The sequence below is a fragment of the Siccibacter colletis genome (assembly GCF_000696575.1).
In the GTDB taxonomy this organism is placed as follows: domain Bacteria; phylum Pseudomonadota; class Gammaproteobacteria; order Enterobacterales; family Enterobacteriaceae; genus Siccibacter; species Siccibacter colletis.
Map to the genome: position 1 here is coordinate 1 of NZ_JMSQ01000008.1, position 56,728 is coordinate 56,728.

Annotated in this window: 56 protein-coding genes (1 of these 56 cut by a window edge); 21 read left to right on the forward strand and 35 right to left on the reverse strand. The window is 57.6% G+C overall.

Going from position 1 to position 56,728, the window contains the following annotated elements:
• From tuf to fkpA, 9 genes are all read right to left on the reverse strand, one after another.
• Positions 1–920, reverse strand: a 920-nt coding sequence (gene tuf / locus ET34_RS0110110) for an elongation factor Tu (RefSeq protein WP_031521712.1), incomplete at its 3' end; no start/stop codon positions are given.
• A 70-nt stretch (positions 921–990) separates the two neighbouring features.
• A complete protein-coding gene (gene fusA / locus ET34_RS0110115; protein ID WP_031521714.1) occupies positions 991–3,105 on the reverse strand; it encodes an elongation factor G in 2,115 nt (704 codons plus the stop codon).
• A 95-nt stretch (positions 3,106–3,200) separates the two neighbouring features.
• Entirely contained in the window at positions 3,201–3,671 is a 471-nt protein-coding gene (rpsG, locus tag ET34_RS0110120; protein ID WP_003861706.1) for a 30S ribosomal protein S7, read from the reverse strand.
• A gap of 96 nt (positions 3,672–3,767) precedes the next feature.
• The gene (rpsL, locus tag ET34_RS0110125) at positions 3,768–4,142 is read right to left on the reverse strand and encodes a 30S ribosomal protein S12 (RefSeq protein WP_000246815.1); all 375 of its coding nucleotides are present in this window, start codon (positions 4,140–4,142) and stop codon (positions 3,768–3,770) included.
• 125 nt (positions 4,143–4,267) lie between these two features.
• A complete protein-coding gene (gene tusB / locus ET34_RS0110130; RefSeq protein WP_031521715.1) occupies positions 4,268–4,555 on the reverse strand; it encodes a sulfurtransferase complex subunit TusB in 288 nt (95 codons plus the stop codon).
• A 7-nt stretch (positions 4,556–4,562) separates the two neighbouring features.
• A complete protein-coding gene (gene tusC / locus ET34_RS0110135; RefSeq protein ID WP_031521717.1) occupies positions 4,563–4,922 on the reverse strand; it encodes a sulfurtransferase complex subunit TusC in 360 nt (119 codons plus the stop codon).
• Entirely contained in the window at positions 4,922–5,308 is a 387-nt protein-coding gene (gene tusD / locus ET34_RS0110140; RefSeq protein WP_031521719.1) for a sulfurtransferase complex subunit TusD, read from the reverse strand. Before tusD ends, tusC begins: the two co-directional genes overlap by 1 nt.
• Positions 5,308–6,036 (reverse strand): helix-turn-helix transcriptional regulator, encoded by a 729-nt coding sequence (locus tag ET34_RS0110145; protein ID WP_031521721.1) that lies wholly within the window; start codon positions 6,034–6,036, stop codon positions 5,308–5,310. The genes tusD and ET34_RS0110145 overlap by 1 nt, the downstream gene beginning before the upstream one ends.
• Before the next feature lie 181 nt (positions 6,037–6,217).
• On the reverse strand, positions 6,218–7,051 hold the full coding sequence (gene fkpA, locus ET34_RS0110155) for an FKBP-type peptidyl-prolyl cis-trans isomerase (protein WP_031521723.1): 834 nt from the start codon (positions 7,049–7,051) through the stop codon (positions 6,218–6,220).
• A 230-nt stretch (positions 7,052–7,281) separates the two neighbouring features.
• On the opposite strand from fkpA, the gene ET34_RS0110160 reads away from it, so the two are divergent.
• A complete protein-coding gene (locus tag ET34_RS0110160; RefSeq protein ID WP_031521725.1) occupies positions 7,282–7,500 on the forward strand; it encodes a protein SlyX in 219 nt (72 codons plus the stop codon).
• Between the two features lie 44 nt (positions 7,501–7,544).
• On the opposite strand, the gene slyD is transcribed toward ET34_RS0110160, so the two are convergent.
• The 4 genes from slyD to kefG all read right to left on the reverse strand — a co-directional run bounded on the left by slyD (position 7,545) and on the right by kefG (position 10,787).
• Positions 7,545–8,126, reverse strand: coding sequence for a peptidylprolyl isomerase (gene slyD / locus ET34_RS0110165; protein WP_031521727.1), 582 nt, complete (start codon positions 8,124–8,126; stop codon positions 7,545–7,547).
• A gap of 94 nt (positions 8,127–8,220) precedes the next feature.
• Positions 8,221–8,421 (reverse strand): YheV family putative zinc ribbon protein, encoded by a 201-nt coding sequence (locus ET34_RS0110170; RefSeq protein WP_031521730.1) that lies wholly within the window; start codon positions 8,419–8,421, stop codon positions 8,221–8,223.
• A 9-nt stretch (positions 8,422–8,430) separates the two neighbouring features.
• Positions 8,431–10,236, reverse strand: coding sequence for a glutathione-regulated potassium-efflux system protein KefB (kefB, locus tag ET34_RS0110175; RefSeq protein WP_031521732.1), 1,806 nt, complete (start codon positions 10,234–10,236; stop codon positions 8,431–8,433).
• On the reverse strand, positions 10,236–10,787 hold the full coding sequence (gene kefG, locus ET34_RS0110180) for a glutathione-regulated potassium-efflux system ancillary protein KefG (RefSeq protein ID WP_031521734.1): 552 nt from the start codon (positions 10,785–10,787) through the stop codon (positions 10,236–10,238). The genes kefB and kefG overlap by 1 nt, the downstream gene beginning before the upstream one ends.
• Before the next feature lie 261 nt (positions 10,788–11,048).
• Here kefG and ET34_RS0110185 point away from each other — a divergent pair, with 261 nt between their 5' ends.
• The 4 genes from ET34_RS0110185 to ET34_RS0110200 all read left to right on the forward strand — a co-directional run bounded on the left by ET34_RS0110185 (position 11,049) and on the right by ET34_RS0110200 (position 15,319).
• Entirely contained in the window at positions 11,049–12,953 is a 1,905-nt protein-coding gene (locus ET34_RS0110185; RefSeq protein WP_031521740.1) for an ABC transporter ATP-binding protein, read from the forward strand.
• Between the two features lie 196 nt (positions 12,954–13,149).
• A complete protein-coding gene (locus tag ET34_RS0110190; protein WP_031521743.1) occupies positions 13,150–14,169 on the forward strand; it encodes a hydrolase in 1,020 nt (339 codons plus the stop codon).
• Complete coding sequence (locus ET34_RS0110195) at positions 14,166–14,384, forward strand: YheU family protein (protein ID WP_031521745.1); 219 nt, start codon at positions 14,166–14,168, stop codon at positions 14,382–14,384. Before ET34_RS0110190 ends, ET34_RS0110195 begins: the two co-directional genes overlap by 4 nt.
• Before the next feature lie 65 nt (positions 14,385–14,449).
• Positions 14,450–15,319, forward strand: a complete 870-nt coding sequence (locus ET34_RS0110200; protein WP_031521747.1) for a phosphoribulokinase — start codon at positions 14,450–14,452, stop codon at positions 15,317–15,319.
• Positions 15,320–15,364: 45 nt separating this feature from the next.
• On the opposite strand, the gene ET34_RS0110205 is transcribed toward ET34_RS0110200, so the two are convergent.
• Positions 15,365–15,769, reverse strand: a complete 405-nt coding sequence (locus ET34_RS0110205) for an OsmC family protein (protein ID WP_031521749.1) — start codon at positions 15,767–15,769, stop codon at positions 15,365–15,367.
• Between the two features lie 305 nt (positions 15,770–16,074).
• On the opposite strand from ET34_RS0110205, the gene crp reads away from it, so the two are divergent.
• Entirely contained in the window at positions 16,075–16,707 is a 633-nt protein-coding gene (crp, locus tag ET34_RS0110210) for a cAMP-activated global transcriptional regulator CRP (RefSeq protein ID WP_000242758.1), read from the forward strand.
• Positions 16,708–16,767: 60 nt separating this feature from the next.
• Positions 16,768–18,852 carry a YccS/YhfK family putative transporter gene (locus tag ET34_RS0110215; RefSeq protein ID WP_031521752.1) on the forward strand — a complete coding sequence of 695 codons (2,085 nt, stop codon included), beginning with the start codon at positions 16,768–16,770 and terminating at the stop codon, positions 18,850–18,852.
• Here the strand turns inward: ET34_RS0110215 and argD are convergent, their stop codons facing one another.
• From argD to ppiA, 5 genes are all read right to left on the reverse strand, one after another.
• Positions 18,853–20,073 carry a bifunctional acetylornithine/succinyldiaminopimelate transaminase gene (argD, locus tag ET34_RS0110220; protein WP_031521753.1) on the reverse strand — a complete coding sequence of 407 codons (1,221 nt, stop codon included), beginning with the start codon at positions 20,071–20,073 and terminating at the stop codon, positions 18,853–18,855.
• A gap of 87 nt (positions 20,074–20,160) precedes the next feature.
• Complete coding sequence (pabA, locus tag ET34_RS0110225; protein WP_031521755.1) at positions 20,161–20,724, reverse strand: aminodeoxychorismate synthase component 2; 564 nt, start codon at positions 20,722–20,724, stop codon at positions 20,161–20,163.
• Positions 20,725–20,756: 32 nt separating this feature from the next.
• The gene (locus ET34_RS0110230) at positions 20,757–21,359 is read right to left on the reverse strand and encodes a putative adenosine monophosphate-protein transferase Fic (protein ID WP_031521757.1); all 603 of its coding nucleotides are present in this window, start codon (positions 21,357–21,359) and stop codon (positions 20,757–20,759) included.
• A complete protein-coding gene (locus ET34_RS21770; RefSeq protein ID WP_072002007.1) occupies positions 21,349–21,519 on the reverse strand; it encodes a YhfG family protein in 171 nt (56 codons plus the stop codon). The genes ET34_RS0110230 and ET34_RS21770 overlap by 11 nt, the downstream gene beginning before the upstream one ends.
• A 107-nt stretch (positions 21,520–21,626) precedes the next feature.
• The gene (gene ppiA / locus ET34_RS0110240) at positions 21,627–22,199 is read right to left on the reverse strand and encodes a peptidylprolyl isomerase A (RefSeq protein ID WP_031521758.1); all 573 of its coding nucleotides are present in this window, start codon (positions 22,197–22,199) and stop codon (positions 21,627–21,629) included.
• 278 nt (positions 22,200–22,477) lie between these two features.
• On the opposite strand from ppiA, the gene tsgA reads away from it, so the two are divergent.
• The 5 genes from tsgA to cysG all read left to right on the forward strand — a co-directional run bounded on the left by tsgA (position 22,478) and on the right by cysG (position 29,097).
• Complete coding sequence (tsgA, locus tag ET34_RS0110245) at positions 22,478–23,662, forward strand: MFS transporter TsgA (RefSeq protein ID WP_031521760.1); 1,185 nt, start codon at positions 22,478–22,480, stop codon at positions 23,660–23,662.
• Between the two features lie 291 nt (positions 23,663–23,953).
• Positions 23,954–26,497 (forward strand): nitrite reductase large subunit NirB, encoded by a 2,544-nt coding sequence (gene nirB / locus ET34_RS0110250; protein ID WP_031521761.1) that lies wholly within the window; start codon positions 23,954–23,956, stop codon positions 26,495–26,497.
• The gene (nirD, locus tag ET34_RS0110255) at positions 26,494–26,820 is read left to right on the forward strand and encodes a nitrite reductase small subunit NirD (RefSeq protein WP_031521763.1); all 327 of its coding nucleotides are present in this window, start codon (positions 26,494–26,496) and stop codon (positions 26,818–26,820) included. The genes nirB and nirD overlap by 4 nt, the downstream gene beginning before the upstream one ends.
• Before the next feature lie 82 nt (positions 26,821–26,902).
• A complete protein-coding gene (nirC, locus tag ET34_RS0110260) occupies positions 26,903–27,712 on the forward strand; it encodes a nitrite transporter NirC (protein WP_031521764.1) in 810 nt (269 codons plus the stop codon).
• Positions 27,713–27,723: 11 nt separating this feature from the next.
• On the forward strand, positions 27,724–29,097 hold the full coding sequence (gene cysG / locus ET34_RS0110265) for a siroheme synthase CysG (protein ID WP_031521766.1): 1,374 nt from the start codon (positions 27,724–27,726) through the stop codon (positions 29,095–29,097).
• Positions 29,098–29,154: 57 nt separating this feature from the next.
• Here cysG and trpS read toward each other — a convergent pair whose 3' ends face one another.
• The 12 genes from trpS to pilM form a co-directional block, all read right to left on the reverse strand.
• Positions 29,155–30,162, reverse strand: a complete 1,008-nt coding sequence (gene trpS, locus ET34_RS0110270; protein WP_031521767.1) for a tryptophan--tRNA ligase — start codon at positions 30,160–30,162, stop codon at positions 29,155–29,157.
• Positions 30,155–30,916, reverse strand: coding sequence for a phosphoglycolate phosphatase (gph, locus tag ET34_RS0110275; protein WP_031521769.1), 762 nt, complete (start codon positions 30,914–30,916; stop codon positions 30,155–30,157). Before gph ends, trpS begins: the two co-directional genes overlap by 8 nt.
• The gene (rpe, locus tag ET34_RS0110280; RefSeq protein WP_031521770.1) at positions 30,909–31,586 is read right to left on the reverse strand and encodes a ribulose-phosphate 3-epimerase; all 678 of its coding nucleotides are present in this window, start codon (positions 31,584–31,586) and stop codon (positions 30,909–30,911) included. Before rpe ends, gph begins: the two co-directional genes overlap by 8 nt.
• Before the next feature lie 44 nt (positions 31,587–31,630).
• Positions 31,631–32,446, reverse strand: coding sequence for an adenine-specific DNA-methyltransferase (gene dam, locus ET34_RS0110285; RefSeq protein ID WP_031521772.1), 816 nt, complete (start codon positions 32,444–32,446; stop codon positions 31,631–31,633).
• 64 nt (positions 32,447–32,510) lie between these two features.
• The gene (gene damX / locus ET34_RS0110290; protein WP_031521774.1) at positions 32,511–33,743 is read right to left on the reverse strand and encodes a cell division protein DamX; all 1,233 of its coding nucleotides are present in this window, start codon (positions 33,741–33,743) and stop codon (positions 32,511–32,513) included.
• Positions 33,744–33,921: 178 nt separating this feature from the next.
• Positions 33,922–35,010, reverse strand: a complete 1,089-nt coding sequence (aroB, locus tag ET34_RS0110295) for a 3-dehydroquinate synthase (protein WP_031521776.1) — start codon at positions 35,008–35,010, stop codon at positions 33,922–33,924.
• 59 nt (positions 35,011–35,069) lie between these two features.
• Positions 35,070–35,591, reverse strand: coding sequence for a shikimate kinase AroK (gene aroK / locus ET34_RS0110300; protein WP_024551072.1), 522 nt, complete (start codon positions 35,589–35,591; stop codon positions 35,070–35,072).
• Positions 35,592–35,897: 306 nt separating this feature from the next.
• The gene (gene hofQ, locus ET34_RS0110305) at positions 35,898–37,100 is read right to left on the reverse strand and encodes a DNA uptake porin HofQ (RefSeq protein WP_236633847.1); all 1,203 of its coding nucleotides are present in this window, start codon (positions 37,098–37,100) and stop codon (positions 35,898–35,900) included.
• The gene (locus ET34_RS22955; RefSeq protein ID WP_072002008.1) at positions 36,988–37,440 is read right to left on the reverse strand and encodes a HofP DNA utilization family protein; all 453 of its coding nucleotides are present in this window, start codon (positions 37,438–37,440) and stop codon (positions 36,988–36,990) included. The genes hofQ and ET34_RS22955 overlap by 113 nt, the downstream gene beginning before the upstream one ends.
• The gene (locus tag ET34_RS21265; protein WP_051640514.1) at positions 37,430–37,906 is read right to left on the reverse strand and encodes a HofO family protein; all 477 of its coding nucleotides are present in this window, start codon (positions 37,904–37,906) and stop codon (positions 37,430–37,432) included. The genes ET34_RS22955 and ET34_RS21265 overlap by 11 nt, the downstream gene beginning before the upstream one ends.
• Positions 37,890–38,435: a PilN domain-containing protein gene (locus ET34_RS0110320; protein WP_031521783.1), complete on the reverse strand. Its 546-nt coding sequence runs from the start codon at positions 38,433–38,435 to the stop codon at positions 37,890–37,892. The genes ET34_RS21265 and ET34_RS0110320 overlap by 17 nt, the downstream gene beginning before the upstream one ends.
• Positions 38,432–39,238, reverse strand: coding sequence for a type IV pilus biogenesis protein PilM (pilM, locus tag ET34_RS20955; RefSeq protein ID WP_051640515.1), 807 nt, complete (start codon positions 39,236–39,238; stop codon positions 38,432–38,434). The genes ET34_RS0110320 and pilM overlap by 4 nt, the downstream gene beginning before the upstream one ends.
• Before the next feature lie 120 nt (positions 39,239–39,358).
• Between pilM and mrcA the strand changes: the two genes are divergently transcribed.
• Entirely contained in the window at positions 39,359–41,911 is a 2,553-nt protein-coding gene (mrcA, locus tag ET34_RS0110330; protein ID WP_031521788.1) for a peptidoglycan glycosyltransferase/peptidoglycan DD-transpeptidase MrcA, read from the forward strand.
• A gap of 46 nt (positions 41,912–41,957) precedes the next feature.
• Here the strand turns inward: mrcA and nudE are convergent, their stop codons facing one another.
• Complete coding sequence (nudE, locus tag ET34_RS0110335) at positions 41,958–42,518, reverse strand: ADP compounds hydrolase NudE (protein ID WP_031521790.1); 561 nt, start codon at positions 42,516–42,518, stop codon at positions 41,958–41,960.
• A 329-nt stretch (positions 42,519–42,847) separates the two neighbouring features.
• On the opposite strand from nudE, the gene ET34_RS0110340 reads away from it, so the two are divergent.
• The 4 genes from ET34_RS0110340 to hslO all read left to right on the forward strand — a co-directional run bounded on the left by ET34_RS0110340 (position 42,848) and on the right by hslO (position 47,114).
• Positions 42,848–44,986, forward strand: coding sequence for an intracellular growth attenuator family protein (locus tag ET34_RS0110340; RefSeq protein ID WP_031521791.1), 2,139 nt, complete (start codon positions 42,848–42,850; stop codon positions 44,984–44,986).
• 64 nt (positions 44,987–45,050) lie between these two features.
• Positions 45,051–45,728 carry a GMP/IMP nucleotidase gene (yrfG, locus tag ET34_RS0110345; protein WP_031521792.1) on the forward strand — a complete coding sequence of 226 codons (678 nt, stop codon included), beginning with the start codon at positions 45,051–45,053 and terminating at the stop codon, positions 45,726–45,728.
• Between the two features lie 2 nt (positions 45,729–45,730).
• A complete protein-coding gene (gene hslR, locus ET34_RS0110350) occupies positions 45,731–46,138 on the forward strand; it encodes a ribosome-associated heat shock protein Hsp15 (RefSeq protein ID WP_031521793.1) in 408 nt (135 codons plus the stop codon).
• A gap of 97 nt (positions 46,139–46,235) precedes the next feature.
• The gene (gene hslO / locus ET34_RS0110355) at positions 46,236–47,114 is read left to right on the forward strand and encodes an Hsp33 family molecular chaperone HslO (RefSeq protein WP_031521794.1); all 879 of its coding nucleotides are present in this window, start codon (positions 46,236–46,238) and stop codon (positions 47,112–47,114) included.
• A gap of 32 nt (positions 47,115–47,146) precedes the next feature.
• On the opposite strand, the gene ET34_RS0110360 is transcribed toward hslO, so the two are convergent.
• Entirely contained in the window at positions 47,147–48,886 is a 1,740-nt protein-coding gene (locus ET34_RS0110360) for a DUF4153 domain-containing protein (protein WP_031521796.1), read from the reverse strand.
• A 372-nt stretch (positions 48,887–49,258) separates the two neighbouring features.
• On the opposite strand from ET34_RS0110360, the gene pckA reads away from it, so the two are divergent.
• Entirely contained in the window at positions 49,259–50,875 is a 1,617-nt protein-coding gene (gene pckA / locus ET34_RS0110365) for a phosphoenolpyruvate carboxykinase (ATP) (protein ID WP_031521798.1), read from the forward strand.
• 207 nt (positions 50,876–51,082) lie between these two features.
• Here the strand turns inward: pckA and envZ are convergent, their stop codons facing one another.
• Positions 51,083–52,432, reverse strand: a complete 1,350-nt coding sequence (gene envZ / locus ET34_RS0110370) for a two-component system sensor histidine kinase EnvZ (RefSeq protein WP_031521799.1) — start codon at positions 52,430–52,432, stop codon at positions 51,083–51,085.
• Positions 52,429–53,148 carry an osmolarity response regulator transcription factor OmpR gene (ompR, locus tag ET34_RS0110375; protein WP_006177890.1) on the reverse strand — a complete coding sequence of 240 codons (720 nt, stop codon included), beginning with the start codon at positions 53,146–53,148 and terminating at the stop codon, positions 52,429–52,431. Before ompR ends, envZ begins: the two co-directional genes overlap by 4 nt.
• 219 nt (positions 53,149–53,367) lie before the next feature.
• Between ompR and greB the strand changes: the two genes are divergently transcribed.
• The 3 genes from greB to feoA all read left to right on the forward strand — a co-directional run.
• A complete protein-coding gene (gene greB, locus ET34_RS0110380; protein WP_031521801.1) occupies positions 53,368–53,841 on the forward strand; it encodes a transcription elongation factor GreB in 474 nt (157 codons plus the stop codon).
• Between the two features lie 122 nt (positions 53,842–53,963).
• Positions 53,964–56,288, forward strand: a complete 2,325-nt coding sequence (locus ET34_RS0110385) for a Tex family protein (protein ID WP_031521803.1) — start codon at positions 53,964–53,966, stop codon at positions 56,286–56,288.
• Positions 56,289–56,681: 393 nt separating this feature from the next.
• Positions 56,682–56,728, forward strand: partial view of a ferrous iron transporter A gene (gene feoA, locus ET34_RS0110390; RefSeq protein WP_031521805.1) — the 5' end (the start) only. It continues 178 nt past the right edge of the window; 47 of the gene's 225 nt are visible here — the first part of the coding sequence; the start codon lies at positions 56,682–56,684; the stop codon falls past the right edge of the window.

Consider the following 56,728-nt stretch of genomic DNA (forward strand, 5'->3'; position numbering starts at 1 on the left):
GATTCGAACTTGGTGTGCGGCTTGATGGTGCCCGGCTTAGCCAGTACCTGGCCACGCTGGATCTCTTCACGCTTGATACCACGCAGCAGAACGCCGCAGTTCTCGCCCGCACGACCTTCGTCCAGCAGTTTGCGGAACATTTCAACGCCGGTACAGGTGGATTTCGCAGTATCTTTGATACCAACGATTTCAACTTCTTCACCAACTTTGATGATGCCGCGCTCTACACGACCGGTAACTACAGTACCACGGCCGGAGATGGAGAATACGTCTTCGATCGGCAGCAGGAACGGCTTGTCAATCGCACGCTCTGGTTCCGGGATGTAGGAATCCAGGTAGCCAGCCAGTTCGATGATTTTCTCTTCCCACTCAGCTTCGCCTTCCAGCGCTTTCAGAGCAGAACCACGAACGATCGGAGTGTCGTCGCCCGGGAAGTCGTACTGAGACAGCAGCTCGCGCACTTCCATCTCAACCAGTTCCAGCAGCTCTTCGTCATCAACCATGTCGCATTTGTTCAGGAACACGATGATGAACGGAACGCCTACCTGACGACCCAGCAGGATGTGCTCGCGGGTCTGCGGCATCGGGCCGTCAGTCGCAGCAACAACCAGGATCGCGCCGTCCATCTGCGCAGCACCGGTGATCATGTTTTTAACATAGTCGGCGTGGCCCGGGCAGTCTACGTGTGCGTAGTGGCGAGTCGGGGTGTCATATTCAACGTGAGAAGTGTTGATGGTGATACCACGAGCTTTTTCTTCCGGCGCGTTATCGATCTGGTCGAATGCGCGGGCAGCACCGCCGTAGGTTTTAGCCAGTACGGTAGTGATTGCAGCGGTCAGGGTAGTTTTACCATGGTCAACGTGGCCGATAGTACCAACGTTGACGTGCGGTTTTGTACGTTCAAATTTTTCTTTAGACACGGCTATATTCCTTACTATAGTGCTCTCCCCCACCGGAGAGAGCACGGGACTTTGGTTTTAACCCTGTGGCTTATTTACCACGGGCTTCAATTACGGCCTGAGCAACGTTGTTCGGCGCATCATCATACTTCAGGAACTCCATAGAGTAAGAAGCACGACCTTTGGTCAGTGAGCGCAGCTGAGTTGCATAGCCAAACATTTCTGACAGCGGAACTTCAGCATGGATCTGAACGCCAGTAGCGTTAGATTCCTGACCTTTCAGCTGACCACGACGACGGCTAAGGTCACCGATGACATCACCAGTGTTCTCTTCCGGCGTTTCTACTTCAACCTTCATGATCGGCTCAAGCAGAACTGGTTTAGCTTTCTTAAAGCCTTCTTTAAAGGCGATAGAAGCTGCCAGTTTAAACGCCAGCTCAGAGGAGTCAACGTCATGGTAAGAACCGAAGTGCAGACGTACACCCATGTCAACTACCGGGTAACCAGCCAGCGGACCAGACTTCAGCTGCTCCTGAATGCCTTTATCAACGGCAGGGATGTATTCACCAGGAATTACACCACCTTTAATGTCGTTGATGAACTCGTAACCTTTAGGGTTAGAGCCCGGCTCCAGCGGGTACATGTCGATAACAACATGACCATACTGACCACGACCACCAGACTGCTTGGCGTGTTTACCTTCGATATCGGTAACTTTCGCACGAATCGCTTCGCGGTAAGCAACCTGAGGTTTACCGACGTTCGCTTCAACGTTGAATTCACGTTTCATACGGTCAACGATGATGTCGAGGTGCAGCTCACCCATACCGGCGATGATGGTCTGGTTAGACTCTTCGTCAGTCCATACGCGGAATGACGGGTCTTCCTTCGCCAGACGACCCAGAGCCAGACCCATTTTTTCCTGGTCAGCTTTGGTTTTCGGCTCAACGGCGATGGAGATTACCGGCTCAGGGAATTCCATACGCTCCAGAATGATCGGGTGATCCGGGTCACACAGGGTGTCACCAGTGATCACGTCTTTCAGACCGATTGCAGCAGCGATGTCGCCCGCGCGAACTTCTTTGATCTCTTCACGTTTGTTAGCGTGCATCTGTACGATACGGCCGAAACGCTCACGTGCGGATTTCACGGAGTTCAGTACGGTATCACCAGAGTTAACCACACCGGAGTACACACGGAAGAAGGTCAGGTTACCAACGAACGGGTCGGTAGCGATTTTGAACGCCAGTGCAGAGAACGGCTCTTCGTCGCTTGCGTGACGCTCAGCCGGAGTATCTTTACCGTCATCCAGCATGCCGTTGATTGCAGGTACGTCAATCGGAGACGGCAGGTAATCAACTACCGCATCCAGCATTGCCTGAACGCCTTTGTTCTTGAACGCAGAACCACAGGTTACGAGGATGATTTCGTTGTTCAGAACACGCTGACGCAGTGCAGTCTTGATCTCTTCCTCGGTCAGCTCATCGCCGCCCAGGTATTTTTCCATCAGCTCTTCAGATGCTTCAGCTGCGGATTCGATCAGGTTCTGGTGCCATTCTTCAGCCAGGTCCTGCATATCAGCCGGGATATCTTCGTATTCGAAGGTAACGCCAGCATCAGCTTCGTTCCAGTTGATGGCTTTCATTTTTACCAGGTCAACGACACCGGTGAAGCCTTCTTCAGCACCAATCGCCAGCTGCAGCGGAACCGGGTTCGCGCCCAGACGGGTTTTGATCTGATCAACAACTTTCAGGAAGTTCGCGCCCATACGGTCCATTTTGTTAACGAACGCGATACGCGGAACTTTATATTTGTTCGCCTGACGCCATACGGTTTCAGACTGCGGCTGAACACCACCAACTGCGCAGTAAACCATTACCGCACCGTCAAGAACACGCATGGAACGTTCTACTTCGATGGTGAAGTCAACGTGGCCCGGGGTGTCGATGATGTTTACGCGATGCGGTTCATACTGCTTAGCCATACCAGACCAGAATGCAGTAGTCGCTGCGGAGGTAATGGTAATACCACGCTCCTGCTCCTGCTCCATCCAGTCCATGGTAGCTGCGCCGTCATGAACTTCACCGATTTTGTGGTTTACACCGGTGTAGAACAGAATACGTTCGGTAGTAGTGGTTTTACCGGCGTCGATGTGCGCACTGATACCGATGTTACGGTAGCGTGCAATGGGTGTTGTACGAGCCATTTGATTCCTCTATTGCCTTAGGCGTTCAGAATAAGTTGCCAAAAAGCGGGCGGCTTACCTGAAGCGCCCGCCTTGTGACTAAGACTCCGAAGGGATTACCAACGGTAGTGTGCGAACGCCTTGTTGGCTTCTGCCATACGGTGAACGTCTTCACGTTTCTTAACTGCAGTACCTTTGTTTTCTGCAGCATCAGAAAGTTCGTTCGCCAGGCGCAGAGCCATGGATTTATCACCGCGTTTACGAGCAGCTTCAACGATCCAACGCATTGCCAGGGCATTACGACGAACCGGACGAACTTCAACCGGAACCTGATAAGTAGAACCACCAACGCGGCGAGACTTAACTTCTACAGTCGGGCGCACGTTGTCGAGAGCGACTTCGAAAGCTTCCAGTTCATTTTTACCAGAGCGCTGAGCCAGGGTCTCAAGTGCACTGTATACGATTGCTTCTGCAGTAGATTTTTTACCATCTACCATCAGGATATTTACAAATTTAGCCAGCAGTTCTGATCCGAACTTAGGATCCGGCAGAATTTTACGCTGACCAATGACGCGACGACGTGGCATGGAAATACTCCGTTGTTAATTCAGGATTGTCCAAAACTCTACGAGTTTAGTTTGACATTTAAGTTAAAACGTTTGGCCTTACTTAACGGAGAACCATTAAGCCTTAGGACGTTTCACGCCATACTTGGAGCGCGCTTGCTTACGGTCTTTAACGCCGGAGCAGTCGAGCGCACCACGAACGGTGTGGTAACGAACACCCGGGAGGTCTTTTACACGACCGCCACGGATCAGGATCACGGAGTGCTCCTGCAGGTTGTGACCTTCACCACCGATGTAGGAAGTCACTTCAAAACCGTTAGTCAGACGAACACGGCACACTTTACGCAGTGCGGAGTTCGGTTTTTTCGGAGTGGTGGTATATACACGAGTACATACACCACGTTTTTGCGGGCAGGCTTCCAGCGCTGGCACGTTGCTCTTTGCAACTTTGCGTGCGCGTGGTTTGCGAACCAGCTGGTTAACTGTTGCCATTAAATAGCTCCTGGTTTTAGCTTTTGCTTCGTAAACACGTAATAAAACGCCCTCATATAATATGAGGACGCGGAATTTTAGGGCTGACCCGAAAAGGTGTCAAGAAATATACAGAGATCGCAACGTCACCAGGCCATTTGACTTTGGTGACTGAGCGTCATTCTGACGAAATCAGTATAGCTAACCCTAACGATACTGTTCGAAATTTGAGCAGACAGGCCGCGCGCTTCAACGTCATCACGCAGCACGCTCACTGAGATGGGGGCGCTGCGCAGCTTTTCAAGGAACAAGCCGCCTTCAATCGCAGCAATCACGCCGTCCTGCAGCAGCAGCACCTCATCCCCCGGCTGCAGCGCCGAAAGAAAGGTCGAGAAATCACAGTGCCAGGGAGAGTGGCTCAGAGTGTGCAGCATGTCGGCCTCAGAAAGTTAATACCACGTCATAGTCGTTGAGGCGCGCGCGCCAGGCGTCCGGCTCAACGATGTCGGCATCCAGCACTAACGTCTGGTGCTTTGCCAGGCCGCGTTCTCGCAAAGCGCGGGCGCACACCCAGTACTGCTCAATGTCGTAGAGCGGCAGCACGCGGAAGGTCGCGATATAGTCCCGCGCCAGAATTTTCGCTGGCTGCTGATCCGGCAGGAGTTGCAGTACGCCGTCACCGATGAAGAAGACACCAATCTCCTCACTCAGGGCAGAAGTCGCCAGCAGCGCATCCAGCCCTTCGCGGCCGGCGCTGGAACCGTGGGGAGCAGAAGTAAAAACGTAAGCGATGCGTTTCATCAGAACTGTACCATCCGATCGCAGGCCAGGGTCGCCTGCGCCAGCGCACCCAGGCCGCTCAGGGTAAAACCGGGCTGCAGGTTAGCGGCAGGCAACTGCTGCAGCGCCGCCTGCTCATCGTCGGTCACGCCACGTCGCAGCGCAGCCGCAACGCAGATATGCAGTTCCACGCCGTGCTGCTGGTTCAGTTGCTGCCAGGCGCGCACCAGATCGAACTCGTCGCTGGCCGGCGCGGTGAGCTGATTGGCGTTATACACGCCTTCACGATAGAAAAAGATACTTTCAAGCTGATGCCCTTCCGCCAGCACGGCCTGCGCGAAGCGTAACGCGCTGCTCGCCTGCTGCGTGCCGTAAGCCGGGCCCGTCACCATCATGGCAAAACGCATCAGCGCTCCTGCCCGACAAAATCACCGCTTTTGAACTGGCGAATGTAGAGATAGACCGTGTGCTTGGAGATATTCAGGCGGTCCGCCACCTGGTTTATCGCGTCTTTGATGTCGAAGATGCCTTTCTCATAAAGATTGAGCACGATCTGGCGATTCTTGGCGTTATTGGACACGTTGCGGTCGGCATTGACCTCTTCGATGGTGAACTCCAGCGTCTGGGTCACCAGGTCCTCCACCGACGAGGCGAAGTTAACCGATGACGGCACTTCCTGGTCCGGCGTCTCTGGCGGAATAAAGGTGCTCATGATCTGCGAGAACGGCACGTCGAGATTCATATTGATACACAGCAGGCCAATCACCCGGTGTTCGCGGTTGCGGATGGCGATGGTCACCGATTTCATCAGCACACCGCTTTTTGCTCGGGTGAAATAGCACTTCGATACGCTACTGTCGGCGCCGGTCATGTCGTGCAGCATACGCAGCGCCAGGTCAGTAATGGGTGAGCCGATTTTACGACCGGTATGTTCGCCGTTGGCGATGCGGATGGCGGAACATTTCAAATCCTGTAATGAGTGCAACACAATTTCGCAATGGGAACCAATCAGCATCGCTAAGCCGTCAACCACCGCTTCATAGGATTTAAGGATATCGAAGTCGGTCTGGTCAAAGGGACGTTGATCCAGTAAGTCGAGCTCACTGGTTTCGTTGGTTAAAAGCGAATTGGACATGAAAAGATACCACCCTCTAAAGAGAGCCTGTCGTATTATCGTGTCAGGGCAGACTCATTACTCAGTTGTTACGCAGACGGCTAAAGTAATACAGCGTCAGACGCGCTTTCCAGTTTTTATTATATCCTGCCACAAATAAAAAACCGCCGCCCAATTGGGGCGGCGGTTTCGTATCAGAAACTTACTTCTGCGCAGCGGCCGGTTTTTCTTCGCCTGCTGCCGGTGCCTTCTCATCCTGTTTAGCAGCCGGTTTGATGTCCAGCAGCTCTACGTCGAAGACCAGGGTGGAGTCAGCCGGAATACCCGGAACGCCGGTTTTCCCGTATGCCAGCTCTGGCGGGATAACCATCTTGATTTTGCCGCCTTTCTTGATGTATTTCAGGCCTTCGGTCCAGCCCGGGATAACACCATCCAGACGGAAGGAGAGCGGCTCGCCACGGGTATAGGAGTTATCGAACTCTTTACCGTCGATCAGCGTACCCTTGTAGTTCACGACCACGGTATCGCTGTCTTTCGGCGCAGCACCGGTGCCTTCTTTCTCTACTTTGTAGATCAGGCCAGTAGAAGAGGTTTTAGTACCCTTCTCTTTCGCGAAAGCGTCACGGAAGGCTTTACCCTTCTCGGCGTTCTCTTTCGCGTCTTTTTCCATCTTAGCCTGCGCAGCATTCTTCACGCGCGCTTCGAATTCCTGAAGAGTTTTCTCAATGTCCTGATCGGACATTTTGCTGTTGCCCGCGAAGGCATCCTGAACGCCTGCGATCAGCTGTGCTTTATCGAGCTTCACGCCCAGCTTCTCTTGCTCTTTCAGGGAGTTTTCCATGTAACGTCCCAGCGATGCACCCAGAGCGTAAGCCGATTTCTGGTCGTCGCTTTTAAACGCATCCTTGTTCGCTGCTGCTGATTTGGTGTCCGCCGCGGCGTCTTTCGCTGCCGCTGGCGCTGCGAATGCGGTAGAAGCATTCAGTGCAACTGCCATGGTGGTGGCCAGCAGGGTTACTTTAAACAATGATTTCATCCATATCTCCAGGGTCGGGGTATTGCTCCCCATGTTAACTAAATTTCAGACACGTAATATAAAACGTCGTGGAGGAAATCTACACAATCTCTCCCCTTCTGATCGAGTTAATTACGACTATTTTTGTTTAAATTAGTTTCCTGCGCTTACGGAATATATCGGTAGCGGGGAAATTTGCGTAAAATCCTGGCGCGCCTGCCACGCTGGCCTAAAAAACAACCGGGGGAATTATGCCGCAGCACTCAATCGAAGAACGGCTGGCCGAGCTGGAAAGCCGACTGGCCTTTCAGGAACACACCATCGACGCGCTGAACCAGACGGTCACGGAACACGAGCTGGAAATGGCGAGACTGCGCGATCATCTGCGCCTGCTGGTGGATAAGCTTAAAGCCACCCAGCCCTCAATGATGGCGTCGCAGTCGGAAGAGACCCCGCCACCGCACTACTGAAGCAATAAAAAAGGCGCCCGGAGGCGCCTTTTTTGCAGTGCAGCTTAGTGGCAGCCACAACCGCCATTGCCACAACCGCCTTTGTTACCGTGGTCATGACCGTGGCCGTGACCGCCGCAGCAGCCATCGTGATCGTGGTCATGGTCGTGATGATGGTCGTGCGCACCGTGAACGTGGCCGTGAGCCAGTTCTTCTTCGGTCGCTTCGCGGATAGCAACGACTTCCACGTTGAACTTCAGGTTCTGGCCAGCCAGCATGTGGTTACCGTCAACCACAACGTGATCGTCTTCCACTTCGGTGATCTCAACCGGTACCGGACCCTGGTCGGTCTCTGCCAGGAAGCGCATGCCAACCTGCAGTTCGTCAACGCCCATGAATACGTCTTTAGGAACGCGCTGAACCAGGTTCTCGTCGTACTGACCGTATGCGTCGTTCGCGGTTACCGCAACGTCGAATTTGTCGCCAACGTCGTGGCCTTCCAGCGCCGTTTCCAGGCCAGAGATCAGAGAGCCGTGACCATGCAGGTAATCCAGCGGCGCACTCACCGGAGATTCATCAACCAACACACCGTCTTCTGTACGTACCTGATAGGCCAGGCTGACCACCAGGTCTTTTGCTACTTTCATGATATCTCCTGAGCAGGGGAAGAATAGTGGCGCAGATTGTAGCGGAATTCTGCACCCGTGTACCCCTTAGCTTAAAAAAAGCTGGGCTATAGCGCTAGTCCGGGTGAAAAATGCCGATCACCTGTTCCTCTTTGCGAACGTGCTCGCGCACCGCTTTATCCGCCTCGCGCATCTGGTGTCCGCACTTCACGCACTCCACGATATCGACGCTGTTTTCGCGCCACATCGCCAGCGAATCCTGAGCCTTGCACGCCGGGCAGGTTGCGCCGGCGATAAACCGTTTACGTTGCGACATTACTCACCTTTACTCAAATTCGTCCCAGCCATCGAACTGACGCCGCTCCTGCTGCATCTCACGCTGGAAGATCTCTTCCAGCTCGCGTCGCGCTTCACGGGCGCGGGAAATTTGCGCGCTGTCGGTATGGACCGGCATCAGCTCGCGCAGCATGCGCATATCGAGCCTGCGAAAATGCAGCTGCGCGCGCTGCGCCTGATGCGGATGCATCCCCAGCGTCATCAGCGTTTTGCGCCCCAGCTCCAGCGCACTGGAGAAGGTTTCACGCGAGAACTGCTTCACCCCGGCCTGCAGCAGCTCGTGCGCCTCAACGCGGCCTCTGGCACGGGCCAGAATGCTGAGGTGCGGGAAGTGCTGCTGGCAGAGGTGCACAATCTTCATGGTGTCTTCCGGCTCGTTGCAGGTAATCACGATGGACTTCGCTGACGCGGCACCCGCCGAACGCAGCAGTTCCACCTGGGTGGCATCCCCGTAATAGACCTTATAGCCATATTTCCGCATCAGATTCACCGCGCTGATATCGCGTTCCAGCACCGTGATGCGCATGGTGTTTGCCATCAGCAGGCGCCCGATGACCTGCCCGAAACGCCCGAAGCCGACGATAATCACCTGCGGTTCGTCATCATCGACCCACGGCATTTCCACTTCTTCATCGCCGGCATTGAAACGATGCGCCAGCCACTTGTCGATACCTTTCATCAACAGCGGCGTGGTCATCATTGAAAGCGTCACCGTCACCAGCAGCAGCGCCATCTGGTCGCCCTGAAACAGGCGCTGGGACGAGGCGGTAGAGAACAGCACGAACGCAAACTCGCCGCCCTGGCTCAGCACGCTGGCGAACTGCATGCGCTCGGAGCTGCGCAAGCCATAGATGCGCGCCAGCAGGTAGAGGATCAGGGTTTTTACCGCCACCAGCACCGCGACGCTCATCAGCACCCACAATACATGGGTATAGAGGACGCCGAGGTTCAGCGCCATTCCTACGGAAATAAAGAACAGGCCGAGCAGCAGCCCTTTAAAGGGATCGATGGACATCTCCAGCTCGTGGCGATACTCGCTTTCCGCCAGCAGCACGCCGGCGATGAAGGTGCCGAGTGCCATCGACAGCCCCAGCGCGTCCATAAACAGCGCCGAGCCAAGCACCAGCAGTAGCGAGGCGGCGGTAAACACTTCGCGCACGCCCGACGCGGCGATATAGCGAAACACCGGGCGCAGCAGATAGCGTCCGCCCACCAGCATGCCGGCAAACGCCAGCACCTTCATGCCGACCTTCATCCAGTCGAGCGGCTGATCGCTGCTGCCCGCCAGCAGTGGCACCAGCGCCAGCGCCGGGATGACCGCCAGATCCTGAAACAGCAGTACCGAAAACCCGAGCTGCCCGGCTTCGCTGCGGTTCATGCCCTTATCGCGCATCAGCTGTAGCGCCATCGCCGTGGACGACATCGCCAGGCCAATCCCGCCGACCACCGCCGCCTGCCACGAGAAGTCAGTGAGCATCAGCAGCCCGGCCAACAGCGCCGCGCTGAACAGCACCTGTGCGGCCCCCACGCCAAAAATCGAGCGCCGCAGCTGCCAGAGTTTTGACGGGTTAAGCTCCAGCCCGATGATAAACATCAGGAATACCACGCCCAGCTCCGAGAAGTGCAGGATCTCTTCTACGTCACTGATAAAACCCAGCCCCCACGGGCCAATGGCAATGCCCGCCAGCAGGTAACCCAGCACGGCACCGATACCGAGCCTGGCGGCAATCGGTACGGCCACCACGGCGGCGAACAGAAACAGCACGCCGGCCAGCATAATATCTCCACCTTCCATCAGCGGCCCCCCGGCAAATGTGGGGAGGACAGCCATTCGCCGTAGGCGGCAGCATGGGTTGCCAGTTCCTGCGGCGACTGACGGCGCGCCCAGTAGACGATCATCGGATTGAGCCAGTGCATACGGCACATCGCCGCGGTCAGCTCGAAAGGCCGCAGGATTTCATTCAGCGGATAGCGATTAAAACCGTCATAGCGATACGCCCCCTCCGGCTCGCCGGTGGTAATGACGTTACGCCAGTACTTACCGGCCAGCTGGTTACCGCCCACGCCGCTGGCAAAACCGCGGCTTAGCACGCGGTCGAGCCACTCTTTGAGCAGCGCCGGACAGCTGTAGGTATAGAGCGGAAACTGGAACACAATCACATCGTGCTCACTCAGCAGCGCCTGCTCCTGGGGAATATCAATAAAAAAGTCAGGATAGTGCGCGTAGAGATCGTGCACGGTGACGTGAGGCAGTTGCTGAGCCGGCTTAAGCAAAACCCGGTTGGCTACCGAGTCCTGAGATTCCGGATGGGCATACAGCAGCAGAACTTTAGGCGGCTGTGACATCATTCCCCTCCAGGGTGTCATAGTACTTTTCTTTCAGTCAGCCTTTGGCGTTCGGGTGCCGCGATGTTGCCTGAATGATTTTGTGTATTGTCATTAATTTGGGCTACCATGGCGCCCCACGCGATGCATGACGCAGCGCGTCACTAAAGGTGATTCCGCTTCCTCAGAGATACTGACGCACGCAGATGACAGTGCATCGCGCGGCTGAAGCGGCACAGCCTTTTAATGACAATTTAACATAGTCTGAACAAACGGCGCCTTATGATTGTTTTCTCCTCGCTACAAATTCGTCGCGGTACCCGCGTGCTGCTGGACAATGCCACCGCCACCATCAACCCCGGCCAGAAAGTCGGCCTGGTGGGCAAAAACGGCTGCGGTAAATCCACGCTGCTTGCGCTGCTGAAAAATGAGATTAGCGCAGACGGCGGCAGCTTCAGCTTCCCGGGAACCTGGCAGCTTGCCTGGGTCAACCAGGAGACGCCCGCGCTGGCGATGCCGGCTATGGACTATGTCATCGACGGCGACCGCGAATATCGCCAGCTTGAGCGCGACCTGCACGCCGCCAACGAGCGCAACGACGGCAACGCTATCGCCACGCTCCACGGTAAGCTGGACGCCATTGACGCCTGGACTATCCGTTCGCGTGCCGCCAGCCTGCTGCACGGCTTAGGTTTCAGCAACGAACAGCTGGAGCGCCCGGTGAGTGATTTCTCCGGTGGCTGGCGCATGCGCCTTAACCTTGCTCAGGCGCTGATCTGCCGCTCTGACCTGCTGCTGCTTGATGAACCGACCAACCACCTCGATCTCGATGCGGTGATCTGGCTGGAGCGCTGGCTGAAAAGCTACCCCGGCACGCTGATCCTGATTTCTCACGACCGCGACTTCCTCGATCCGGTGGTGGATAAAATCATTCATATCGAACAGCAGAACATGTTCGAGTACACCGGGAACTACAGCTCGTTCGAGCGCCAGCGCGCGACGCGTCTGGCCCAGCAGCAGGCCACCTACGAAAGCCAGCAGGAGCGCGTGGCGCATCTGCAAAGCTTCATCAACCGCTTTAAAGCAAAAGCCTCGAAGGCCAAACAGGCGCAGAGCCGCATTAAGATGCTGGAGCGCATGGAGCTGATCGCCCCGGCGCACGTGGATAACCCGTTCCACTTCAGCTTCCGCGCGCCGGAAAGCCTGCCGAACCCGCTGCTGAAAATGGAAAAGGTCAGCGCGGGTTACGGGGATCGCACTATCCTCGACTCCATCAAGCTGAACCTGGTCCCGGGTTCGCGTATTGGTTTGCTGGGACGCAACGGTGCAGGTAAATCCACGCTGATTAAGCTGCTGGCGGGCGAACTGGCCCCGGTCAGCGGCGACATCGGCCTCGCGAAGGGCATCAAGCTCGGCTATTTCGCCCAGCATCAGCTGGAGTTTCTGCGCGCCGACGAATCGCCATTGCAGCATCTGGCGCGCCTCGCCCCGCAGGAGCTGGAGCAGAAGCTGCGCGACTACCTCGGCGGCTTCGGCTTCCAGGGCGACAAGGTGAGCGAGAACACCGAGCGCTTTTCCGGCGGCGAAAAGGCGCGGCTGGTGCTGGCGCTGATCGTCTGGCAGCGCCCCAACCTGCTGCTGCTCGACGAACCGACCAACCACCTCGACCTCGACATGCGTCAGGCGCTGACCGATGCGCTTATCGAATTTGAAGGCGCGCTGGTGGTGGTATCGCACGACCGCCACCTGATCCGCTCCACCACCGACGACCTCTATCTGGTCCACGACGGCAAAGTGGAAGCCTTTGACGGCGACCTGGAAGATTACCAGCAGTGGCTGAGCGATGTGCAGAAGCAGGAGAGCCAGGGCGACGAGGCCGCCAAAGATAACGCCAACTCGGCACAAGCGCGTAAAGATCAGAAGCGCCGCGAGGCGGAGCTGCGCACCCTGACCCAGCCAATCCGCAAAGAGATCGCCCGCCTCGAAAAAGAGATGGAGAAGCTTAACGCGACCCTTGCTGGCGTTGAGGAGAAGCTAAGCGACAGCGGGCTGTACGATCCGGGCCGCAAAGCCGAAATGAACGAGGCGCTGCAACTGCAGGCGAAAACCAAAGCCGGTCTCGAAGCGTGTGAAATGGCATGGCTTGACGCGCAGGAGTCACTGGAGCAGATGCTGAACCAGCCATGATGCGCCGCGCCGGCGCTATCGTCGTCGGCGCGATCCTCCTCTATGGCCGTCACGTCAGCGGGCGGCCCTCTCTCTTAACCGCCCGCGTTTCTCCTCACTTTGGCATTCACGCCCTTTATCGAAAGGGATAAAGTCATCAACTTTAACCCCCGGTCACGATATAATCCTGATCAGACTTACTATTCAAATGAGCATCATGACCGAGATCACCCACGCCGGGCTGGAAGCGCATCGCCCCGACTCACAGCACTTTGTTCCCATGCCGGGGGCGCGCAATCCGCATCTGCAAACCATGCTGCCGCGCGTGCTGCGCCGTCGCGTGAAGTTTACTCCGCACTGGCAGCGGCTCGACATGCCGGACGGTGATTTCGTCGATCTCGCGTGGAGCGAAGATCCGGCGGGTGCGGCGCACAAACCCCGGCTGGTGGTCTTTCATGGCCTGGAGGGCAGCCTGCACAGCCCCTACGCGCACGGCATGATCGAAGCGGCGAAGAAACGCGGCTGGCTGGGCGTAGTGATGCATTTTCGTGGTTGCAGCGGTGAACCGAACCGCATGAAGCGGATCTATCACTCCGGGGAAACCGAAGACGGCAGCTATTTTCTGTCGTGGCTGAAATCCACGTGGGGCGATGTGCCTACCGCCGCGGTGGGCTATTCGCTCGGCGGTAACATGCTGGCCTGCCTGATGGCGAAACAGGGCAGCGACTGTCTGCTTGATGCTGGCGTCGTGGTTTCTGCCCCGCTGCTGCTGGAGCAGTGCTGCTACCACATGGAAAAAGGCTTCAGCCGTTTCTACCAGCGTTATCTGCTCAACCTGCTGAAAGCCAACGTGGCGCGCAAGCTGCACGCCTATCCCGGCACATTACCGGTCAGTATCAAGCAGCTGAAACAGATCCGCGGCCTGCGCGACTTCGACGATCTCATCACCTCGAAAATCCACGGTTTTGCAGACGCGCTGGACTACTACCGCCAGTGCAGCGCCATGCCGATGCTGCCCAATGTCGCAAAACCAATGCTTATCATCCATGCTAAAGATGATCCCTTTATGGATCATCACGTGATACCCGACCCGACGCTGCTGCCGCCGTCGATTGAATACCAGCTGACCGACCATGGCGGGCATGTGGGTTTCGTAAGCGGTACGCTGCGCCGCCCGCAGATGTGGCTTGAACAGCGTGTGCCTGACTGGCTGACTCATTATCTGGATGTGCGATGATTATTCCCTGGAAAGAACTCGATCCCGACACGCTCGATAACCTGCTCGAATCTTTTGTGTTGCGCGAAGGCACCGATTATGGTGAACATGAACGCAGCCTCGAACAAAAAGTCTCGGACGTAAAACGTCAACTGCAAACGGGCGAAGCGGTACTGGTCTGGTCTGAACTGCATGAAACCATTAACATTATGCCGCGCGGTCAGTTCCACGGCTGACGACGTTCAGAACCTGTTCCCGCCTGTGCAGTGACGTCGCGTACTCATCAAGGGAGTAGTTTCCTATGTCAGCCAGGCACCCGATTATTGCCGTGACCGGCTCCAGCGGAGCCGGTACCACCACCACCAGCCTCGCCTTCCGTAAGATTTTCACCCAGCTCAATCTGCACGCCGCCGAAATCGAGGGCGACAGCTTCCATCGCTATACCCGGCCTGAAATGGACATGGCGATCCGCAAAGCGCGCGATCTCGGTCGCCACATCAGCTACTTCGGCCCGGAAGCTAACGACTTTGGCCTGCTGGAAGAGACGTTCAGCCAATACGGGCGCAGCGGCAGCGGCCAGTCGCGTAAATACCTTCATACTTACGATGAAGCAGTGCCGTGGAATCAGGTTCCGGGCACCTTCACGCCGTGGCAGCCGCTCCCGGAGCCAACGGACGTGCTGTTCTACGAAGGGCTGCACGGCGGTGTGGTCACGCCACAGCACGACGTGGCGCAGCATGTGGATCTGCTGGTGGGCGTGGTGCCCATCGTTAACCTTGAATGGATCCAGAAGCTGGTGCGTGACACCAGCGAGCGCGGTCACTCGCGCGAGGCGGTAATGGACTCCGTGGTGCGTTCGATGGAGGATTACATCAACTTCATCACCCCGCAGTTCTCGCGCACCCATATCAACTTCCAGCGCGTGCCGACGGTGGATACCTCCAACCCATTCGCAGCGAAAACTATCCCGTCGCTGGACGAGAGTCTGGTGGTGATCCACTTCCGCAATCTGGAGGGCATCGATTACCCCTGGCTACTGGCCATGCTGCAGGGTTCATTTATTTCTCACATGAATACGTTAGTGGTGCCGGGCGGCAAGATGGGGCTGGCGATGGAGCTGATTATGATGCCGCTGGTGCAGCGGTTGATGGAAGGGAAAAAAATCGAATAACGGTGTGGCGCTGACTGCATGAAGCCTGTCAGCGCCGCCCTGCTGTCAGGCTTCAATCACCTCATACGAGTGGGTGATGTTCACCGCTTTCTCCAGCATCAACGCCACCGAGCAGTATTTCTCTGCCGAGAGCGACACCGCCCGCTCTACCGCCGCGTCTTTGAGCGCCTTACCGGTAACGATAAAGTGTAGATTAATGTGCGTGAACAGGCGCGGCGCCTCTTCCCGGCGTTCGGAGGTAAGCTTCACCTCGCAGTTGGTCACGTCGTGACGCCCCTTCTGCAGAATCGACACCACGTCAATCGCGCTGCAACCGCCCGCCGCCATCAGTACCATCTCCATCGGGCTTGGCGCTTTATCGCCGGAGTTGCCGTCCATCAGCACCTGATGCCCGGAGGCAGATTCACCCAGGAAGGTCAGGCCTTCCACCCATTTAACACGTGCCTGCATTTGCCTTCTCCTGACTTGCTGATTTGACGACAGATTACTCGTCGCCCGCAAAACAGGCAACGAAAGGCGACCTGCGTCAAGCTGAAACGAGACAATACAAGACACCCATGAAAAGCTATGCTAAAACAGTCTGGCTGTAATCATGTAACATTGATGTTATGCATGTATGCGGCGGATTTTACTCATTAAAGGCGACGAAATCTGACGAGCGCCACTTCCCGGGATGCGGGAATATATGACAGCAACCCCAGAGCAGGGGCATAACCCGGACTCTGGAGCCAGTTTATAACAGAGGATAACAGCGCATGGTGCTTGGCAAACCGCAAACAGACCCGACTCTTGAATGGTTCTTGTCTCATTGCCACATTCATAAGTACCCATCTAAGAGCACGCTGATTCACCAGGGTGAAAAAGCGGAAACGTTGTACTACATCGTTAAAGGCTCAGTGGCAGTGCTGATCAAAGATGAAGAAGGCAAGGAGATGATCCTGTCCTATCTGAATCAGGGTGACTTTATTGGCGAGCTTGGCCTGTTTGAAGAGGGCCAGGAGCGTAGCGCCTGGGTTCGCGCGAAAACCGCCTGTGAAGTCGCTGAGATCTCTTATAAAAAATTCCGCCAGCTGATCCAGGTGAACCCGGACATCCTGATGCGCCTCTCCTCGCAGATGGCGCGTCGCTTGCAGGTCACCTCCGAGAAAGTGGGCAACCTCGCCTTCCTCGACGTAACCGGCCGTATCGCCCAGACCCTGCTGAACCTTGCAAAGCAGCCTGACGCGATGACCCACCCGGACGGAATGCAGATCAAAATCACCCGTCAGGAAATTGGCCAGATCGTGGGCTGCTCCCGCGAAACCGTAGGCCGTATTCTGAAAATGCTGGAAGATCAGAACCTGATCTCCGCACACGGTAAAACCATCGTGGTTTACGGAACCCGTTAAGCCGCTTCGCAACGGCGTGTTACGCAAGTAGCACGCCGTTGTTGTCTCTGCTCGTTGGCTATGTGGCGCAGGCTGATTTACCACCCCGAAGTTAACTACGCACTCCGACAAACGCTGGTGCTCTGTATTCCCGTGGCGGTGGGCCTGATACTGGGCCATCTGCAACAGGGCTTGCTCTTCTCGCTGGTGCCTGCCTGCTGCAATATTGCCGGGCTGGATACACCTCATAAACGCTTCTTCAAACGCCTGTTTATCGGCGGCTCGCTGTTTGCCCTCAGTAGTCTCGCAGTCCAGCTTCTGCTTTATCAGCAACTTCCTCTGCCGATTATTCTGAGCGTCATGGCGCTGGTGCTTGGCGTGACGGCGGAGATCAGCAGCCTGCATGCGCGCCTGCTCCCGGCCTCGCTTATCGCCGCGATCTTTACCCTAAGCCTCGCCGGCAACATGCCGGTCTGGCAACCAATGCTCATCTACACCCTCGGCACGCTGTGGTACGGCGCGTTCAACTGGTTCTGGTTCTGGCTGTGGCGTGAACAGCCGCTGCGGGAGACACTCAGTCTGCTCTATCGCGAACTGGCGAGCTACTGTGAAGCGAAATACAGCATGCTTACCCGACATATCGACCCGGATACCGCGCTACCGCCATTGCTGGCACATCAGCAGAAGGTGGTGGATCTCATCAGCCAGTGTTATCAGCAGCTGCACATGCTGGCCGCCAACCGCCAGAATGATTACCGGCGCCTGCTGCGCGCGTTCCAGATTGCGCTCGACCTGCAGGAGCATATCTCGGTCAGCCTGCACCAGCCGGAAGAGGTACAAAAGCTGGTGAAGCAGACCCACGCCGAAAAAGTCATTCGCTGGACAGCGCAAACTGTCGCCGGCCGGCTGCGCACGCTTGCCGACGATATTCTCTATCACCGCTATCCGACGCGTTTTTCGATGGATAAGCAGAGCGAAGCGCTGGAAAAGATCGCCCGTCAGCATCCCGATAACCCGGTCGGACAATTTTTTGATTATCACTTCAGCCGCATCGCCCGCGTGCTGCGCACCCAGCGCCCTCTGTACGTGCGCGACATGATGGAGGACCGGCAGCGCCGCCTGCCGCTGTTCCCGGCGTTAAAAAGTTACCTCTCTTTTAAATCTGCGGCCCTGCGCAACGCCGCGCGTATCGCCGTGATGCTGAGCATCGCCAGCCTGGTGGGCAACGCGTTTCATCTGCCGAAACCGTACTGGATCCTGATGACCATTATGTTCGTTACCCAGAACGGCTACGGCGCCACGCGGGTGCGGATCTTCCACCGTGCTGGCGGCACCATGGCGGGGCTGCTGATTGCCGGCGTGGCGCTGCATTTCCACTTCCCGGAAGGATTCGCCCTGCTGGCGATGCTGGCGATTACGCTGGTGAGCTATCTGATCATCCGCAAAAGCTACGGCTGGGCGACGATCGGCTTTACCGTCACGGCGGTGTACACCCTGCAGCTGATTACCCTGAACGCCGAGCAGTTTATCCTGCCGCGCTTAGTCGATACCTTGATTGGCTGTCTGATTGCCTTTGGCGGGATGGTGTGGCTGTGGCCGCAGTGGCAGACCGGTCTGCTGCGGCAGAATGCGCACGATGCGCTGGAGGCGGATCAGGACGCGCTACGCCTGATCCTCAGTGATAACCCCGGGGCGACACCGCTGGCGTGGCAGCGTATGCGCGTGAACCAGGCGCACAACGCGGTGTATAACTCCCTTAACCAGGCGATGCAGGAGCCGGGCTTCAACACGCACTATCTGGCGGACATGAAGCTGTGGGTGACCCACAGTCAGTTCGTGGTCGAGCACATCAACGCCATCACAACGCTGGCCCGGGAACACAACATGCTGACGCCGCAGCTGGCCGAACGCTATCTGCAATCCTGTGAGATTGCCATTCAGCGCTGCCAGCAGCGGCTGGAGTATGACGCGCCGTCAGCGAGCAACGACGCAACCATCATCGAACCGCCAGAGTCGTTGCCCTCAGGCCCGCTCACCACCATGGAGCAGCACCTGCAGCGCATTCTCAGCCACCTGAGCACCATGCATACCATTTCGTCCGTGGCCTGGCGCCAGCGGCCTCAGCATGGGATCTGGTTGAAGCGACGGCTGCGCGGCGAAAGCTAATCAGCCGTTAACCACCTTACCTACCGCCGCGGCAAAGCGCGCCATCCCTTGGGCGATCTCATCTTCTTCCACCACCAGCGATGGGGCAAAACGCATCACGTTTGGCCCGGCATTCAGCACCATTACGCCTTCACTGGCAGCGGCATACAGCAGGTCACGCGCACACCCGGCGTACTGCGGTTGCAGCTCCGCACCGATAAGCAAACCCATACCACGAATATCACTGAACACGTCGTACTGCTGATTAATCTGCTGCAGGTGCGCAACGAACTGCTGGCGACGGGCAAGCACACCATCCAGCACCTCCGGGGTATTAATGATATCGAATGCCGCGCCCGCCACTGCGCAGGCCAGCGGGTTGCCACCGTAGGTAGAGCCGTGCGAACCAACGTGGAAAGCGCTGGCGATCTCCTGCGTCGTCAGCACGGCGCTGACCGGGAAGCCGCCGCCGAGCGCTTTGGCGCTGGTCAGAATATCCGGCGTCACGCCATAGTGCTGATAGGCGAACAGCGTGCCGCTGCGTCCCATGCCGCATTGCACTTCGTCAAACACCAGCAGCGCCTGATGCTGGTCGCAGAGTTCGCGCAGCCCCTGTAAGAATTCCGGCGTTGCGGCGGTCACTCCGCCCTCGCCCTGAATCGGCTCCACCACAATGGCGCAGGTGTGATCGTCCATCACCGCCTTCACCGCGTGCAGATCGTTGAACGGCACATGGATGATGTCAGCCGGTTTTGGCCCAAAGCCGTCGGAGTACTTCGGCTGCCCGCCGACCGAAACGGTGAACAGCGAGCGCCCGTGGAAGGCGTTATGGAAAGCGATGATCTTGCTTTTGTACGGGCTGTGGCGGGTGGAAGCGTAGTAACGCGCGAGCTTAAAGGCCGTTTCGTTGGCTTCGGTGCCGGAGTTCATAAACAGCACGCGTTCGGCAAAGGTGGCATCAATGATGTTGCGCGCCAGGCGCAGCGCAGGCTCGTTGGTGAAGACATTACTGGTGTGCCAGAGCGTTTCGCCCTGCGTTTTCAGCGCCTCAACCAGCGCAGGATGGCAGTGTCCGAGCGCCGTTACGGCAATACCACCCGCAAAGTCGATATACTCCTTGCCCTGCTGATCCCAGACGCGGCTTCCCTTGCCTTTGACCGGGATAAACTCGGCAGGTGCATAAATCGGCAGGATGACTTCATCGAATGTTGCCCGGGTGATTGCCGCTTGCTCAGTTGCCATGGAAACTCCATCATTTTTACGCGAACGCGATTATGAAAACATAATCACAAAATATGCATAAAAAATCACACAATGGCAACGAAAAGATCAGCGGTTCAGGAAGTTCGCCAGCAGCTGGTGGCCCTGCTCGCTGAGGATACTTTCCGGGTGGAACTGCACCCCTTCCAGATCCCACTCCCGATGACGAAGGCCCATAATTTCCCGGGTATCGCTCCAGGCTGTCACTTCAAAACTGGCAGGCAACGTTGCAGGTTCAACAATCAGAGAGTGGTACCGGGTGACGGTAAGCGGATTATTCAGGCCGGCAAACACGCCTTTGCCGGTGTGGGTAATGACGGAGGTCTTGCCGTGCATCACCTTCGCGGCGCGTACCACGCGTGCGCCAGAAGCCTGGGCAATGGCCTGATGACCCAGACAGACGCCGAGTATCGGCAGCTGTCCGGCATAGCGGCGGATCACCTCCAGCGAGATACCGGCATCATCGGGCGTACAGGGGCCAGGAGAGATAACAATTTTTTGCGGCCCGAGCGCGTCGATATCCGCCAGGGTCAGCTCATCATTGCGCTTTACCGTAACCTGCGCGCCCAGCTCGCAAAAGTACTGGTACAGGTTCCAGGTGAAAGAGTCATAGTTGTCGATAAGCAGTATCATAGCGGCTCCGTAACGTCGCGAACCGCGTCAGTTTACTCGCTTTCCCGCGCTTCGCTCACCACTTTGCTGAAAATGGTCTGTAACGGCGCCAGATCGCCCATCGCGCCCGCCTGATTTGCACTGCTCCAGGCTTGTGGGTCTACCTCGCGCCAGTCCAGCAGATACCCGGCGTGAAGTGCCAGCTGCTCAAAGAAGATACGCTGGGCCAGCCCGTTGCCGATGCGGAACGGATGCAGGACGTTGATCTCACAATAGTAGTGCGCGAGGCGCTCGATAAACGCGTCACGCTCCAGCCCCGCCAGATAGTCCTCGTCTTCCAGCGCCTGCATCAGGGCGTTGCCCTCTTTCTCAAGGTATTCGAAATGGCAAAAACGGGTATCGCCTTCGTAAATGTCCACTTCCCGCAGTTCGCCTGCCCAGTCGAACACGTCCTGATAGAGATGCTGATGAATGGCGCACAGGTGCGGCAGACCGCGAATCACCGGGCCGGGGCCGAGCGTGGCTGCACGCAGCGCGGTGAATTCATACGCCGCCTGCTCCAGACGCTGCGCCTGACGAATGCCGAGACGGTTTTTCATTACTTTCGAACCGGCATAGAGATAAGGGTCGCGCCCGTCGCCAAATTTATCGCTCATACTCCCCCCTTAACGTCTCTATACGCGCCAGCGCCTCTTCTTCGCTCAACTCCACCAGCGGGATCTCAACCCCCTCTAACCGGCGGCTGGCCTGAAAATTGAGATTGCGTTGCCGTTCCCATAGCCGGGACTTTTGTTTTTCGGTGAGTTTTTTAGTCATTGCGTCTCCCTCAACGTAACCTCATGTGCCACAAGTATAAGCAGCAATTTAAGGATGTGCCGTCAGGAAGAGACGATGCGGGTGGCGGGCACCCGCAGGGGAAGGAATTACGGCAGAACTTTCGCGGAGAGGATAACTACCGGTTTGGACGGCACATTCTGATACGGACCGACGTCGTGGGTTTGCACCTGCGAAATCTTATCGGCCACGTCCATGCCTTTCACAACTTTACCAAACACCGCATAGCCGAAATCGCGCTGGCCGTGGTCGAGGAATGCGTTATCGGCCACGTTCAGGAAGAACTGGCTGGTGGCGCTGTCTTTGTCAGCGGTGCGCGCCATCGAGATAGTGCCGCGGGTGTTACGCAGGCCGTTATCGGCTTCGTTTTTAATCGGTGGGTTCGGCTGCTTCTGCTGCATTTCAGCGGTGAAGCCGCCGCCCTGAATCATAAAGCCCGGGATCACGCGATGAAAGGTGGTGTTGTTGTAGTAACCACTGTTCACGTAATCGACGAAGTTCTTCACCGAAATCGGCGCTTTTTGATTATTTAATTCCAGCTCAATGTTGCCGGCAGAGGTGGTAAGCAGAACGTGAGTATCGCCTTTTGCCGCCAGTGCAGCCGGGGAGATTGCGGAAAGCGCTAAAACAGCCGCGACTGCCGCCAGTGTCGATTTGAGCATGAAAATTCCTTACGAAAGCGATGAGTGTTGCAAGTGGATTGATTCTAAAGAGCACCGATCGCAGGCGCCAGCCTTTTACTTATTTTTACGAAGATGTTTTAAGCTGTTTCAGCAAGGCAAACGTTATCGTATGATACACATCTGTGACAGAAGTCATGTATTGATGGGTTGGTTTCAGAAAACGCCTATCAAATTGTTTAATTACGTCACATGAATGCATAAAATCTGCACGCCCCTGCGCTGTCAACGCGCTTTACACATCTATTCACAGGCTCGCTATGACCAACAGCAACCGCTTACAGCTCACATGGATTAGCTATTTCTCCTACGCCCTCACTGGTGCGCTGGTAATTGTCACCGGGATGGTGATGGGAAATATCGCAGAATATTTTAATCTGCCGGTTTCCAGCATGAGTAACACCTTCACCTTCCTGAACGCCGGGATCCTGATTTCCATCTTCCTGAATGCCTGGCTGATGGAAATCATCCCGCTGAAAACCCAGCTGCGCTTCGGCTTTGTGCTGATGGTGCTCGCGGTTGCCGGGTTAATGCTGGGCCACAGCATCGCCCTGTTCTCTGCATCCATGTTTGTACTCGGCCTGGTGAGTGGGATCACCATGTCTATCGGTACCTTCCTCATCACCCATATGTATGAAGGCCGTAGCCGCGGTGCGCGTCTGCTGTTTACCGACTCCTTCTTCAGTATGGCCGGGATGATTTTCCCGATGCTGGCGGCGTGGCTGCTGGCGCGTACCATTGAGTGGTACTGGGTCTATGCGGCGATTGGTCTGGTGTACGTGGCTATCTTCGCGCTGACCTTCGGCTGTGAGTTCCCGGTACTGGGTAAAAAAGCGGTCACCACCAGCCAGCCGGTCGCCAAAGAAAAATGGGGTATTGGCGTACTGTTCCTGGCCGTTGCTGCACTCTGCTACATCCTCGGCCAGCTGGGCTTTATCGCCTGGGTACCTAAGTATGTGGAAGGGCTGGGCAAGAGCATTGGGGACCAGGGCCAGCTGGTGAGTAACTTCTGGATGTCGTACATGATCGGCATGTGGGCGTTCAGCTTCATCCTGCGCTTCTTCGATCTGCAGCGCATTCTGACCGTGCTGGCGGGCCTGGCTACGGTGCTGATGTACTTCTTCATCAACGGCAACCCGGAACACATGACGTGGTTTATTCTGGCACTGGGCTTCTTCTCCAGCGCGATTTACACCTCGATCATCACCCTGGGTTCGCTGCAGACTAAAGTCGCCTCGCCGAAGCTGGTTAACTTTATTCTGACCTGCGGCACCGTTGGCACCATGCTGACCTTCATCGTAACGGCACCGATTGTTGCCAGCCACGGCACCAAAGCGGCGCTGATGACGGCAAACGGCCTCTACGCTGTGGTCTTTATTATGTGCTTCGTGCTCGGCTTCGTGACGCGTCACCGCCAGCATGCCACTACCGCAGCGGCACATTAATCGCTGTCAGTCCCTCTCTGCGGAGAGGGACGTTTTTTCCTACCCCATTACCCCCCGCTCCGCTTGTTAACGTCAGGTTAAGTGAGTAATCCCAAATCAGTAGTCTCGCTTAAAAAACAGTCAAAAACCGCCCCTCAATAAATTGTCATACAATTCCAGCGCTTACAAAAAACATTACAATTCATAGGGATACCACCTAAGTAGTAGGCAAAGTCGTATTTGATCTATATCAATAAGATGGCGTGCTGAATCGTTAAGGTAGGAGGTAATAGAATAGAAATCGAGGCAAAAATGAGCAATGTCAGACTCGCTATAATTGGTAACGGCATGGTCGGGCACCGCTTTATCGAAGAGCTTCTCGATAAAGCCGAACCCGGTCAGTTTGAAATTACCGTTTTCTGTGAAGAGCCCCGTATCGCATACGATCGTGTCCACCTCTCCTCTTACTTTTCTCATCATACCGCTGAAGAACTCTCGCTGGTCCGCGAAGGCTGGTATGAAAAACGCGGCGTGCAGGTGCTGGTGGGCGAACGCGCCATCACCATTAACCGTCAGGAGAAGGTGATCCACTCCAGCGCCGGACGCACCGTTTATTACGACAAACTGATCATGGCGACCGGCTCCTATCCGTGGATCCCACCGATTAAAGGTTCAGATACCCAGGACTGCTTTGTTTACCGCACTATCGAAGATCTCAACGCCATCGAAGCCTGCGCGCGTCGCAGTAAACGCGGCGCGGTGGTCGGCGGCGGTCTGCTCGGCCTGGAAGCCGCGGGCGCGCTGAAAAACCTGGGCGTTGAAACGCACGTTATCGAATTCGCACCCATGCTGATGGCCGAACAGCTCGATCAGATGGGCGGCGAGCAGCTGCGTCGTAAAATCGAAAGCATGGGCGTGCGCGTCCACACCAGCAAAAATACCCAGGAGATCGTCCAGCAGGGCACCGAGGCGCGTAAAACCATGCATTTCGCCGACGGCAGCGAGCTGGAAGTCGATTTCATCGTCTTCTCCACCGGTATCCGCCCACGCGATAAGCTGGCGAATCAATGCGGCCTCGCCATCGCTCAGCGCGGCGGGATCATGGTGAACGATGTCTGCCAGACGTCCGACCCGGATATTTACGCTATCGGCGAGTGCGCCAGCTGGAACAACCGCGTGTACGGTCTGGTGGCCCCGGGCTACAAAATGGCGCAGGTAACCGTCGATCATCTGCTGGGTCATGAAAATGCCTTTGCAGGGGCCGACCTGAGCGCCAAGCTGAAGCTGCTCGGTGTCGACGTAGGCGGTATCGGCGATGCTCACGGCCGTACGCCGGGCGCGCGCAGCTACGTCTATCTCGACGAAAGCAAAGAGGTCTACAAACGGCTTATCGTCAGCCCGGATAACAAAACCCTGCTCGGCGCGGTGCTGGTGGGCGACACTAGCGACTACGGCAACCTGCTGCAGCTGGTGCTGAACGCCATCGAACTGCCGGAAAACCCGGACGCGTTGATCCTCCCGGCGCACGCCAGCAGCGGCAAGCCCTCTATCGGCGTCGATAAACTGCCTGACAGCGCGCAAATCTGCTCCTGCTTCGACGTCACGAAAGGCGACCTGGTTGCCGCCATTGGGCGCGGCTGCCACACCGTTGCGGCGCTGAAAGCCGAAACCAAAGCCGGTACCGGCTGCGGCGGCTGCATCCCGCTGGTGACCCAGGTGCTGAACGCCGAGCTGGCGAAACAGGGCATCGAGGTAACCAACAACCTCTGTGAACATTTCGCCTTCTCGCGCCAGGAGCTGTATCACCTCATTCGCGTCGAAGGCATCAAATCCTTCGACGAGCTGCTGGCGAAATACGGCAAAGGCTACGGCTGTGAAGTGTGTAAACCGACCGTCGGTTCACTGCTCGCCTCCTGCTGGAATGAATACGTGCTCAAACCGCAGCACACGCCGCTGCAGGATACCAACGACAACTTCCTGGCAAACATCCAGAAAGACGGCACCTACTCGGTGATCCCACGCTCTGCCGGAGGCGAAATCACGCCGGAAGGGCTGATGGAAGTGGGCCGTATTGCCCGCGAATTCAACCTTTACACCAAAATCACCGGTTCGCAGCGCATCGGTCTGTTCGGGGCGCAGAAAGACGACCTGCCGGAAATCTGGCGTCAGCTGATCAGCGCCGGCTTCGAAACCGGCCACGCCTATGCGAAAGCGCTGCGCATGGCGAAAACCTGCGTCGGCAGCACCTGGTGCCGCTACGGTGTCGGCGACAGCGTCGGCTTCGGCGTCGAGCTGGAGAACCGCTACAAAGGCATCCGCACGCCGCACAAAATGAAGTTTGGCGTTTCCGGCTGCACGCGTGAATGCGCGGAAGCCCAGGGTAAAGACGTCGGCATCATCGCCACCGAGAAAGGCTGGAACCTCTACGTCTGCGGCAACGGCGGCATGAAACCACGCCACGCTGACCTGCTGGCGGCCGACCTCGATCGCGAAACGCTGCTGCACTACCTCGATCGCTTCATGATGTTCTACATCCGCACCGCCGATAAGCTGCAGCGCACTTCAGTCTGGCTGGAAAACCTGGAAGGCGGCATCGACTACGTCAAGAGCGTTATCATCGACGACAAGCTGGGCCTGAATGCGCAGCTGGAAGCAGAAATGGCCCGCCTGCGCGACGCGGTGATCTGCGAATGGACCGAAACGGTCAACGATCCGCAGGCGCAGGTACGTTTCAGACACTTCATTAACAGCGACCGCCGTGACCCGAATGTGCAGGTGGTGAATGAGCGCCAGCAGCATCGTCCGGCTACGCCATATGAACGTATCCCCGTCACCCTTGTGGAGGAAACCGTATGAGCCAGTGGAATACGATTTGTCAGATAGACGACATCATCCCGGCCACCGGCGTCTGTGCGCTGGTGGGCGATCAACAGGTCGCCATCTTCCGCCCCGGCAAAGAAGAACAGGTCTACGCCATCAGCAATATCGACCCGTTCTTTGAGTCCAGCGTGCTTTCCCGCGGGTTGATTGCCGAACACCAGGGCGAGCTGTGGGTTGCCAGTCCGCTGAAAAAACAGCGCTTCCGCCTGCGCGACGGGCTGTGCATGGAAGATGAGAGCCGCTCGGTCGCCCATTACGAGACGCGCGTCCAGGACGGCATGGTCCAGGTGAAAAACTGATAATCCGGGGGCGCAAGGCCCCCGTTTTTTTACCCGCTCCCGACCGGAGCCAGCGAATTCTTTTTAATCCTGAGGCATTACTATGTTTACCGACACGATCAATAAGTGTGCGGCCAACGCGGCACGCATCGCACGACTGAATAAAGAGAGTCCGCTCGGCTTCTGGATCGGCTCAGCGATGGCGGGCGCCTATGTTGGCATGGCTATTATTCTCATCTTCACCCTTGGCAATCTGCTCGAACCTGCGGTGCGTCCGCTGGTGATGGGAGCCACCTTTGGTATCGCCCTGACGCTGGTCATCATCGCTGGCTCCGAGCTGTTCACCGGCCACACGATGTTTCTTACCTTCGGCGTGAAAGCCGGCACCATCAACCAGCGGCAGATGTGGACTATCCTGCCACAGACCTGGCTCGGAAACCTGATGGGGTCGGTGTTTGTCGCCCTGCTATACGCCTGGGGTGGCGGTAGCCTGCTGCCGGTGGATACCAGCCTGCTGCACACCGCGGCACTGGCGAAAACCAGCGCGCCGGCAGCGGTGCTGTTCTTCAAGGGGGCGCTGTGTAACTGGCTGGTATGCCTGGCAATCTGGATGGCAATCCGCACTGAAGGCGCCGGGAAGTTCATCGCCATCTGGTGGTGCCTGCTGGCATTTATCGCTTCCGGCTACGAGCACTCTGTCGCTAACATGACGCTGTTCGCCCTCTCCTGGTTCGGCCATCACAGCGAGACCTACACCCTTTCAGGTATCGGCCATAACCTTTTGTGGGTAACCCTGGGCAACACCCTTTCCGGTGCCGTATTTATGGGGCTGGGTTATTGGTATGCTACGCCTGAAGCGGAGCGTCCCGGTACGGAGACCGTCGCGATAACCAAGGCTGCGGCCAATAATTAAGAGGTAATGTCGTGGATCACCTGCCCATATTTTGCCAGTTACGCGATCGTGACTGCCTGCTGGTTGGCGGCGGCGATGTTGCGGAGCGTAAAGCCCGTCTGCTGCTGGACGCTGGCGCCCGCCTCACTGTTAACGCCCTGCGCTTCGACCCGCAGTTTACCGTCTGGGCCGATGCCGGTGCGTTAACGCTGGCGCAGGGCGCGTTTGATGAAGCCCTGCTGGATACCTGTTGGCTGGTGATCGCCGCCACCGATGACGATGCAGTCAATCAACAGGTCAGCGACGCCGCTGAAGCGCGGCGGATCTTCTGTAACGTGGTGGACGCACCGAAACAAGCCAGCTTTATCATGCCGTCGATAATTGACCGTTCGCCGCTGATGGTGGCCGTCTCGTCGGGCGGCACCTCACCGGTGCTGGCTCGCCTGCTGCGCGAAAAACTGGAAGCGCTGCTGCCGCAGCATCTCGGCAAGGTGGCCCACTATGCCGGTCAGTTGCGCGGTCGGGTGAAGCAGACGTTCAGCGCCATGAGCGAACGCCGCCGCTTCTGGGAGAAATTCTTCGTCAACGATCGCCTGGCGCAGTCGCTGGCCAATGAGGATGCGGCGGCGGTAGAGGCCATTACCGGGACGCTGTTCAGCGAGCCGCTGGAAAATCGCGGTGAAGTGGTGCTGGTGGGCGCCGGACCGGGGGATGCGGGCCTGCTGACCCTCAAAGGTTTACAGCAGATCCAGCAGGCGGACATCGTGGTCTACGACCGCCTGGTGTCCGATGAGATCATGAACCTGGTGCGCCGCGACGCCGATCGCGTGTTTGTCGGCAAGCGCGCCGGCTATCATTGCGTGCCGCAGGAGGAGATTAATCAGATCCTGCTGCGCGAAGCCCAGCGCGGCAAGCGTGTGGTGCGACTTAAGGGTGGCGATCCGTTTATCTTCGGGCGCGGCGGCGAAGAGCTGGAAACGCTGTGCCACGCCGGGATCCCGTTCTCGGTAGTTCCCGGGATCACCGCCGCCTCTGGCTGCTCCGCCTATGCGGGTATCCCGCTGACCCATCGCGATTACGCCCAGAGCGTGCGGCTGGTTACCGGCCACCTGAAAAGCGGCGGCGCGATGGACTGGCACAATCTGGCCGCAGAACAGCAGACGCTGGTGTTTTATATGGGTCTGAACCAGGCGGCAACGATTCAGGAGAAGCTGCTGGAGCACGGCATGGCAGCGGATATGCCGGTGGCGCTGGTCGAGAACGGCACCGCGGTTAAACAGCGCGTGGTGGACGGGGTGCTGACGCAGCTGGGCGAACTGGCGACTCAGGTAGAAAGCCCGAGCCTGATTATCGTCGGGCGGGTGGTGGCTCTGCGCAACAAGCTCAACTGGTTTTCAAGCCACTAAACGTCAGGCGTAAAAAAGGCAGGTTACCCTGCCTTTTTCTTTTGGTTTACGGCTGCCTTACAGCGGCTTGCCGACGAAACCAATCGCGTCATACACCTTCTTCAGGGTTTCAGACGCGCGGGCACTCGCTTTTTCTGCCCCGTCTTTCATCACCTGATTCAGGAACGCTTCGTCGTTGCGATAGCGGTGATAGCGCTCCTGCAGCTCGGTGAGCATGCCGGACACAGCTTCCGCCACTTCCCCTTTGAGATGACCATACATTTTGCCATCAAAGTGCTGTTCCAGCTCCGCGATGCTCTGGCCGGTGACGCCGGAGAGAATATCCAGCAGGTTGGAAACCCCAGGTTTGTTCACCACGTCGTAACGTACCACCGGCGGCTCATCGGAGTCGGTCATCGCGCGTTTCAGTTTCTTCACCACCGCTTTCGGATCTTCCAGCAGGCCGATAACGTTGTTGCGATTGTCGTCAGACTTGGACATCTTTTTGGTCGGGTCCAGCAGGGACATCACGCGCGCGCCAGATTTCGGAATGAACGGCTCAGGCACTTTGAAAATCTCACCGTAAATGGCGTTGAAGCGGCTCGCCACGTCGCGGCTCAGCTCAAGATGCTGCTTCTGATCTTCGCCTACCGGCACCTGATTGGTCTGATACAGCAGAATATCCGCCGCCATCAGCACCGGGTAATCAAACAGCCCGGCGTTAATGTTCTCTTCGTAACGCGCCGATTTATCTTTGAACTGGGTCATACGGCTCAGCTCGCCGAAGTAGGTGTAGCAGTTCAGCGCCCATCCCAGCTGCGCGTGCTCAGGCACGTGGGACTGCACGAAGATGGTGCTTTTGGCCGGGTCGATGCCACAGGCGAGATAAAGCGCCAGGGTATCGAGGGTGGCTTTGCGCAGCTTCTCAGGATCCTGACGCACGGTAATTGCATGCTGATCGACGATGCAGTAAATGCAGTGGTACTCATCCTGCATGTTTACCCACTGACGCAGCGCACCCATGTAGTTACCAATGGTCAATTCACCTGACGGCTGCGCGCCACTAAAAACGATGGGCTTACTCATTTTCTGATTCCTGATTGTCACTGTGCGAAAGCCCGAAGACGGGCAGAATGTCACGGAAGCGATCGAACACCATGTCCGGTTTGCTCAGCGTAATCGCTTCACCGTAGTTGTAGCCGTAGGTCAGGCCGACGGAAACGAATCCGGCAGCCTGCGCGGCGAGAATATCATTGCGCGAATCGCCGACAAACAGCAGCGACTGCGGAGCCAGCTCCAGCTGTTTTGCCACCAGCAGCAGCGGTTCCGGATGCGGCTTTTTGTTTTCCACATCGTCACCGCCAATCACCACGCTGAAGTAGCGCGCAATGCCGAGGGATTCCAGCAGCGGGGCGACAAACGGCGTCGGCTTATTGGTCACCAGCGCCATCGGCGTACCGTTAGCATGCAGCGCGGCCAGGGTCGTTTCCACATCCGGGAACAGGAAACTGCCCTCTTCCACGCTGGCGGCGTAATAGCGGTCGAACAGCTTACGCAGCACCCGCGCTTGCTCTTCCTGAGGAATATCAGCGTCGTCGATAGCCGGTTTACCGGAGGCGGCACGCAGTGCTGCCCTCTCCTGACGCGCCCAGTTCAGCGCACGCTCCATCAGCACATCCGCGCCGTTACCAATCCAGGTAATCACCCGCGCTTCGCCTGGCTGGGGCAGTTCGAGCGCATACAGCGCCATATCCACGGCGTGCGCCAGACCCGGCGCGCTGTCTACCAGCGTTCCATCGAGGTCAAACGCCACGCCGCGCAGGTTGGCTGACTTATCCATGCTGCACCTTCGCCAGTTCACTACGCATCTCGTCGATGACCGCTTTGTAATCCGGCGTGTCGAAAATCGCCGAACCGGCGACAAACATATCCGCGCCCGCCGCTGCGATGTCGGCAATGTTGTTCACCTTTACGCCACCGTCTACTTCCAGACGAATATCACGGCCGGACGCATCAATACGCTGGCGCACGTCGCGCAGCTTATCGAGCGTATGCGGGATAAAGGACTGGCCGCCGAAGCCCGGGTTAACCGACATCAGCAGGATGACGTCGAGCTTATCCATCACGTGATCGAGGTAACTTAGCGGCGTGGCCGGATTAAACACCAGGCCCGCTTTACAGCCGTGCTCTTTGATGAGCTGCAGCGAACGATCGATGTGCTCGGAGGCTTCCGGGTGGAAAGTAATGAAGCTGGCACCCGCCGCGGCGAAGTCGGGAATGATGCGATCCACAGGTTTAACCATCAGATGCACGTCGATCGGTGCGGTAATGCCGTAGTTACGCAGCGCCTTCAATACCATCGGCCCGATGGTAAGGTTTGGCACGTAGTGGTTATCCATCACATCGAAGTGCACGACATCAGCACCCGCTGCCAGCACCTTTGCGGTGTCTTCACCCAGCCTGGCGAAATCCGCCGACAGAATAGAGGGGGCAATCAAAAACTGTTTCATCCGCTTCTCCATCAATTATGCATCTGTGTGGCGGCGCACCGCGATCAGCCTTTATACAGCGCCAGCAGTTCGTCCACCTTTTTACGCGTACCGCCGTTGCTGCTGATGCTGCGTCGAACTTTGACGACCTTCAGCGAATCCGCGCCCTGATACCACTCGCGCGTTAACAGGGTATCGTGATTTGAAATCAGCACCGGCACGCGATTGCGCTTCAGCCCTTCCGCCAGCGTCGCCAGATGCTGCTGCTGGATCAGATCGAAGCTGTTGGTGTGGTACGCCGTGAAGTTAGCCGTCAGTGAAAGAGGGGCGTAGGGCGGGTCGCAATAGACCACGCTGCCCTGCTGCGCGCGCCCCATGCTTGCCTCATAGGACTCGCAAAAGAACTCGGCGTTCTGCGCGCGCTCGGCGAAATGATACAGCTCCGCTTCCGGGAAATACGGGCGCTTGTAGCGGCCAAACGGCACATTGAACTCGCCGCGCAGGTTATAACGGCACAGGCCATTGTAGCCATGCCGGTTGAGATATAAGAACAGCAGCCCGCGACGAAACGCATCACGGCTCTGATTAAACTCGGTGCGCAGCTGGTAGTAGGTTTCCGACGCGTTGGCTTCAGGCGTAAAGAGCTTGCGCGCTTCGCTTACATACTCGTCGGTACGGTGTTTTACCGTGTTATAAAGGTCGATCAGATCGCTGTTGATATCCGCGAGGATGTAGCGCTGGTAACCGGTATTAAGAAACACCGACCCGGCGCCCACGAAAGGTTCGACAAGGCAGTCTCCCTCAGGGAGATGGAGTTTTATTTCATCGAGCAGGGGGTATTTCCCCCCTGCCCATTTAAGAAAAGCGCGATTTTTTTTCATGCTGTCCGACTGGTTTACCTGCTCCCGCTGTGGAGAGAGGCTCCGACAGCATTGTGCGCTTTACTCATTGTTTCAAATCGGCCTGAACCTGGTGAATGGGTTTTGCCCACGGGTTTTTCGCCTGAACGTCCGCCGGCAGCGTGGTGACCGCGCGACGCGCTTCATCTTTACTGGCGTACACGCCGCTGACCAGCACGTACCACGGCTGACCGTTACGGGTAGTTTTATACACCACGACGTTGCTGAGATTTTCTTTCTTCGCCCACGCGTTGAGGTTATTCAGGTTCGACGAGCTGCTCAGCTGCAGGGTGTAATGGTTGCCCGGCGCTGACTTCAGCGCGCCGACGTTGCCAGTGGCAGTGCCTGTAGCGGCAGCGGCTTTCGGCGCGGTGCTGGCCGCCGGTGTTGCCGGTTTGGCGGCGGCGGGTTTCGTCGCAGCCGGTTTAGGCTCGCTGGCTTTCGCCGGTGCCTGCGGCTTGTTCTGCGTGGTCTCGGTCTTACGCGGCGCAGGTTCGATCACCGCGCGCTGGCGCTCACGAACCGGTGCAGCTTTAGTGCCGCTCGGTTGCTCGGTACGCGCAGCCTGACGCGCCGGTTCGCTACCGTGAATGGGCGCGACGGTGGCGGGTTCGGTAGGCAGCGTGGAACCTGAAGCGACGTTATCGATCTGACCCTGCTGCTGGGTAAGCGCGGTGTTCAAATCGCCAGGAACTTCAACGCGACGCTGATTATCCGGGGTAGCGGGTGCCTGGCCTTCGGTTGGGGTAGCGGCCACGGGCGGCACCGAGATATCCTGCGGCGCAGCCGGATTCTCTGCGGACGTCGTGCCCGGCTGCGGCTGTGCGCCGTTGGCCTGGTTCGCCGCCGTCTCGCCGGTGCCACCGGAGAGATCGATACTACGTTCAACCGGCTGATTATCAGCCGTCGCCTTATCGGTAGATGGGGTATTGAGGGCGGAACCAATGCCGAAAATGAGCAGCAGCAGTACCAGAATGCCCAGGCCCATCATCAGATGCTGGCGCGAAACAGGGCCTTTAGCCGGTGCAGCTTTGCTTTTACGACGACGAGGACGAGGACGCGTTACCGCCTCGTCATCCGGCGTCTGAGCGAGGTCATATTCATCGGCAGCGCGTTCATCACGCGCGCGACGCGACCGGGACGGACGGCGATCGTCGCCATCGACGTCCAGATCGTCGAAATTGATTTGCGGCTCGTTATCGCCTGCAGATTTACGGCCACGGGCAGGACGATCGCTGGGATCGGGTTTCAGCTCGTCTTCTGGTTTGAACTCATCCATTTAACACCCCACTCAAAGGCTCTGCCGGTCTCGCGACGCTGCGCATTACCCAAAGTTAAAAATCGCCCAACGACGGCGACCAGACCTTCTAATAATATGACCCGTTAACGCTTAACGTGGCAGAACGCGCTGAATTTACGTGAAACGTAACCCGCGCGTCGCCACAGCATGTTCCGGATTACGCAGGCTGACAATCAGCAATCGCGCTTAACACGACATCATGCGGTACACCGCCGCGCACTTCGCTTTTCCCGATGCCCAGCGGCAGCACCAGACGCAGCTCACCGCCCAGCACTTTTTTATCGCGCATCATATGCGGCAGATAGGTATCGGGCGTCATGCTTTGTGGCCCAACAACTGGCAGCCCTGCACGCGTCAGCAGCGTGGTGATACGGGTAATGTCCTGCTCGTCGAACTGACCGAGACGCTGTGCAGTACGCGCGGCCATCACCATTCCCGCAGCAACCGCTTCGCCATGCAGCCAGTTACCGTAGCCCATGTGCGCTTCGATTGCATGCCCGAAAGTATGCCCGAGGTTCAGCAGCGCGCGCAGACCGGATTCGCGCTCGTCGGCAGCCACCACTTCGGCTTTAATTTCACAGCAGCGGCGAATGCAGTACGCCATCGCCGCGCCGTCTAAGGCCAGCAGCGCATCCAGGTTTTCTTCAAGCCAGCTAAAGAACGCGCCATCAAGAATGATGCCGTACTTAATCACTTCGGCAAGGCCGGAGGCCAGTTCACGTGCGGGAAGGGTTTTCAGGCACTCCAGATCCACCACCACGGACGCGGGCTGATAAAACGCACCGATCATGTTTTTACCGAGGGGATGGTTGACGGCCGTTTTACCGCCGACAGAGGAGTCCACCTGCGAAAGCAGCGTGGTAGGAACCTGAATGAAACGAACGCCGCGCTGGTAGCTCGCCGCAGCGAAACCGGTGAGATCGCCGATAACCCCGCCGCCTAATGCAATAAGCGTGGTGTCACGGGCATGCGGTTTTTCCAGCAGCGCGGTAAAAACGGTATCCAGAACAGAGAGGCTTTTAAACTGCTCTCCGTCTGGAAGAATGACCTGATCCACTTTCACACCCGCCGCTTCAAGCACCTGACGCACTTTCGCCAGATACACCGGCGCCAGTGTTTCATTGGTGACCAGCATCGTCTGATCACCTGCTTTCAACGGCCAGAAAGAAGCCGGATCGTTGAACAATCCGGCGGCGATGGTGATTGGGTAACTACGTTCCCCGAGAGTGACGGTAATCCTCTCCATGACGCGAAGCCCACCTTCTTTTACTTATACCCGCAGGCGAGTGTGTGAGTAAGCCAGAATCAGTTGTTTTCCAGCATATGAATAATCTGGTTTGCGACCACTTTAGCGCTCTGGTCGTCAGTACGAACGGTGACGTCCGCTATTTCTTCATACAGTGGGTTACGCTCGTTCGCCAGTGCTTCAAGCACTTCACGCGGCGGCGTCTCTACCTGCAGCAGCGGACGTTTTTTATCACGTTGCGTACGCGCCAGCTGCTTCTCGATAGTGGTTTCGAGATAGACCACAACGCCACGGGCGGAGAGTCGGTTACGGGTTTCGCGCGATTTAACTGAACCGCCGCCGGTAGCCAGAACAATACCCTGCTTTTCCGTCAGCTCATTGATCACTTTTTCTTCGCGATCGCGGAAACCTTCTTCGCCTTCTACATCGAAGACCCAGCCCACATCAGCTCCGGTTCGTTTCTCAATCTCTTGATCAGAATCGTAAAATTCCATATTCAGTTGTTGAGCTAACTGACGCCCAATAGTGCTTTTGCCGGCACCCATAGGCCCAACCAGAAAGATATTGCGTTTCTCTGCCATTTTTTTGGTACTACTAAGACAATTCGTTGATGATAAACCCGCTTTGCATATACCCGGCGCAGCAGGACATGAACTGAAACCTCATAAGCGATAGTGCGAGAGTCAGACTGAAAATTATCTCAGTACTCAAGCGGGTTTGGCAACCGAATAAATTACCGCGCCTGACGCGCAGGAAAGAAAAGGCTTTTCACGGAAGTGCCGCTCGAACAGACGCTCAAATCGGTACTCCTTGTATGATAATTCCTTCCGCGCGTCAAACTTCGGAGCCAGGTTTATGACAAAAAACAGGGGTTTCACCAGCGAAAGTCATTTTATGGCAAGTAACCGCGGCGTAATAAAAACGACTAATTCACGCCTTTCGTTATCTTTCCCGTCGTGCCGAAACAGCCCTCCCAGCAAGGGAATTTGACCCAGCAGCGGAACACGATCGCTACCGTTTTTATGCTTTTGTTGAAAGATGCCGCCCAGGGCGATGGTTTCACCGTTTTTTACCTCAACGATGGTTTCAATTTCTTGTTTATCAATAGCAAGCACCTCTCCTTCCGCCTGCTTGAGTACCTGTCCCGGCATATTCTGGCTGAGACGCAATTTCAGACGAATTCGCCCCTCCGTCTGGATAACCGGTGTGACCTCCATGCCCAGCACCGCTTCTTTGAATTCGATTGAGGTCGCGCCACTTTCGCCGCTCGATACCTGATAGGGAATTTCACTCCCCTGTTTGATGCTGGCCGGCTGCTGATGCGAAGCAAGCAAGCGCGGGCTGGCAATAATATCTACCTGCTGGCGCTGCTCCAGCGCCGAAAGCTCCACTGCCAGCGTGCGCCCGTCGACGCGTCCGATACTAAAACCAAGCCGGCTGCTGGCGTCAGCAACACTGACATCCGCAGCCACAGAAAGATGGCCGGCATCGGCCTCGCCGTTTCCCCACTTCACACCCAGCTCTCTCAGGCTTTGCTGGTTCATGGTGACGATATGGGCAAGTAGCTCCACCTGCCCGAGTGGCGTGTCCATCTCGTCAACCACCTTGCTAAGCCGCTCGATCGCTGCCCGGGTATCGCGCACCAGCAGGCTGTTGGTGCGCTTATCTGCAACCAGCGATCCCTGTGGGCTGAGCAGTTTCAGGCCCGATGTCAGGCTGGCCACCAGCTCCGACGCCTCGGCATATTTCAATGGCATAGTGGCATTCACCAGCGGTGACTGCTGCTGCGTGGCCTCGCGCTTCGCGGCCTGCTCCGCCAGCCAGCCGCCGGGGTAAACCCGCAGCACTTCACCATCACGGCGCGAATAGAGGCCGGCGCTGTCAATCACCGTGCGAAACGCCTGGCTCCAGGGCACGTCAGTCAGCTGCAGCGAGATGTTGCCCGTGACGCCGGGCGCGATCACCAGATTACGTTGCTCACTTGCGGCCAGCGCCTGCAGTACCTGCACCGCCGGCACGTCGTCTACCGTCAGCGAGACGTGATTTTCCTGGCGACTTTGCGCGCTCAGCGGCAGCCACAGTAGCGACAGTAATAAGAGGATTCCCTTCATGTGTTTTCTCCTGAAACATCCAGCGTAGTGTGCCGGGCAGACAGCGCTGCTGCGCCGTTGCCGCGACCTCGTGATGCGTTACCCCGGTAATACGCAGCCCTTCAGCCAGCGCGTCACCTGCCCGCACGCGCCGCCACGTGCCATCGGCCCCCTGTAAAAGGGCCATCAGGCCGTGCGCATCCTTCAGACGCCCTTTGTAAGCCCACTGTGCCGCCGCGCCTGCGCGACAGTCCACGTCCGGCGCGGCAAACGGATCGCGTGCCCATGCTGACGACAGGAGCAGCAGCAGGAGCGGTGCCAGCAGATATTCAGTACGCATCGATTCGCTCCAGGCCCAGCGTCAGCCGCAGATTTCCCTCCGCCTGAGCCAGCGAAAAATGGCTCACGCCCAGCGCATACTGACTGAGTTGACCGAACAACCCGGGGATGGCCTGCCACGCAGCATCGGCAACCAGTTCGCCGCCGCTCTGCTCGCCTGGCTGCCAGCTGACAAAGCTCACCCCCAGACGCTGACAAAAGCTCAATGCCTGAAAAGATGCCGGCGGCACACTGTTCATTATCCTGGTTAGCCTTACTTCCAGGTCGTGGCGGGAGGGTAAGCGCTGCAGGCGCATTTTCAGACGGGCGTTTTCTTCAGGTCGGGAAAGGCCAGCCGGCTCGCTGTTTGCTGCCAGGCTAAGGCAAAGCCCGGCATTCGCGACACTGATAACGCCAATCACCAGACAACCGCTGGCAATGCGCGGGGCTGCCCGCAGGCTGAGCCACGTTTCAATGAACGGATGCATCGTTCACCTCCGTGGGCCAGCGCAGGGTGAATACCGCATGCCCTTGCGCATTGCGGCTGACAGCCCCGACCCGCGGCTGATGAAAACCAGGCGCTGGCCACAGGCGGGAGGAAAACGCGCTCAGCCCATCGGCATTTAGCGCATTCCCGATCGCCGTGATAGACCCCGTACTGAACTGCAGCTGCGTCAGCCAGACGCTGTCCGGTATCGTTGAGGCAAGCTGGTCGAGCCGCGTTTTCCAGCGCTGGTTTTCTGCCAGACGCGCGGCCTGGCGTTGTATCGCAGTCTCTTTGCTTTTTACTTCCGCAGCCAGAGCGCTGACGGTCCTCAGGCGCTCATCCAGCAACGGTTCCAGCGCCGTTTCGCTGTACTGCCAGTGCCGCAAAGCCTCATTTTCACTGGTCACCCGCAGGTTAAGCGCAACGGCTGGAGCAATCAGTTGCGAACCGATCAACACCACACTCCACACGCGCAGTTGTGCTTTGCGCCGTGCCGCGCGACGGGGCAGTAAATTAACAAGATGCGTCATGGCTGCATCCCTCCGGCGGCGAGGGCGATAGTGGTCAGCCAGCTCAACGGGCGAGGCGGCAACGAAGACGGCGCGCCAAACAGGCTCCAGGGGTTGAAATGCTGCGCCGCCGGAGCGGTAATGTCCGGTGGTAATTCGCACCAGGCCGTTTCATCCGCGGGTGTGCCGAGCAATGCGCAGGCCTGCTCAAAAGCGGTGACGGTAACGGCATCGGCCCATCCCCAGTGATTACCACAGGCCATAATCCATTTGCCTCCCTGCCAGCTCACCACGCCACGCAGCGGTGCACCCAGCCGGGATAGCAGCGTGCAGAGCGCGTTGGCGTCAGGGGCTACCGCTGACAGGTGCAAACCCGCCCGGCCTACGCAGTCACTCAGCCGCGCCACTTCTTCGCGCTGCGCCGCCGTCACGATAAAATGCCGCTTATCTGTCGCAAAATGGTAATCCAGCGTCAGGGCTTCCGGTGCGAGCCCGAGCTGGCGGGCGGTTGCCGCTGCGATATACCGTTCGCACTCCAGCGCGTTAAGCGGGGCGGTGGGAAAAGGCACCTGGCGGATCAGCGTGCGGTGCGCCGGAAAACCCAGCCGCACCCGGTGCCGCCAGGGCAGGGTTTTACGCCAGGTGGTTAACGTGGCAATCAGGGCATCTGGCGCGGCAACGCTGCCGTTACTGATGCACCCCGACGGAAGCGCCAGCTGCCACCAGCGCCGCAGCCGCAGTTGTCCGCCGCGAGAAACCAGCGCCAGCGCCTTTATTCCATCTTCTTGAATTTCCAGACCTATCTGCCATTGCTCGTATGTCATAATCGGCGACCTCCCTGGCGCTACGGATGAAAATTGACATATCAATGCTCCTGGCTTGCCTTTATACTACCGCGCGTTTGTTTATAAACTGCCCAGTTGAAACCAGATGGGAAATTTCCGGTGAAGTTCGTAAAGTATCTATTCATCCTTGCAGTGTGTTGCATTCTGCTGGGAGCAGGCTCGATATTCGGTCTGTACAAATATGTTGAGCCGCAGCTGCCTGACGTCGCGACGTTGAAGGACGTGCGGCTGCAGATCCCGATGCAAATCTACAGTGCGGATGGCGAACTGATCGCCCAGTACGGTGAAAAGCGCCGTATTCCGCTGACCCTCGATGAAATTCCGCCGGTGATGGTGAAAGCGTTTATCGCCACCGAAGACAGCCGCTTCTACGAGCACCACGGTGTCGATCCGGTGGGGATTTTCCGTGCCGCCAGCGTGGCGCTGTTTTCCGGTCATGCTTCGCAGGGTGCCAGTACCATCACCCAGCAGCTGGCGCGTAACTTCTTTTTGAGCCCTGAACGCACCCTGATGCGTAAAATCAAAGAGGTGTTTCTCGCGATTCGCATTGAGCAGATGATGACCAAGGACGAGATCCTTGAGCTGTATCTGAACAAGATCTATCTCGGCTATCGCTCCTATGGCGTGGGCTCTGCCGCTCAGGTTTATTTTGGCAAGGCGGTCGATCAGCTAACGCTGAGCGAAATGGCGACCATTGCGGGTCTGCCGAAAGCGCCATCGACTTACAACCCGCTCTACTCCATGGATCGTGCAGTGGCGCGTCGCAACGTAGTGCTTTCACGTATGCTGAGCGAAGGCTATATCAGCCAGGCGCAGTATGACGAAGCGCGCAACGAAGTGATTGATGCCAACTATCACGCCCCGGAAATTGCCTTCTCCGCGCCCTATCTCACCGAGATGGTGCGCCAGGATATGGTCAGCCGCTATGGCGACAAGGCGTACGAAGACGGATACCGCGTGACGACCACGATCACCCGCCGGGTGCAGTTGGGCGCGCAAACGGCGCTGCGTCAGAATGTGCTCGACTACGATATGCGTCACGGCTACCGCGGTCCGACCAATCGGCTGTGGAAAGTGGGCGAAACCCCGTGGGATAGCAAAAAGATTATCGACACGCTGAAAACCGTGCCGGGATACGGCCCGCTGTTTCCGGCAGTGGTGACGTCTGCCACCCCGTCAGAAGCAATCGCGCTGCTGGCTGATGGCTCGTCGGTCTCGCTGAAGATGGATACCGTGCGCTGGGCGCGCGCGTACCGCTCCGATACCGCCCAGGGGCCAACGCCGCGCAAGGTTACCGATGTGGTTCAGGCCGGGCACCAGATTTGGGTGCGCAAGGCCGACAACAAATGGTGGCTGGCGCAGGTGCCGGAAGTGAACTCAGCGCTGGTCTCTATCAACCCGCAAAACGGGGCGGTGATGGCGCTGGTGGGCGGTTTCGACTTCAACCACAGCAAGTTCAACCGCGCTACCCAGGCGCTGCGTCAGGTGGGATCGAACATTAAGCCCTTCCTCTACACCGCGGCGATGGATAAAGGCCTGACGCTGGCCAGTATTCTCAACGATGTGCCGATTTCCCGCTGGGATGCCGGTGCGGGTTCCGACTGGCGTCCGAAGAACTCGCCGCCGGAATACGCCGGGCCGATTCGTCTGCGTCAGGGTCTGGGCCAGTCCAAAAACGTGGTAATGGTGCGCGCCATGCGGGCAATGGGCGTCGATTACGCCGCAGAGTACCTGCAGCGCTTCGGCTTCCCGGCGCAGAACATTGTGCATACCGAATCGCTGGCGCTGGGCTCTGCCTCCTTTACGCCGTTGCAGGTGGCACGCGGCTACGCGGTGATGGCGAATGGCGGCTTCCTGATTGACCCGTACTACATCAGTAAAATCGAGAATGTTGAAGGCCAGACGCTCTTCGAAGCGCAGCCGAAAGTCGCCTGCGCCGACTGCAACATTCCGGTGATTTATGGCGATACGCCGAAATCTGACGTGCTGGAAAATAAAGACGTCGAAGACGTGGCGATTTCCCAAGAGCAGCAGAATGCAACCGTGCCGATGCCGCAGCTGGAGCAGGCTAACCGCGAACTGGTTGCCCAGAGTCCGGCTCCGCAGTATGCGCCGCATGTGATCAATACCCCGCTGGCATTCCTGATTAAGAGCGCCCTGAATACCAATATCTTTGGTGAGCCGGGCTGGATGGGCACCGGCTGGCGTGCCGGGCGCGATCTTAATCGTCATGATATCGGCGGGAAAACCGGCACCACCAACAGCTCGAAGGACGCCTGGTTCTCGGGCTATGGTCCGGGCGTCGTGACCTCGGTGTGGATTGGTTTTGACGATCACCGCCGCGATCTGGGCCGCACGTCTGCGTCTGGTGCGATTCCGAACCAGATCTCAGGTTACGAAGGCGGGGCGAAGAGCGCGCAGCCGGCGTGGGATGCGTACATGAAAGTGGCGCTGGACGGCGTGCCTGAGCAGCCGCTGACGCCGCCAGCGGGTATTGTCTCGGTTAACATCGACCGCAGTACCGGACAACTGGCGAACGGTGGTAACAGCCGGTCAGAATACTTTATCGAGGGAACGCAACCGACGCAGCATGCGGTGCGGGAGGTGGGAACCACCATCATCGATAACGGGGAAACCCAGGAGCTGTTCTGACAAAAAACGCGCCGAAAGGCGCGTTTTTATTGGTGCAGACCGCAGGCTATAACCGCCCCTCGGCGCGCAGCCATTCGCGGATAAGAAACAGCGCGCTGACGTTGCGCGCTTCGCTGAAGTCCGGGTCTTCGAGCAGATCCATCAGATGCGCCAGCGGCCAGCGCTCCTGCACCAGCGGCTCTGGCTCATCCCCTTCCAGTGATTCAGGATAGAGATCTTCTGCCAGCACGATATTCATCTTGCTGGAAAAGTAAGACGGGGCCATGGTGAGCTTTTTCAGGAACGTCAGCTGGTTCGCACCAAAGCCCACTTCCTCTTTCAGTTCGCGGTTGGCGGCGTCGTAAATGGTTTCGCCTGGATCGATAAGCCCTTTCGGGAAACCTAGCTCATAGGCTTCGATACCGACCGCATACTCGCGGATCAGCAGCAAATGATCGTCGATAATGGGCACAATCATCACGGCTTCACGGTTTGACGGGCGCATACGTTCATAAACACGTTGCTCGCCATTGCTGAAAGCCAGATCCACGGACTCCACGTTGAACAGACGCGAACGTGCAACCGTTTCGACATGCAGGATAGTGGGTTTTTGTAAGGGTTTACTCATCATGGCTGGTCTGCAGGTCATAAAAGTGATGTCATTGTGCGACATGCCGCACGCTTTCGGCAATGTTAATTGCCCCTTATTTACATACCTGTAACTTTACAAAAGCAATCATTTTGACTCGGCTAAGTCAATAGGTTGAAAATGTAATAAGAATTTGCTGATATTTCCGCTGTTCTGACTTTGCTAACATTGATTTACCGCTGGTATGCGTGACAAAACGTCCTCAAGAAAGGCTTGATACCTGCCGATAATCATTCAACTGGCTGAATGTTTTAAGGGTTGCTATCAACCACGCGTAATGAAAAAAAGATGGGTTTAATGGGGAAAGCATGAGCTCCTTGTTTATTGTAGTAGCTGCTATGCTGGCCTGTGTGGTGATTGCTGGATGGGTTATCAGGCGTAATGCGCGCCAGCGCAACAAGATACCTTATCTCCATGTGTTTGCTGGGGCATCCACACGCAGATTAACGACTGAAGAACGCGGCGCAGTAGAGTCTTATCTCGACACGCTGGCTCGCACTCTGCGGGCGCCGACACCGACTGGCGCACCCGCCGCTCCCGTGACCCTCCGACTCAACGCGCACAGCAATACCGTTTACGGCTTAACCCGTTCCATTACGCGCTACGGGCTCTCTACCGACGACTCGAATAAATGGCGTTACTACCTTGATTCGCTTGAGGTTCATCTCCCGCCTTTCTGGGAACAGTTCATCACCGATGATAACGAAGTTGAGCTGATCTGCACCGAAACGCTGCCGCTGGTGATCGCACTCAACGGCCATACGCTGCAGGACCCGCTGTACGAATCTCAGGGCTTTGCGCTGGAAAACGCTACCGGCACTCAGGCCTCTATTCGCGGCGAAGAGAGCGAGCAGATTGAGTTACTCAACATTCGCCAGGAAACCCAGGAAGAGTACGCCCTGAGCCGCCCGGATGGGATGCGCGAAGCGCTGCTGATCTGCGCCTCGTTCCTGCTGTTTTTCTTTTGTCTGATCAGCCCTGAAATCGTGCTGCCCTGGCTTGCCGGCGGCGCAATTATGCTGCTGGCTGCCGGTCTCTGGGGGCTGTACGCCCCGCCTGCGCAAACCGCGCTGCGCGAGATCCACTGCCTGCGCGGCACGCCGAAGCGCTGGGGTCTGTTCGGTGAATCAAATCAGGAGCAGATCAACAATATTTCGCTGGGCATTATCGATCTGATTTATCCGGCGCACTGGCAGCCGTGGATCCATCAGGATTTAGGCCACGAAACCGACATCGACATCTATCTGGACCGCCACGTGGTGCGCCAGGGCCGCTTCCTGTCGCTGCACGATGAGGTAAAAAACTTCCCGCTCCAGCACTGGCTGCGAAGCCTGGTGATCGCCGCCGGCGCGCTGGTGGTACTGCTGATGCTTATCGTGTGGGTGCCATTAGATATGCCACTGAAAATCACCGTCTCATGGCTGAAAGGCGCGCAGACGGTAGAGGCCACCAGCGTCGATCAGCTTGAGCAGGCGGGTATTCGCGTAGGTGATACTTTAAAAGTGAATGGCACCGGGATGTGCGACATCCGCATGCCGGGCGGCTATACCGCGCGCCAGAACTACCCGTTTATGCCCTTCGACTGTTCAAAAATCATCTGGAATGACGCTCCGCCGCTGCCGGTTCCTCAGTCGGACATCGTGACCAAAGCCGAAGCGCTCAGCGACGCCATCACCCGCCAGCTGCATCCAAGCGCCGAGGATGCGAAAGTCAATCCGGGCCTGCGCTCTGCCATTCAGCAGTCGGGCATGGTCCTGCTGGATGATTTCTCCGATATCGTGCAGAAAACCCAGGATCTGTGCTCTGCGGAAGACGAATGTGTCCGGTTGAAAAACGCGCTGGTTAACCTGGCGGGCACTAAAGACTGGAATACGCTGATCAAACGCGCCACCACCGGCCAGTTGCAGGGCACCAACGTACTGCTGCGTCAGGTGAGCGCTGAATCGCTGGATAACCTGGTGGCAACCTCTATCGCCCCGTTCGTGTCGCGCGAAACCATGCGCGCAGCCCAGGCGCTGAACAGTCCGGCTCCGGGCGGGTTTATGATTATCAGCGATGAGGGCAGCGATTTGGTCGACCAGCCGTGGCCGCCGGTGCCGCTGTATGAACATCCGGCGCAGGAGCAGTGGAAAGAGTTCCAGCGCCTGGCTGAAATGCTTATTCAGACACCGTTCCGCGCAGAAGGTATTGTCACCGGGTTGCGCACCGACGCTAACGGCACCGTACACGTCGATCTGCACAGCATCCCGGATAGCGCCGGCCTCTGGCGCTATACCGGCATCTCGCTGCTGCTGCTGGCGATGATCCTCTGCGTTATCGTTAACGGCGTGCTGGCGCTGCGCCGCTATCAGCGTAACCGGGCGCGCCTGACGGAAATTCAGCACTACTACGAAAGCTGCCTCAACCCGCGGCTTATCACTACCCCCGACTCCCGCCCGATGTTCTGATGGCTTTTGCGCGCCGGGTTTATGGTAACCTGTCGCGCACTTTCCCCTTCCGGCTGGAGTTTCCATGCATGTTGATATCGCCTGGCAGGACGTAGATACCGTTCTGCTGGATATGGACGGCACCCTGCTCGACCTCGCCTTTGACACTCACTTCTGGCAGAAACTGGTTCCGGAAACCCTGAGCGCGCACCGCGGTATCGCGCTTGAAGCGGCGCACCAGCTTATCCAGCAGGAGTATCACGCGGTGCAGCATACGCTAAACTGGTACTGTCTGGACTACTGGAGCGAGCGCCTCGGGCTGGACATTACGGCGATGACCACCGCGCAGGGGCCGTATGCGGTGATGCGCGATGACACCGTTCCGTTCCTTGATGCGCTGAAGGCCTGCGGTAAGCGACGCATTCTGCTGACGAATGCGCATCCGCATAACCTGGCCGTGAAGCTTGAGCATACCGGACTCGCTTCACACCTTGATTTATTGCTATCCACCCACACATTTGGATATCCGAAAGAAGATCAGCGGTTATGGCAGGCGGTGGCCAGCCATACCGGCCTGGATGCCAGCCGCACGCTGTTCATTGACGACAGCGAGCCGATTCTGGATGCCGCTGCCCGATTTGGTATCCGCTATTGCCTTGGCGTCACCAATCCGGATTCGGGAATGGCGGAAAAAGCCTATGTGCGCCATCCGGGGATGAACGACTACCGCCGTTTCCTCCCGGCACTGCAACCAGAGGAGTGACCATGAAAGAGAAACCCGCAACCGGGGTACGCCTCGATAAATGGCTTTGGGCGGCGCGGTTTTATAAAACGCGCGCGCTTGCTCGTGAAATGATCGAGGGCGGCAAAGTCCACTACAACGGCCAGCGCAGCAAGCCCAGTAAAGTAATGGAGCTGAATGCGACCCTCGTACTGCGCCAGGGTAACGACGAGCGCACCATTATCGTCAGGGCGATTACCGATCAGCGGCGTCCAGCCAGCGAAGCGACTGCGCTCTATGAAGAGACGCAGGAGAGCATTGAGAAGCGTGAAAAGATGGCCACGGCCCGCAAGCTCAACGCCCTGTCGATGCCGCACCCGGATCGCCGCCCGGATAAAAAAGAGCGCCGCGACCTGATTAAATTTAAGTCCGGCGACAGCGACCCGGCATAACCTAATCCGATGCCGTCCGCCTGCGATCCCGTCCACGCGGCCTGCACGATGTAACCAAAGGATGAACGCGCCGCGCTCATTCGTAAGAGAGAAAATTATGGCCCAACACGACCAACTTCACCGCTACCTGTTTGAAAACTATGCCGTTCGCGGCGAACTGGTAACGGTATCCGACACCTGGACGCAGATCCTCGAAAACCACGACTATCCGCAGCCGGTAAAAATCATTCTCGGCGAACTGCTGGTCGCGACCAGTCTGCTGACCGCCACGCTGAAGTTTGATGGCGACATCACCGTGCAGCTACAGGGTGATGGCCCGATGACGCTGGCGGTGATCAATGGCAATAACAAGCAGGAGATGCGCGGCGTTGCGCGTGTTCAGGGCGAGGTTGCCGCAGATGCCAGCCTGAAAGATCTGGTGGGCAACGGTTATCTGGTGATCACCATTACCCCGGCTGAAGGCGAACGCTATCAGGGCGTGGTCGGCCTGGAAGGCGATACCCTGGCCGCCTGCCTCGAAGACTACTTCATGCGTTCCGAACAGCTGCCGACGCGCCTGTTTATTCGCACCGGCGACATGGAAGGCAAACTGGCGGCGGGCGGGATGCTGCTGCAGGTGCTGCCGGCTCAGGATGCTCAGGCCAATGACTTTGAGCATCTGGCCACCCTGACCGAAACCATTAAAGCGGAAGAGCTGCTGACGCTGCCGGCTACCGACGTGCTGTGGCGCCTGTATCACGAAGAAGAAGTTACCCTGTACGATCCGCAGGACGTCATCTTCAAGTGCACCTGCTCGCGCGAGCGCTGTGCCGATGCGCTGAAAACCCTGCCGACGGAAGAAGTGGACAGCATCATCGCCGAAGAGGGCGAGATCGACATGCATTGCGACTACTGCGGTAGCCACTACGTGTTTAACGCGATGGACATCGCCGAAGCGCGCAACAACGCCTCTCCGGCAGACCCACAGATCCACTGATAGTCAAACGCCACCCGCGGGTGGCGTTTTTTTTAGTAGCGATCCGGCGCAAAAGGCAGACGCTGGCCGTCGATCGTCAGATCGCGCCACGGCGGCGGCTGGGTGGACAGGCGCTCTGACTGCGCGGTTTCCCGCAGTTTTTTCGCATCCAGCGTCACAGGCAGATCGTAAAAGTTGCCTACCGGCATCCATTTGCCGTTCTGCTTGCTCAGCACAAACGCACTGCGCGCGCTGAAATCAAACATGATCCACTCCGGTTGAGCATCCCCGTTCAAATCTTTTGCCAGCAGCATGCAGTTCGACAGGTTATCTACCGGCAAACAGACCTTGATACGCCAGGCATAATCCTTCGCCAGCGTCTGCCAGACAGCCTGCTCCGGCTGCGGCTGGGGAGCGGCCAGCGGGATCTGCCGATACGCATCGGGATCGACCGGTGCCCCCACACCCTCTCGCCCGGCCAGCGCATCGCTGATCTCCTGACGCAGCACCAGATTACCTTTGATAACCGGATCGGCCAGCAGGGTACGCAGCGCCTCCCTGCCCCAGCGCAGCCACTGCGCCAGCTCGCTGATGGTCGCGCTGTCCAGCATGGCTTTATCGGCGTTGAAACGCGCCATCTGGCTGTTAACGCTGATGCGCCACGGGCTGAGCAGCGGCGTATGCAGCAGCAGTAGCAGCAGTGGGACGACGAACAGCACCCCTTTGCCGGTACGGCTGAAATCCACGGCGCTGCGCCGCTGCCGCGCCAGGCTTGCCACATAGCCGCAGGACCATAGCAGCGATACGCAGGTGACCAGCGCAGCATACAGCCGGTCCGGCGTCCAGCCGTATTGCGCCACGCGAAGCCACACCGCCCAGGCGGCGATAAGGGCGCAGACCGGCGCGAGCAACAGCGTACCGAGCAGCATACGCCGCAGTAGCCTGGTGTAAGGCGGTGCGTCGCGCTCCGGATGCCACACCAGCGCCATCAGCAACAGGAACAGCAGACACAGCGTATTAAGCAACCCGGCCCCGGAAACCTGCTGCGAAATCGCATTCAGCCCCACGCCCGGTATCGCCAGCATAAACAGCACCATGATGGCGCCAACCACCGGCAGCAGCCCGGTTGCGACCAGCGTCAGCAGGTGCTGCACCGCGACCATCAGACGGGCATTGCTGCGGCAGAGCGTCACCGTCATCGCCACAATGCAGCCGGTTATCACATACGCAAACGCACCGTTATCAAAGAACAGCGTTTTAAAGAAGTCGATGCCGATCAGCGAAAACAGGGACGCGCACAGCCAGAGCACCAGCCACCCCAGCCCGGTGGCCAGCAGCGCCAGCAGCAGCGCAAGGCCGTTGTGCCAGTAGTGGCGGAACAGCGAGGGGAAATCGCCCCAGCGTCCTTCCAGGAGACGGCTTTGCAGCCAGGGGAGCAAAAGAAACAGCATCGCTGCCAGCGCCACCACATAGCGCCACAGCGCATCGCGCTGATCCCAGGTGTCCAGCCCGGTCACGGCATACACCAGCCAGCTGCAGTGAACGGCGGCCATCATTAGCAAAAGCGCGATGCCCAGCCATAGCAATGGCTGGCGCAGCGAACGGGCGGCAAAAATTAGCGTGGAGGTGGTTATCAGGCTGCCCACCAGTAAAAACAGCAGCCAGCCGTGCTCAGCCGGTGTGGAAAACAGCGCCGTGGTGCGGTTGAGCAGGTAGATCACCCCGCCCTGAAGCATTCCCGTCAGTGGAAGCAGCCAGCGCAGCGAGGCGGAAAGCGGTGCGTCACTCTTCATCGTATCAGTCCATTGTTTAACCTGCGGGCATCATAGCGCAGGCGAAAAGCGCTGTCTTTCCGCGTGGAAAGGAAGATGCCGCGCCTCGATCAACGCAGCAGTTTGCTGTTACGACACGGTGGGTTGCGAAAATGAATGCGCTTACACTCACAAAGTTCTGGATGATTGCCCTGCTTTCATGGATATCCGGAATACTTTCCGTCGGATATGTGGATAATCCTGCCATAATTTGTGTCGCTTCGTGAGCGTAATCACAGCGTGATCCTCTACCGTGATGTTGCAGATACCCAAATCTATGAAGCCCATCGCGGTTCATCTTTACTGAAAAACCCTACAATTTTAGGTAATACCTATTGGCTAAGGAGTAGTGACATGCGCGTTAACGATTTAACCCCGCAGGATCTCAAGGCTTATGGCATCACCGGTGTGCAGGAGGTTATCTATAACCCGGATTACGACACGCTCTACCGCGAAGAACTGGCGCCGGGTCTGGAAGGCTATGAACGCGGTGTGGAGACCCGCCTCGGTGCCATTGCCGTTGATACCGGCATTTTCACCGGACGTTCGCCGAAAGATAAGTACATCGTCCGCGATGACACCACGCGCGATACGCTGTGGTGGGCCGATGAAGGTCAGAAGAATGATAATAAGCCGCTCTCTCAGGAGACGTGGACGCACCTGAAAGGCCTGGTCACGCAGCAGCTGTCGGGGAAACGCCTGTTTGTGGTCGATGCGTTCTGTGGAGCCAACCCGGACACCCGTCTCGCGGTACGTTTCATCACCGAAGTCGCCTGGCAGGCGCACTTTGTCAAAAACATGTTTATCCGCCCGAACGATGACGAGCTTCAGGACTTTGTGCCGGATTTCGTGGTGATGAACGGCGCGAAGTGCACCAACCCGGACTGGGCCGCGCAAGGCCTGAATTCGGAGAACTTCATCGCTTTTAACCTTACCGAGCGCATTCAGCTTATCGGCGGCACCTGGTACGGCGGCGAAATGAAAAAAGGCCTGTTCGCCATCATGAACTATCTGCTGCCGCTCAAGGGCGTGGCGTCGATGCACTGCTCCGCCAACGTAGGTGAGAAAGGCGACGTCGCGGTGTTCTTCGGCCTGTCCGGCACCGGGAAAACCACCCTCTCCACCGATCCGAAACGCCGTCTGATTGGCGATGACGAGCACGGCTGGGACGACGACGGGGTGTTTAACTTTGAAGGCGGCTGCTACGCCAAAACCATTCGCCTCTCCGCAGAGGCCGAGCCGGACATCTACCACGCCATTCGCCGCGACGCGCTGCTGGAAAACGTGACGGTGCGCGAGGATGGCAGCATCGATTTCGACGATGCGTCAAAAACCGAAAATACCCGCGTCTCCTACCCGATCTATCACATCGACAATATCGTGAAGCCGGTGTCAAAGGCGGGTCATGCCACGAAAGTCATTTTCCTGACGGCGGATGCGTTTGGTGTGCTGCCGCCGGTGTCACGCCTGACAGCCAGCCAGACCCAGTACCATTTCCTTTCCGGCTTTACGGCGAAGCTGGCGGGCACCGAGCGCGGCGTCACCGAGCCGACGCCGACCTTCTCCGCCTGCTTTGGCGCGGCATTCCTGACGCTGCACCCGACGCAGTATGCCGAGGTGTTGGTGAAACGCATGGAAGCCGCTGGCGCACAGGCCTACCTGGTGAATACCGGCTGGAACGGCAGCGGGAAACGTATCTCGATTAAAGATACCCGCGCCATTATCGACGCCATTCTCAATGGCTCGCTGGACGAGGCGGAAACCTTCTCGCTGCCGGTGTTTAACCTCGCGGTGCCTGCCCAGCTTCCGGGCGTAGACAGCACCATCCTCGACCCGCGTAACACCTGGGCCTCGCCGGAAGCCTGGCAGGAAAAAGCCAACCAGCTTGCCGGGCTGTTTATTGATAATTTCGAGAAATACACTGATACCCCGGCCGGGGCTGCGCTGGTGGCCGCCGGGCCGCAGCGCTAATCGTCGGGCAAAAAAAGAACCACCCTGCGGTAATGCTCGTCTGTTCAGATGACCGCTTTCGTAGGGCGGGTAAGCCTGCGCACCCGCCACGGCTGCGTTACCAAAGGTGGGTGCGCTACGCTTACCCACCCTACGCGTTGACGTGACGCCCATAAAAAAAGAACCACCGCAGGGTGGTTCTTTTTTTATGGGCGTCACGTCCTTGTCTTAAGCGCTGGTCGTTGCCGGAACGCGGGTAACCGGGATCGGCAGCCAGGCGCGAATGCGCAGCCCGTCCCGCTCGCTGCGGCCGATATCCAGTACGCCGTTATGATTGTCGACGATACGCTGCACAATCGCTAAGCCAAGCCCGGTGCCGCTGGTGCTGCGTGCGCTGTCGCCGCGCACAAACGGCTGGAACAGATGCTTCAGCTGCTCCGGCTTGATACCCGGCCCGTCATCTTCCACCTGGAACCAGGCGCGATTTAGCTCGGTGCCGCTGCTGACTTTGATCCAGCCGTTGCCGTAGCGTGCGGCGTTAACCACCATATTTGCCGCAGCACGCTTGATGGAGAGCGGGTGGATCTGCAGCAGGATTTCGCCGGTTTTCAGATCGGTTTCAATCTCCCGCTCGTACCCGCTTTCAGCAGCAATTACCTCGCCCAGCACGGCGTTAAGATCCGCCATCTCCAGCGGCATCTCCTGGCCGGTGCGCAGGTAGTCGATGAACTGCTCAATGATGTCATTGCACTCTTCGATATCTTTGTTGATCGACTCGGCGAGATAGCCATCTTCAGCGGCCATCATTTCGGTGGCGAGACGGATACGCGTCAACGGCGTTCGCAGATCGTGACTGACCCCCGCCATCAGCAGGGTACGGTCATCCGCCAGCTGTTTTACCCCGGCCGCCATATGGTTGAACGCGCGGGTCACCGAGCGCACCTCAGAAGCGCCGTACTCACGCAGCGGCGGCGGGATCAACCCGCGTCCGACCTGCAGCGCGGCATGCTCCAGATCCACCAGCGGTCGGTTCTGGATACGGATAAACAGCCAGGCACCACCGATTGCCAGCAGCATAATCGCGAGGGTATAGCGGAACAGCGGCGAGAAATCGCCCTGATGGATTTCGGTGAGCGGCACCCGCACCCAGATATTCGGCGACAGCCAGGTTTTCAGCCACACCACCGGTGAGCTTTTATTCACCTCGACGCGCACTTCAGTGGGGCCACCCAGCTGCTGCGCCATCTGCTGGCTGAGAAATTCGTAGTGCTGCGCCCAGCGCAGGCCGGCATCTTCTGCCGCCTCGTTGGAATAGAGAGAAATGCCGAGCTCGCGATAAATTTCGCGTCGAAAGGCCGGGGGAACCACCAGCTGCGTCCCGTCTTCCAGCTGCAGCTTATCGGTCATCAGCATACGCACTTCGTACGCCAGGACTTTATTAAACTGCTGCAGGCTGGGAAGGATCGCGAAGTTCAGGACCACCAGATAGGTCGTCACCAGGCTGACGAACAGCAGGGTGACGATAAGTAGCAGGGTTCTGGCAAACGAGCTTCGCGGCGAGAAACGCACTCGCCTCATGCTTTGGCGCCGTCAGGAACAAAGACGTAGCCCAGACCCCATACCGTCTGGATGTAGCGCGGGTGAGCCGGATCTTCTTCCACCATGCGGCGCAGACGCGAGATCTGCACGTCAATGGAACGCTCCATCGCACTGTATTCGCGACCGCGCGCCAGGTTCATCAGCTTATCGCGGGAGAGCGGTTCACGTGGGTGACTGACCAGCGCTTTCAGCACGGCGAACTCACCGCTGGTGAGCGGCATCGGCTCATCTTCACGGAACATTTCGCGGGTGCCGAGATTGAGTTTGAATTTACCGAAGGCGATGACAGCCTCTTCCTGAGACGGCGCGCCCGGCAGCTCGTTGGCCTGGCGACGCAGCACGGCGCGAATACGGGCCAGCAGTTCACGCGGGTTGAACGGCTTCGGAATGTAGTCGTCAGCGCCAATTTCCAGGCCGACGATGCGATCCACTTCTTCGCCCTTCGCCGTCACCATAATGATTGGCATCGGGTTGCTCTGGCTACGCAGGCGACGGCAGATGGAGAGCCCGTCTTCGCCCGGCAGCATCAGGTCCAGCACCATCAGATGGAAGGACTCGCGCGTCAGCAGGCGGTCCATCTGTTCGGCGTTGGCGACGCTGCGAACCTGGAAGCCCTGCTCGGTAAGATAACGCTCAAGCAGCGCACGCAGGCGCATATCGTCATCAACGACCAGAATCTTATAATTCTCTTGCATTGTTTTTACTCCCAAAGGTTCGGACAATAGCTGTCTGTATTCTTAAAAAACTGCGCGTCGGTAACCACATAAATCTGGTATACATTCTAGACGAAATTGTTACAAAGCATATTTAACAGCAGCTTATCACCGATTTCCCTGACAATTCTCATACGTTGCACGCAGAATTGGCTTAATAGAAATGAAGGAAAGACAGGCTGTTACCTGAAAGGCAGAGTGATGAAAACGCCCCTGATTACCCGAGAAGGCTACGAAAAGCTCAAAAAAGAGCTTGATTACTTATGGCGCGAAGAGCGCCCGGAAGTGACGAAAAAAGTGACCTGGGCGGCAAGCCTCGGCGATCGCAGCGAAAACGCCGACTACCAGTACAACAAAAAACGGCTGCGCGAGATCGACCGCCGCGTGCGCTACCTGACTAAGTGCCTGGAGCAGCTAAAAATCGTTGATTATTCGCCGCAGCAGGAGGGCAAAGTGTTCTTCGGTGCCTGGGTGGAGGTGGAAAACGACGACGGCGACATCAAGCGTTTTCGCATCGTCGGTTACGATGAGATCTTCGGCCGTAAAGACTACATCTCCATCGATGCCCCAATGGCGCGCGCGCTGCTGAAAAAAGAGGTTGGCGATCTGGCCGTGGTAAATACCCCTGCGGGCGAAGCCACCTGGTACGTTAACGAAATTACCTATCCGAAATAATCTGCGATGCCGCTCCCGGAACGCTCCGAATCCTTATCCGGCGCGTTCCACGGCTGGCATTTTGCCCCGTCAGTCCGTATAACTGTCCCCTGAATTTTTGTACTCCAACAGATGAAACAGCCATGATGAATGACTCGCTCTGCCGCATTATTGCGGGTGAACTCCAGGCACGCGCTGAACAGGTGGATGCCGCCGTACGCTTGCTGGATGAAGGGAACACCGTGCCGTTTATTGCACGTTATCGTAAGGAAGTCACCGGCGGTCTGGACGACACCCAGCTGCGCCAGCTGGAGACGCGTCTGGGCTATCTGCGCGAGCTGGAAGAACGCCGCCAGTCAATCCTCAAATCCATTTCGGAACAGGGCAAGCTGACCGACGAGCTGGCCGGGGCCATCAACGGCACGCTGAGTAAGACCGAGCTGGAAGATCTTTACCTGCCCTACAAACCGAAACGCCGCACCCGCGGGCAGATCGCCATTGAAGCCGGCCTCGAACCGCTCGCCGATTTGCTGTGGAATCAGCCCTCCCATACCCCTGAAGCCGAAGCGGAAAAATTCATCGACGCCGACAAAGGCGTGGCCGATACCAAAGCCGCGCTCGACGGCGCGCGCTACATTCTGATGGAGCGCTTCGCTGAAGACGCCGCCCTGCTGGCGAAAGTGCGCGACTACCTGTGGAAGAATGCCCATCTGGTCGCCACGGTGGTAACCGGCAAAGAGGAAGCGGGTGCGAAGTTCCGCGACTATTTTGACCATCATGAACCGATCGCGACCGTGCCCTCGCACCGCGCGCTGGCGATGTTCCGCGGTCGCAACGAAGGCGTGCTGCAGCTGGCGCTCAACGCTGACCCGCAGTTTGACGAGCCGCCGCGCGAAAGCCACTGCGAGCAGATCATCATCGACCACCTCGGCCTGCGCCTGAACAATGCCCCGGCGGACAGCTGGCGTAAAGGCGTGGTGAGCTGGACCTGGCGTATCAAGGTGCTGATGCATCTCGAAACCGAGCTGATGGGCACCGTGCGCGAGCGCGCCGAAGACGAAGCGATTAACGTCTTCGCCCGTAACCTGCACGACCTGCTGATGGCTGCCCCGGCGGGCCTGCGCGCGACGATGGGCCTCGATCCAGGCCTGCGTACCGGCGTGAAAGTGGCCGTGGTAGACGGCACCGGCAAGCTGGTGGCGACCGATACCATCTATCCTCACACCGGCCAGGCAGCAAAAGCGGCGGTTGCCGTTGCCGCGCTGTGTGAGAAACATAACGTAGAGCTGGTTGCCATCGGTAACGGCACCGCGTCTCGCGAAACGGAACGTTTCTTCCTCGACGTGCAAAAACAGTTCCCGCAAGTGACGGCCCAGAAGGTGATCGTCAGCGAAGCCGGAGCATCGGTTTACTCCGCCTCCGAACTGGCGGCGCAGGAGTTTCCGGATCTCGACGTCTCAATCCGCGGCGCAGTTTCCATTGCCCGCCGCTTGCAGGATCCGCTCGCCGAGCTGGTGAAGATCGACCCGAAATCCATTGGTGTCGGCCAGTATCAGCACGATGTCAGCCAGTCGCAGCTGGCGCGCAAGCTGGATGCGGTGGTGGAAGACTGCGTGAACGCCGTCGGCGTCGATCTGAACACTGCCTCCGTGCCGCTGCTGACCCGCGTGGCGGGCCTGACGCGCATGATGGCGCAGAACATCGTCTCCTGGCGTGATGACAACGGTCAGTTCCAGAATCGCCAGCAGCTGCTGAAAGTGAGCCGCCTCGGGCCGAAAGCCTTTGAGCAGTGCGCGGGCTTCCTGCGCATCAACCACGGCGATAACCCGCTCGATGCCTCCACGGTGCACCCGGAAGCATATCCGGTGGTGGAGCGTATTCTGGCTGCCACCCAGCAGTCGCTGCGCGATCTGATGGGCAACGGCAGCGCGCTGCGCAACCTGAAAGCCGTCGATTTTACCGACGAGCAGTTCGGGGTGCCGACCGTGAGCGACATCATTAAAGAGCTGGAAAAACCGGGCCGTGACCCGCGTCCGGAATTCAAAACCGCCACCTTCGCCGAAGGCGTGGAAACGCTCAACGACCTGCAACCGGGCATGGTGCTGGAAGGCGCGGTCACCAACGTCACCAACTTTGGTGCGTTTGTTGATATCGGTGTGCATCAGGACGGGCTGGTACACATCTCCTCGCTCTCGGATAAGTTCATCGACGATCCGCATAAAGTGGTGAAAGCGGGCGATATCGTGAAGGTGAAAGTGCTGGAAGTGGATATGGCGCGCAAACGTATCGCACTGACCATGCGCCTTGATGAGCAGCCGGGCGAAACCAGTGCCCGTCGCGGCGGCGGCAAACCGGAACAGAACAAGCGTCCGGCCGCGCAGCCGAAACCGCGCGGGCGCGAGGCACAGCCTGCCGGCAATAGCGCCATGATGGACGCGCTGGCAGCAGCGATGGGCAAAAAACGCTGATCCCTGCTCCCCTCCGCCTTGCGGAGGGGATTTCTCGCCATAGAAAATACACCTGGCGGTTATATTATTTCGCAGTAATAAAATCACTGTTATGCATTGCCGTTAATAACAACTGGCACAACATAATTACCAGACATCGCAGTTATTAATATTTAAATAACAATTAACACAGCAAATAAATATTGATGTGGATTAAATTTCATTTCCCGGTTACAAACGGTGAAATTGCGCCATATCAATTACCAGAGCAACAATTGTGAAAACTATATTTGCTCACATTTCCTGCGTTGCAGATAAAAAGCGTTCTCATTATCATTGCATCCAGTTCTTTTCTCTCTCCGTCAGCAGGCGTGATGCGCCCCGGCACGCGCCAGAACAGATAAAGCAGGCACTATGTCATACACACCAGGCAGCTCATGGAAAATAACGGGCTTTTCCTC

Excerpts from the sequence above, each read along its gene's own strand:
- fusA (WP_031521714.1), bottom strand. The coding sequence starts at position 3,105 with ATGGCTCGTACAACACCCATTGCACGCTACCGTAACATCGGTATCAGT.
- hslR (WP_031521793.1), top strand. The coding sequence starts at position 45,731 with ATGAAAGAGAAACCCGCAACCGGGGTACGCCTCGATAAATGGCTTTGG.
- pckA (WP_031521798.1), top strand. The coding sequence starts at position 49,259 with ATGCGCGTTAACGATTTAACCCCGCAGGATCTCAAGGCTTATGGCATC.
- tusB (WP_031521715.1), bottom strand. The coding sequence starts at position 4,555 with ATGCTGCACACTCTGAGCCACTCTCCCTGGCACTGTGATTTCTCGACC.
- argD (WP_031521753.1), bottom strand. The coding sequence starts at position 20,073 with ATGGCAACTGAGCAAGCGGCAATCACCCGGGCAACATTCGATGAAGTC.
- ET34_RS0110185 (WP_031521740.1), top strand. The coding sequence starts at position 11,049 with ATGATTGTTTTCTCCTCGCTACAAATTCGTCGCGGTACCCGCGTGCTG.
- nirB (WP_031521761.1), top strand. The coding sequence starts at position 23,954 with ATGAGCAATGTCAGACTCGCTATAATTGGTAACGGCATGGTCGGGCAC.
- crp (WP_000242758.1), top strand. The coding sequence starts at position 16,075 with ATGGTGCTTGGCAAACCGCAAACAGACCCGACTCTTGAATGGTTCTTG.
- tusD (WP_031521719.1), bottom strand. The coding sequence starts at position 5,308 with ATGCGTTTTGCCATGATGGTGACGGGCCCGGCTTACGGCACGCAGCAG.
- nirD (WP_031521763.1), top strand. The coding sequence starts at position 26,494 with ATGAGCCAGTGGAATACGATTTGTCAGATAGACGACATCATCCCGGCC.
- ET34_RS0110195 (WP_031521745.1), top strand. The coding sequence starts at position 14,166 with ATGATTATTCCCTGGAAAGAACTCGATCCCGACACGCTCGATAACCTG.
- rpsG (WP_003861706.1), bottom strand. The coding sequence starts at position 3,671 with ATGCCACGTCGTCGCGTCATTGGTCAGCGTAAAATTCTGCCGGATCCT.
- ET34_RS0110200 (WP_031521747.1), top strand. The coding sequence starts at position 14,450 with ATGTCAGCCAGGCACCCGATTATTGCCGTGACCGGCTCCAGCGGAGCC.
- aroK (WP_024551072.1), bottom strand. The coding sequence starts at position 35,591 with ATGGCAGAGAAACGCAATATCTTTCTGGTTGGGCCTATGGGTGCCGGC.
- trpS (WP_031521767.1), bottom strand. The coding sequence starts at position 30,162 with ATGAGTAAGCCCATCGTTTTTAGTGGCGCGCAGCCGTCAGGTGAATTG.
- ET34_RS0110360 (WP_031521796.1), bottom strand. The coding sequence starts at position 48,886 with ATGAAGAGTGACGCACCGCTTTCCGCCTCGCTGCGCTGGCTGCTTCCA.
- ET34_RS0110145 (WP_031521721.1), bottom strand. The coding sequence starts at position 6,036 with ATGTCCAATTCGCTTTTAACCAACGAAACCAGTGAGCTCGACTTACTG.
- envZ (WP_031521799.1), bottom strand. The coding sequence starts at position 52,432 with ATGAGGCGAGTGCGTTTCTCGCCGCGAAGCTCGTTTGCCAGAACCCTG.
- dam (WP_031521772.1), bottom strand. The coding sequence starts at position 32,446 with ATGAAAAAAAATCGCGCTTTTCTTAAATGGGCAGGGGGGAAATACCCC.
- pilM (WP_051640515.1), bottom strand. The coding sequence starts at position 39,238 with ATGACATACGAGCAATGGCAGATAGGTCTGGAAATTCAAGAAGATGGA.
- nirC (WP_031521764.1), top strand. The coding sequence starts at position 26,903 with ATGTTTACCGACACGATCAATAAGTGTGCGGCCAACGCGGCACGCATC.
- kefB (WP_031521732.1), bottom strand. The coding sequence starts at position 10,236 with ATGGAAGGTGGAGATATTATGCTGGCCGGCGTGCTGTTTCTGTTCGCC.
- kefG (WP_031521734.1), bottom strand. The coding sequence starts at position 10,787 with ATGTCACAGCCGCCTAAAGTTCTGCTGCTGTATGCCCATCCGGAATCT.
- ET34_RS0110385 (WP_031521803.1), top strand. The coding sequence starts at position 53,964 with ATGATGAATGACTCGCTCTGCCGCATTATTGCGGGTGAACTCCAGGCA.
- ppiA (WP_031521758.1), bottom strand. The coding sequence starts at position 22,199 with ATGCTCAAATCGACACTGGCGGCAGTCGCGGCTGTTTTAGCGCTTTCC.
- tsgA (WP_031521760.1), top strand. The coding sequence starts at position 22,478 with ATGACCAACAGCAACCGCTTACAGCTCACATGGATTAGCTATTTCTCC.
- greB (WP_031521801.1), top strand. The coding sequence starts at position 53,368 with ATGAAAACGCCCCTGATTACCCGAGAAGGCTACGAAAAGCTCAAAAAA.
- slyD (WP_031521727.1), bottom strand. The coding sequence starts at position 8,126 with ATGAAAGTAGCAAAAGACCTGGTGGTCAGCCTGGCCTATCAGGTACGT.
- pabA (WP_031521755.1), bottom strand. The coding sequence starts at position 20,724 with ATGATACTGCTTATCGACAACTATGACTCTTTCACCTGGAACCTGTAC.
- gph (WP_031521769.1), bottom strand. The coding sequence starts at position 30,916 with ATGGATAAGTCAGCCAACCTGCGCGGCGTGGCGTTTGACCTCGATGGA.
- aroB (WP_031521776.1), bottom strand. The coding sequence starts at position 35,010 with ATGGAGAGGATTACCGTCACTCTCGGGGAACGTAGTTACCCAATCACC.
- ET34_RS0110160 (WP_031521725.1), top strand. The coding sequence starts at position 7,282 with ATGCCGCAGCACTCAATCGAAGAACGGCTGGCCGAGCTGGAAAGCCGA.
- tusC (WP_031521717.1), bottom strand. The coding sequence starts at position 4,922 with ATGAAACGCATCGCTTACGTTTTTACTTCTGCTCCCCACGGTTCCAGC.
- ET34_RS0110205 (WP_031521749.1), bottom strand. The coding sequence starts at position 15,769 with ATGCAGGCACGTGTTAAATGGGTGGAAGGCCTGACCTTCCTGGGTGAA.
- hslO (WP_031521794.1), top strand. The coding sequence starts at position 46,236 with ATGGCCCAACACGACCAACTTCACCGCTACCTGTTTGAAAACTATGCC.
- ompR (WP_006177890.1), bottom strand. The coding sequence starts at position 53,148 with ATGCAAGAGAATTATAAGATTCTGGTCGTTGATGACGATATGCGCCTG.
- ET34_RS0110190 (WP_031521743.1), top strand. The coding sequence starts at position 13,150 with ATGACCGAGATCACCCACGCCGGGCTGGAAGCGCATCGCCCCGACTCA.
- ET34_RS0110170 (WP_031521730.1), bottom strand. The coding sequence starts at position 8,421 with ATGTCGCAACGTAAACGGTTTATCGCCGGCGCAACCTGCCCGGCGTGC.
- fkpA (WP_031521723.1), bottom strand. The coding sequence starts at position 7,051 with ATGAAATCATTGTTTAAAGTAACCCTGCTGGCCACCACCATGGCAGTT.
- nudE (WP_031521790.1), bottom strand. The coding sequence starts at position 42,518 with ATGAGTAAACCCTTACAAAAACCCACTATCCTGCATGTCGAAACGGTT.
- damX (WP_031521774.1), bottom strand. The coding sequence starts at position 33,743 with ATGGATGAGTTCAAACCAGAAGACGAGCTGAAACCCGATCCCAGCGAT.
- ET34_RS0110340 (WP_031521791.1), top strand. The coding sequence starts at position 42,848 with ATGAGCTCCTTGTTTATTGTAGTAGCTGCTATGCTGGCCTGTGTGGTG.
- yrfG (WP_031521792.1), top strand. The coding sequence starts at position 45,051 with ATGCATGTTGATATCGCCTGGCAGGACGTAGATACCGTTCTGCTGGAT.
- ET34_RS22955 (WP_072002008.1), bottom strand. The coding sequence starts at position 37,440 with ATGCGTACTGAATATCTGCTGGCACCGCTCCTGCTGCTGCTCCTGTCG.
- ET34_RS0110320 (WP_031521783.1), bottom strand. The coding sequence starts at position 38,435 with ATGACGCATCTTGTTAATTTACTGCCCCGTCGCGCGGCACGGCGCAAA.
- rpsL (WP_000246815.1), bottom strand. The coding sequence starts at position 4,142 with ATGGCAACAGTTAACCAGCTGGTTCGCAAACCACGCGCACGCAAAGTT.
- ET34_RS21265 (WP_051640514.1), bottom strand. The coding sequence starts at position 37,906 with ATGCATCCGTTCATTGAAACGTGGCTCAGCCTGCGGGCAGCCCCGCGC.
- ET34_RS0110215 (WP_031521752.1), top strand. The coding sequence starts at position 16,768 with ATGTGGCGCAGGCTGATTTACCACCCCGAAGTTAACTACGCACTCCGA.
- ET34_RS0110230 (WP_031521757.1), bottom strand. The coding sequence starts at position 21,359 with ATGAGCGATAAATTTGGCGACGGGCGCGACCCTTATCTCTATGCCGGT.
- ET34_RS21770 (WP_072002007.1), bottom strand. The coding sequence starts at position 21,519 with ATGACTAAAAAACTCACCGAAAAACAAAAGTCCCGGCTATGGGAACGG.
- rpe (WP_031521770.1), bottom strand. The coding sequence starts at position 31,586 with ATGAAACAGTTTTTGATTGCCCCCTCTATTCTGTCGGCGGATTTCGCC.